31 protein-coding genes and 1 pseudogene (2 of these 32 cut by a window edge) are annotated in these 57,671 nt (G+C 33.5%); 12 read left to right on the forward strand and 20 right to left on the reverse strand.

The features are described from left to right. From ACHRWY_RS12995 to ACHRWY_RS13015, 5 genes are all read left to right on the forward strand, one after another. Window positions 1-2,229, forward strand: partial view of a beta-L-arabinofuranosidase domain-containing protein gene (locus tag ACHRWY_RS12995; RefSeq protein ID WP_395355144.1) — the 3' portion only. It extends 69 nt beyond the left edge of the window; only the last 2,229 of its 2,298 coding nucleotides appear in the window; the start codon falls outside the window, past its left edge; it ends in the stop codon at window positions 2,227-2,229. 10 nt (window positions 2,230-2,239) lie between these two features. Beyond that, window positions 2,240-3,367 carry a glycoside hydrolase family 43 protein gene (locus tag ACHRWY_RS13000; RefSeq protein ID WP_395355146.1) on the forward strand — a complete coding sequence of 376 codons (1,128 nt, stop codon included), beginning with the start codon at window positions 2,240-2,242 and terminating at the stop codon, window positions 3,365-3,367. A 45-nt stretch (window positions 3,368-3,412) separates the two neighbouring features. After that, the gene (locus ACHRWY_RS13005; protein ID WP_395355148.1) at window positions 3,413-4,984 is read left to right on the forward strand and encodes a glycoside hydrolase 43 family protein; all 1,572 of its coding nucleotides are present in this window, start codon (window positions 3,413-3,415) and stop codon (window positions 4,982-4,984) included. A gap of 55 nt (window positions 4,985-5,039) precedes the next feature. After that, window positions 5,040-7,634, forward strand: a complete 2,595-nt coding sequence (gene xyl3A / locus ACHRWY_RS13010) for a xylan 1,4-beta-xylosidase (protein WP_395355149.1) — start codon at window positions 5,040-5,042, stop codon at window positions 7,632-7,634. A gap of 164 nt (window positions 7,635-7,798) precedes the next feature. Continuing rightward, window positions 7,799-9,742: a glycoside hydrolase family 97 catalytic domain-containing protein gene (locus tag ACHRWY_RS13015; RefSeq protein WP_395355151.1), complete on the forward strand. Its 1,944-nt coding sequence runs from the start codon at window positions 7,799-7,801 to the stop codon at window positions 9,740-9,742. A 305-nt stretch (window positions 9,743-10,047) separates the two neighbouring features. Here the strand turns inward: ACHRWY_RS13015 and ACHRWY_RS13020 are convergent, their stop codons facing one another. The 5 genes from ACHRWY_RS13020 to ACHRWY_RS13040 all read right to left on the reverse strand — a co-directional run bounded on the left by ACHRWY_RS13020 (window position 10,048) and on the right by ACHRWY_RS13040 (window position 24,437). Next, window positions 10,048-13,200, reverse strand: coding sequence for a glycoside hydrolase family 2 TIM barrel-domain containing protein (locus tag ACHRWY_RS13020; protein ID WP_395355152.1), 3,153 nt, complete (start codon window positions 13,198-13,200; stop codon window positions 10,048-10,050). Window positions 13,201-13,505: 305 nt separating this feature from the next. Beyond that, a complete protein-coding gene (locus ACHRWY_RS13025) occupies window positions 13,506-14,999 on the reverse strand; it encodes a RagB/SusD family nutrient uptake outer membrane protein (RefSeq protein ID WP_395355154.1) in 1,494 nt (497 codons plus the stop codon). 11 nt (window positions 15,000-15,010) lie between these two features. Then, complete coding sequence (locus ACHRWY_RS13030) at window positions 15,011-18,019, reverse strand: SusC/RagA family TonB-linked outer membrane protein (RefSeq protein ID WP_395355155.1); 3,009 nt, start codon at window positions 18,017-18,019, stop codon at window positions 15,011-15,013. 627 nt (window positions 18,020-18,646) lie between these two features. Then, window positions 18,647-22,777 (reverse strand): two-component regulator propeller domain-containing protein, encoded by a 4,131-nt coding sequence (locus tag ACHRWY_RS13035; protein WP_395355156.1) that lies wholly within the window; start codon window positions 22,775-22,777, stop codon window positions 18,647-18,649. Between the two features lie 175 nt (window positions 22,778-22,952). Next, entirely contained in the window at window positions 22,953-24,437 is a 1,485-nt protein-coding gene (locus tag ACHRWY_RS13040; protein ID WP_395355157.1) for an MFS transporter, read from the reverse strand. 924 nt (window positions 24,438-25,361) lie between these two features. On the opposite strand from ACHRWY_RS13040, the gene ACHRWY_RS13045 reads away from it, so the two are divergent. Further along, window positions 25,362-26,603 carry a glycosyl hydrolase family 8 gene (locus ACHRWY_RS13045; protein ID WP_395355159.1) on the forward strand — a complete coding sequence of 414 codons (1,242 nt, stop codon included), beginning with the start codon at window positions 25,362-25,364 and terminating at the stop codon, window positions 26,601-26,603. Window positions 26,604-26,613: 10 nt separating this feature from the next. Beyond that, a pseudogene (locus tag ACHRWY_RS13050) lies at window positions 26,614-26,817 on the forward strand (IS1 family transposase); the annotation flags it as partial. Window positions 26,818-27,110: 293 nt separating this feature from the next. Here ACHRWY_RS13050 and ACHRWY_RS13055 read toward each other — a convergent pair. The 7 genes from ACHRWY_RS13055 to ACHRWY_RS13085 form a co-directional block, all read right to left on the reverse strand. Continuing rightward, window positions 27,111-27,767, reverse strand: a complete 657-nt coding sequence (locus ACHRWY_RS13055) for a hypothetical protein (RefSeq protein WP_395355161.1) — start codon at window positions 27,765-27,767, stop codon at window positions 27,111-27,113. Between the two features lie 167 nt (window positions 27,768-27,934). After that, window positions 27,935-28,714, reverse strand: a complete 780-nt coding sequence (locus ACHRWY_RS13060; RefSeq protein ID WP_395355163.1) for a hypothetical protein — start codon at window positions 28,712-28,714, stop codon at window positions 27,935-27,937. A gap of 277 nt (window positions 28,715-28,991) precedes the next feature. Then, window positions 28,992-29,864, reverse strand: a complete 873-nt coding sequence (locus ACHRWY_RS13065; RefSeq protein ID WP_395355164.1) for a hypothetical protein — start codon at window positions 29,862-29,864, stop codon at window positions 28,992-28,994. An 83-nt stretch (window positions 29,865-29,947) separates the two neighbouring features. Then, window positions 29,948-31,012, reverse strand: coding sequence for a DNA adenine methylase (locus ACHRWY_RS13070; protein WP_395355165.1), 1,065 nt, complete (start codon window positions 31,010-31,012; stop codon window positions 29,948-29,950). Continuing rightward, complete coding sequence (locus tag ACHRWY_RS13075; RefSeq protein ID WP_395355167.1) at window positions 31,003-32,685, reverse strand: hypothetical protein; 1,683 nt, start codon at window positions 32,683-32,685, stop codon at window positions 31,003-31,005. Before ACHRWY_RS13075 ends, ACHRWY_RS13070 begins: the two co-directional genes overlap by 10 nt. Before the next feature lie 3 nt (window positions 32,686-32,688). After that, a complete protein-coding gene (locus ACHRWY_RS13080) occupies window positions 32,689-34,215 on the reverse strand; it encodes a hypothetical protein (RefSeq protein ID WP_395355169.1) in 1,527 nt (508 codons plus the stop codon). Next, entirely contained in the window at window positions 34,215-35,303 is a 1,089-nt protein-coding gene (locus tag ACHRWY_RS13085; RefSeq protein WP_395355172.1) for a hypothetical protein, read from the reverse strand. The genes ACHRWY_RS13080 and ACHRWY_RS13085 overlap by 1 nt, the downstream gene beginning before the upstream one ends. Before the next feature lie 808 nt (window positions 35,304-36,111). Here ACHRWY_RS13085 and ACHRWY_RS13090 point away from each other — a divergent pair. From ACHRWY_RS13090 to ACHRWY_RS13100, 3 genes are all read left to right on the forward strand, one after another. Continuing rightward, the gene (locus tag ACHRWY_RS13090; protein ID WP_395355173.1) at window positions 36,112-36,723 is read left to right on the forward strand and encodes a hypothetical protein; all 612 of its coding nucleotides are present in this window, start codon (window positions 36,112-36,114) and stop codon (window positions 36,721-36,723) included. A gap of 121 nt (window positions 36,724-36,844) precedes the next feature. Beyond that, the gene (locus ACHRWY_RS13095) at window positions 36,845-37,522 is read left to right on the forward strand and encodes a DUF6904 family protein (protein WP_395355175.1); all 678 of its coding nucleotides are present in this window, start codon (window positions 36,845-36,847) and stop codon (window positions 37,520-37,522) included. Between the two features lie 112 nt (window positions 37,523-37,634). Beyond that, the gene (locus ACHRWY_RS13100; protein WP_395355177.1) at window positions 37,635-38,069 is read left to right on the forward strand and encodes a DUF5713 family protein; all 435 of its coding nucleotides are present in this window, start codon (window positions 37,635-37,637) and stop codon (window positions 38,067-38,069) included. Window positions 38,070-38,174: 105 nt separating this feature from the next. Here the strand turns inward: ACHRWY_RS13100 and ACHRWY_RS13105 are convergent, their stop codons facing one another. Further along, entirely contained in the window at window positions 38,175-38,582 is a 408-nt protein-coding gene (locus ACHRWY_RS13105) for a helix-turn-helix domain-containing protein (protein WP_395355178.1), read from the reverse strand. 236 nt (window positions 38,583-38,818) lie between these two features. Between ACHRWY_RS13105 and ACHRWY_RS13110 the strand changes: the two genes are divergently transcribed. Further along, on the forward strand, window positions 38,819-39,835 hold the full coding sequence (locus tag ACHRWY_RS13110; RefSeq protein ID WP_395355370.1) for a recombinase zinc beta ribbon domain-containing protein: 1,017 nt from the start codon (window positions 38,819-38,821) through the stop codon (window positions 39,833-39,835). A 49-nt stretch (window positions 39,836-39,884) separates the two neighbouring features. Here ACHRWY_RS13110 and ACHRWY_RS13115 read toward each other — a convergent pair whose 3' ends face one another. From ACHRWY_RS13115 to bglX, 7 genes are all read right to left on the reverse strand, one after another. Further along, window positions 39,885-40,811 carry a glycoside hydrolase gene (locus ACHRWY_RS13115; protein WP_395355180.1) on the reverse strand — a complete coding sequence of 309 codons (927 nt, stop codon included), beginning with the start codon at window positions 40,809-40,811 and terminating at the stop codon, window positions 39,885-39,887. A gap of 56 nt (window positions 40,812-40,867) precedes the next feature. After that, window positions 40,868-42,259, reverse strand: a complete 1,392-nt coding sequence (locus ACHRWY_RS13120; RefSeq protein WP_395355182.1) for an endo-1,4-beta-xylanase — start codon at window positions 42,257-42,259, stop codon at window positions 40,868-40,870. 138 nt (window positions 42,260-42,397) lie between these two features. After that, window positions 42,398-43,501: a hypothetical protein gene (locus ACHRWY_RS13125; protein ID WP_395355184.1), complete on the reverse strand. Its 1,104-nt coding sequence runs from the start codon at window positions 43,499-43,501 to the stop codon at window positions 42,398-42,400. Window positions 43,502-43,509: 8 nt separating this feature from the next. Further along, entirely contained in the window at window positions 43,510-45,033 is a 1,524-nt protein-coding gene (locus ACHRWY_RS13130; protein WP_395355185.1) for a RagB/SusD family nutrient uptake outer membrane protein, read from the reverse strand. Window positions 45,034-45,094: 61 nt separating this feature from the next. Beyond that, a complete protein-coding gene (locus ACHRWY_RS13135; RefSeq protein ID WP_395355187.1) occupies window positions 45,095-48,199 on the reverse strand; it encodes a SusC/RagA family TonB-linked outer membrane protein in 3,105 nt (1,034 codons plus the stop codon). Window positions 48,200-48,628: 429 nt separating this feature from the next. Further along, the gene (locus tag ACHRWY_RS13140; protein WP_395355189.1) at window positions 48,629-52,771 is read right to left on the reverse strand and encodes a two-component regulator propeller domain-containing protein; all 4,143 of its coding nucleotides are present in this window, start codon (window positions 52,769-52,771) and stop codon (window positions 48,629-48,631) included. Window positions 52,772-53,293: 522 nt separating this feature from the next. Beyond that, window positions 53,294-55,585, reverse strand: coding sequence for a beta-glucosidase BglX (gene bglX, locus ACHRWY_RS13145; protein WP_395355190.1), 2,292 nt, complete (start codon window positions 55,583-55,585; stop codon window positions 53,294-53,296). A 1,523-nt stretch (window positions 55,586-57,108) separates the two neighbouring features. Between bglX and ACHRWY_RS13150 the strand changes: the two genes are divergently transcribed. Then, window positions 57,109-57,671, forward strand: partial view of a hypothetical protein gene (locus ACHRWY_RS13150; protein WP_395355191.1) — the 5' portion only. It continues 13 nt past the right edge of the window; only the first 563 of its 576 coding nucleotides appear in the window; its start codon is at window positions 57,109-57,111; its stop codon lies off the right edge, out of view.

Raw genomic sequence — 57,671 nt, forward strand, 5'->3', positions numbered from 1 at the left:
GTAGCTCAAATGCAGTCATTTGATTTGAGTGAAGTAAGATTAAAAGACGGGCCATTTAAAAATGCTCAGGATGTAGATCTTAAGTATATTTTTGCGCTTAATCCGGATAAACTTTTAGCTCCTTACCTCATAGCTTCAGGACTTCCTGTAAAAGCAGATCGATACGGCAATTGGGAAAGTATAGGACTGGACGGGCATATTGCAGGGCATTATCTTTCTGCACTGGCAATGATGTATGCTTCTACAGGAAATATGGAGCTTAAAAATCGGCTGGACTATATGGTTTCAGAGTTAGCGCTGTGCCAGGAAAAAAATGGTAATGGTTATGTAGGCGGAATTCCACAGGGAAAGATTTTTTGGGATCGGCTTCACAACGGCGATATAGACGGAAGCAGTTTTGGCTTAAATAATACATGGGTGCCGCTGTACAATATCCATAAACTTTTTGCGGGTTTAAATGATGCTTATCATTATGCCGATAATGAAAAAGCAAAGGATGTTTTAATAAAACTTGGAGACTGGTTTATAGAACTCATCCGCCCGCTTTCTGATGAGCAGATACAGAACATCTTAAAAACAGAACATGGCGGTATAAATGAATCTTTTGCAGATTTGTATATCATTACGAAGGATAAGAAGTATTTGGAAACAGCCCAAAAAATATCACATCTGGCACTTCTAAATCCGTTATTAAAAAAAGAAGATAAATTAACAGGACTGCATGCCAATACCCAAATTCCAAAAGTTATTGGCTTTGAAAAAATTGCAGTACTTTCCGGAAATAAAGAATGGTCAGATGCGGCAGAATTTTTTTGGAAGAATGTTACTCAAAAACGCAGCGTAGCTTTTGGAGGTAATAGTGTTGCCGAACATTTCAATTCAACAGATGATTTCAGCAGTATGGTCAAGTCAAATCAAGGGCCTGAAACCTGCAATTCGTACAATATGGAACGTTTAAGCAAGGCCTTGTTTCTGGACAAAAATGATGTGAGTTATCTCGATTTCTATGAACGTACACTTTACAATCACATTCTTTCAAGCCAGCATCCCCAAAAAGGAGGTTTTGTATATTTTACTCCTATCAGGCCCAATCATTATCGTGTTTATTCCCAGCCGGAAACCAGTATGTGGTGCTGTGTAGGTTCAGGGCTTGAAAATCATTCTAAATATGGGGAGTTAATTTACAGTCATACCCACAATGACGTTTTTGTAAACCTTTTTATTCCTTCAGTATTGCAATGGAAGGAAAGAGATATTGAGATAGAACAAACCACAAAATTTCCGTTTGAAAATAATACCGATTTAGTGTTGAAACTAAAAAAAGCGAAAACATTTTCATTGAATATCCGCTGTCCGCACTGGGCTGAAAATTTTGAAATTTTAATAAATGGAAAATCCCAAAAAACAGAAGCCAAGCCCTCCGGCTATGTGGTATTGAAAAGAAAATGGAAATCCGGCGATCACATAACGGTTAAGTTCAAAACGTCTACACATTTAGAAGGTCTGCCTGATGGTTCAAACTGGAGTGCTTTTGTCAACGGTCCTATTGTACTGGCCGCTAAAACATCTGCAAAAGATTTAGATGGCTTATTTGCTGACGACAGCCGAATGGGGCATACCGCAAGCGGCAAATATTACCCAATGGATCAAGCGTATACCCTGGTAGGCAATAAGGCAGATTATATTAAAAAACTTAAGGAATTAGGGAATATGCGTTTTAGTTTAGATTCATTAGAATTAGAACCTTTTTTTGAAGTGCATGACGCACGTTATCAAATGTATTTTCAAAACTACTCAAAAGAACAGTTCAAAGAAAAACATGATGTATTGAAACAGCAGGAAATAGAGGCAATGGCTATTGAATCTAAAACTGTAGATAAAATTAACTGCGGGGAGCAGCAGTCAGAAGTAGATCATTTTTATAAAGGCGAAAAAAGCAGTTCCGGCTACGATGATGGAAAGTCATGGAGAAGCACCCGTTCCTTTATTTCATATCAATTATTAAATAAAAATAAGTCAGGTAAATTTTTAGATATAAGTATTATAGATGAATTTAAAATGGATAACATCACAATTCTTGTAAATGAAAAACCTGCTCAGATCATGTCTTTAGAAAATAATGTAATGAGGTTAAACATAGATAAAATGGAAATGATAAACATCAAACTAATAGCTAAAGAGGATCATAACAGCCCAAAGTTTTATCAGCTAAGAATTTTAAAATTATAAAAAAACAGAAATGATGCGAAGCCAGCTTAGGGTACTTTTTTTGATTTTTTTCGCTGTTTCGTCGGCGCAAAAAAAGGATACAGCAAAACTAAAAACGAATGAGCCCGAAAAAGTATTTAGATATACGAATCCCATAACAAGAGATTCTCTGCTTTCTATGCGTGATTATATGATTAATAAAGTAGGTGAGAAGTGGTATGCCACAGGAACTTCTAATCCTGTATGGACAGGACCCAATCCGGGCGTTAAACTCCTAGTTTCAGATGACCTGATACATTGGAAATTTCATTCCTATTTAATTGATGCCAGTAAACTACCGGAAGACTGCCCGTATAATGGCCGCTTCTGGGCACCTGAAATTCATTTTATTCAAAATAAATACTGGCTTACAGTAAACAGTGGTAAGGTTACCAGGGAAGATCCAAAAGGAATGAGTACACACAGTATCTGGCTTTTTTCGGCGGATAAAATTACAGGACCCTATAAATTAGTAAACGGCCCGCTGACCAATCAGTATAATAATGATGCTACTTTATTTGAAGATGATAATGGGGAGACTTATTTGTACTGTAGTGGTAATGGACTTTTTCAGGCAAAAATTGATTTGAAATCGGGAAAACTAACGACTCCAATTGAAAAGTTTTTAGACAAAAAGCAACCGGCTTATCCGGATTGGATGATCGGTGGAATTGAAGGCCCATTTGTAATTAAAAAGGAAGGAACTTATTTCATGTTTTTCTCTACCTGGACCCGCGGATATGAAGTAGGATTGTTAAAATCAAAATCTCCAATGGGACCTTGGGAATTGGTTTCCCGCGAACCTGTTTTTGGAACCCGAAAAAAAGGCTATCGTCCAGAATTAGCAATCAGCGGAGGATACGATAATTTACAATTTACAGACACTCAGGATCCCTATCAGGAAACAGGGCACAATGCTTTGTTTGAGGGACCCGATGGCAATTTATGGACATCGTGCCATTATTTTATGGATGAAAAAAGGCCTTATCCGTATAGTCAAAGCTTTCAGCCATGGGAAAAATTTCCTCAATTGGGGATTGAGCCCGTGCACTATGCTGATGGTAAGTTTTATATCAATAGTCCAACCTGGACAGAACAGATTGTACCTCTTAAAAAATAGATCATGATGAGGTATTTATTTCTAATTCAATTCTAAGATAAAACGATGAAAATAAGAGAAGCTTTTTTATGCATTATTCTGGTTGTTGGGTTGGTCAAAACCAATTACGCACAACAAAAGAAAGCACAAAATCCGGTCATTTTTGCAGATGTGCCAGATATGTCCATGATTCGGGTTAATGATACTTATTACATGAGCAGTACCACCATGCATATGAATCCCGGTTTGCCCATAATGAAATCCAGGGACTTAATAAATTGGGAACTTTTAACTTATGTATACGAAACCCTGGAAGATAATGATGACCGTTTAAATTTAAATAACGGCAAAAATGATTATGGCAGAGGTTCATGGGCCAGTAGTCTGCGTTATCATAATGGTATCTATTACGTTAGTACTTTTTCCGGAACAACGGGTAAAACCTATATTTTTTCTACAAAAAACATTGAAAAAGGCCCTTGGAAAAGAACAGTTTTAAATAATTCGTATCATGATCACACGATTTTTTTTGATGACGATGGAAAAGTTTATATGATTTGGGGAGCAGGAAAACTGCAGATTATAGAGTTGAATTCAGACCTCTCGGATGTAAAAAAAGAAACAAAAAAAGTGTTGATTGAAAATGCCAGTGCTCCTGCAGGAAACAATATCATGCTCCAGTCTGAGGGTTCACAGCTTTTTAAAGTCAATGGGAAATATTATTTGTTTAATATCACCTGGCCAAAAGAGGGTATGCGTACTGTCATTATACATAGAGCAGATAGTATTTCCGGGCCTTGGGAAGGAAAAATAGGCCTGCAGGATCAGGGAGTTGCACAAGGCGGGCTTATTGATACACCGGACGGGAAATGGTTTTCGTATTTATTTAAAGATTCCGGAGGCGTAGGCCGTATTCCTTATCTGGTTCCTGTTGAATGGAAGGAAGGCTGGCCAATTCCGGGCGAAAATGGTAAAGTACCGGAATATCTGGATTTACCCGCCAGCAGAGGTTTGATTCCCGGGATTATTAATTCTGATGATTTTAACCGCAAAAAAGGAGATAAAGAACTGCCGTTAGTCTGGCAATGGAACCACAATTCTGATAATTCACTGTGGTCTCTTAAGGAAAGAAAAGGATATTTAAGATTAAAAACAGGCCGGATAGACAGCAGTTTTGTTCAGGCTAAAAATACCCTTACTCAAAGAACTTTCGGGCCTGAATGTTCAGCAGCTACATTCCTGGAAGTTTCTAAAATGAAAGAAGGTGACTTTGCAGGGATTTCTTTGCTGCAAAAAGAATATGGACTTTTAGCAGTAAAGGTTGAAAATGGTGCAAAAAAACTGGTCATGATTGATGCCGTTAAAGGGAATCCGCGTGAAGTTGAAAGTATTCTTTTAACGCAGGATAAAGTGTATTTCAAAGCAGCATGTGATTTTAAAGATAAAGCAGATACCGGAAGATTTTTTTACAGTTTGGATGGTCAAAAATGGATTAGTATCGGGAATCCGATAAAACTGCCTTATACAATTCCTCATTTTATGGGGTATCGATTTGGGTTGTTCAACTATGCCACTAAAAATAAAGGCGGTTATGTAGATTTTGATTATTTCAATATTGAAGGTCAGACTCAAAAATAAAATTTACCAGTTTCAACAGAATAACACTTTGTACATTAATTTCAATAGTAAAAATATGAAAATCACTTGCCTGTATATTTTAAGTTTAGTGTCTTTTTTTAGTGTAAACGCGCAGCAATATCCGTACAAGAATCCCGCGCTCAGTTCAGTAGAGCGGGCAAAAGATTTAATTTCACGATTAACCCTTGAAGAAAAAGCGGTATTAATGTGTGATCAAAGTGATGCGATACCCAGACTTGGAATCAAAAAATTCAATTGGTGGAGTGAAGCGCTGCATGGTTATGCCAATAATGACAATGTTACTGTTTTTCCAGAACCTATAGGTATGGCCGCCTCGTTTGATGATCAGTTATTGTATCGTGTTTTTGATGCGGTATCAGATGAAGCGCGGGCAAAATACAATCAATGGATTAAAAACGGTAATGAAAATAAACGCTTTTTAAGCCTTTCGGTCTGGACACCCAATGTAAATATTTTCAGGGATCCGCGTTGGGGCCGTGGTCAGGAAACTTATGGGGAAGATCCCTATCTTACTTCCCGAATGGGAATCTCGGTTGTAAAAGGACTACAGGGTCCGGCAGATGCTAAATACCGTAAACTTTTAGCCTGTGCCAAACATTTTGCTGTTCACTCAGGACCAGAATGGAGCAGGCATGAATTGAATTTAAATAATGTAGATCCTCGTGAGTTGTATGAAACGTATCTGCCGGCATTTAAAGCACTCGTACAGGATGCTGATGTGCGCCAGGTAATGTGTGCTTATCAACGTTTAGATGATGAACCCTGCTGCAGCAATACCAGATTATTGCAGCGTATTCTAAGAGATGATTGGGGATTTAAATATCTGGTAGTTTCAGATTGTGGTGCTGTAACTGATTTCTATACGACTCACAAAGTTTCATCAGATGCCGTGCATGCTGCATCAAAAGCGGTTCTTGCCGGAACAGATGTCGAATGTGTCTGGGAGAAATATCCCTTTAAAGAACTGCCGGCAGCTGTTGCTAAAGATCTTATAAAAGAATCGGATATTGATAAGAGTCTGCTTCGTGTATTAGTGGGCCGTTTTGACTTAGGTGAAATGGATGATGATGCCATAGTGCCGTGGGCTCAAATTCCGGCATCGGTTCTTAACAGTAAAGAGCATCAGCAGTTAGCACTTGAAATGGCTCAAAAGTCCATGACACTTTTACAAAACAAAAACAGCATTCTTCCTTTAAATAAAGCAATAAATAAAATAGCCGTACTAGGACCAAATGCTGATAATGAACCCATGTTGTGGGGAAATTATAATGGAACACCCGTTAAAACAATTACCATTAAAGACGGAATAGAATCCAAAATTCCGGAAAATAAAATCTTTTATGATAAAGCGTGCGATTTAGTCGAGGATAAAGTAAACCAAAGCTATTTTAACCAAATTTCATTTGAAGGAAAAAAAGGAATGAAAGCAACCTATTGGAATAATCCAAATAGAGAGGGGAGCAGTGTCATCACCCAGCAGATTTTAAATCCTGTTAAAATGACTACTGCCGGTCAGCATGAATTTGCCTCAGGGGTAAAATTGGAAGGCTTTTCAGCAAAATATGAAACAGAGTTTTCAGCACAAGCAAACGATACGCTTGTTTTTAAAACAGGAGCTACTGGTGTTTTTGAATTACTGGTTGATGGAAAATCAATTGCAAAATATACCAATTGGCGTACTGTTCCGGGAAATATTTCATTTCCGGTTCAGGCGGGTAAAAAATATAAAATCGAAATTCTTTTTGCCCAGTCCAACAATTGGCAGGCGAATCTTGAATTTGATTTTGGAAAAGAATTTGACATTGATTTCAGTTCATTAATTCAAAAATTAAAAGGCATCGATACCGTAATTTTTGCAGGTGGGCTCTCTACTTTGCTTGAAGGAGAAGAAATGCCTGTTTCTTCCCCGGGTTTTAAAGGCGGTGACCGTACTGATATTGAGCTTCCGGCCGTTCAGAGAAAATGTTTAAAAGAACTTAAAGCGGCAGGTAAAAAAGTAATTTTTGTAAACTGCTCCGGCTCTGCAATTGCCTTAACGCCGGAGACAGCAAGCTGTGACGCTATTCTGCAGGCATGGTATCCGGGTGAATCCGGAGGTCAGGCCGTTGCGGACGTTCTTTTTGGAGACTATAATCCCGCGGGAAAACTACCTGTTTCATTTTATAAAAACTCAGATAAATTAGGTGATTTTGAAAATTATTCGATGAAAGGTCGCACTTATAGATACACAACAGATGTTTTGTTTCCGTTTGGTTTTGGCTTAAGCTACTCTAAATTTACTATTGGTGAGGCAAAATTGAGTAAAGCGGATATAAAACCGAATGAAAATACGCAATTAAGTTTTCCTGTAAAAAACGTTAGTAAACGTGACGGAACAGAGATCGTACAGGTTTATGTCAGAAAAGAAAAGGATACTGATGGACCTTTGAAAACATTGAAAGCATTTAAAAGAATCAATTTAAAAGCGGGTGAAAAGCAGCTTGTTACTATAGATTTACCAGCTTCTTCATTTGAGTTTTACGATGCCACTACTGTTGGAATGAAGGTAACATCAGGCTTATACGAGGTCTATTATGGTAATAGCTCAGATGCTAAAGATTTAAAAATGATTAAAGTATCTGTTCAATAAATTATTATGTGCAAAAGATAAATAATAACCAGATTGGAATTTTATTGTACAACTGAATCTTTTTTCTCTAATTTAGTTTGCATTCTGTTAAGTGAAAGAATTCCATATTATGATGAAGTTCTTCTTTTGCAAATAAAAATAAACCAATAACCAAATAATTAGTTATGAATTTTAAATATGCCTTATGTTTACTTCTCTTTACTTTTTTGAAATTAAACGCACAATCAGTGGTAAAAAGCCCCGATGGAAAACTCACAGTAGTTTTGGCTGTGGAGAATAATATGCCGGTATACAGTGTTTCGTATAACGGAAAAACTTTCCTGAAAAATTCACCCCTTGGTTTAAAAACAAATGTTGGGGATTTTACCACAGGATTAATTTTGAAGGCCAGTGCAGATCAAAAAAAGATTGATGAAACCTATCAGCTTCCTAATATAAAAAAACAAAGTGTACATTATACAGCTAATGAGGCTGTATTTTCTTTTACTAAAGAAGGGAAACAAGCTATTGATATCATATTTAGGGTCAGTAATAATAATGCAGCTTTTAAATATAAAATATATCCTCAAAAAGAAGCCCGCTCCTGTGTGGTGCAGGAAGAAGTATCCGGTTTTGTTTTACCGGAAGGGACCACTACATTTCTTTGTCCGCAAAGCAAACCCATGACAGGATTTGCCAGAACTGCACCAAGTTATGAAACATCGTATACACTAGATGATTCCATGGGCAAGAACGGAATAGGAGAAGGGTATACCTTTCCATGTCTTTTTAAAGTAAAGAATCAAGGATGGGTTTTACTATCCGAAACCGGCGTAGACAGCGGTTATTGTGGCAGCAGGTTAATGGGGCGAGATAAGGGATTGTACACGATAGGATTTCCAATGGAAGGAGAAAACAACGGAAACGGCACAACCGCTCCGGGGATACCATTAATGGGTGAAACGCCGTGGCGTACAATTACTATTGGAGAAACCCTGGCACCTGTTGTAGAAACCACTATTCCTTTTGATTTGGTTAAACCAAAATATAAAGCCTCTAAAGAATACCAATACACTAAAGGTTCATGGAGCTGGATTATCAAAATGGATAACAACACCACCTTTCCGGTGCAAAAACAATATATAGATTTCAGTGCGGCGATGGGATATCAGACTATCTTAATTGATGCACTTTGGGATACCCAGATCGGAAAAGACAAAATAGCCGAACTGGCCCAATATGGAGAAACAAAAGGAGTTGGTTTGTATTTATGGTACAACTCGAATGGATATTGGAATGACGCACCTCAGGGACCGCGTGGCATGATGGACAATGTAATAATGCGTCGTCAGGAAATGGCATGGATGAAAAGTATAGGTGTAAAAGGGATTAAAGTAGATTTTTTTGGAGGAGATAAACAAGTAACCATGAAATTATACGAAGAGATCCTGACAGATGCCAATGATTTTGGACTAATGGTTATTTTTCACGGTTGTACCTTACCAAGAGGCTGGGAGCGTATGTATCCAAATTTTGCCTCTAGTGAAGCGGTTTTAGCAAGTGAAAATCTGCATTTTGGACAAAAAAGCTGTGATAATGAAGCGGTTAATGCTGCGACACATCCTTTTATTCGAAATACAGTGGGAAGTATGGATTTTGGAGGAAGTGCTTTAAATCAGTTTTATAACAGTGAAAATGAACCCAATAAAGGTTCAAAACGAATAACTTCTGACGTATTTGCCTTAGCAGCTGCGGTGCTTTTTCAAAGCGGTGTACAGCATTTTGCATTGGCACCAAATAATTTAACCGATGCTCCCGCCTGGGCTATAGACTTTATGAAAGAAGTTCCCACGACTTGGGATGAAGTTCGTTTTTTAGAAGGATATCCTGGTAAATATGTAGTGCTTGCCCGCCGAAAAGGAACAAAGTGGTACATAGCAGGAGTGAATGCTCAAAAAGAAACGGCAAAACTAAAAATCAAGTTGCCAATGATTGCTTCCGGGGAAACATTAAGATGTTACCTGGATGATGAACATTTAAAGGGAACTGTAAAAACAATGAAGCTTAAAAACAGTCATGAGATTGAAATAGCAATTCCTTGTAATGGAGGAATGCTGCTATTGAATTAGTTCTGGATTATTGCCTTCATAAAGGGGCGTACACTGAAATAGCGTTTTTGTGAAATGACTCCGTAAAAAAAACTTAAAGGAAAGATGTTGCCTATAATGGTAAAAAAACAGAAATAGAATTTAAATATAAAAGAGTATAATATAAAAAAACCTAAAGCCTGTCTAAGGCTTTAGGTTTTTTAGCATATAAGGTACGACAGTCTGTCATTTATGAAGATCATGAAATAGTATAGACAAATTTTGAGTAGTCATGATTTGAGCTTATTTAGTAATTAATAGTACTCATGTTCAATCAAATTTACAGATTAAAACAAGTTTAAGGTATAGGTAAATGAGGTTGGGAGGGCAAAAACCTGATATTGCTCAAGTGGTCTTGGGCCACAGCTAGCCGATCCTACACCTAGTGTTTTAGTTGAAAGACAGAACACAGTTGAGGTACTGGGAGGTAAGTCAATTTTATACTCTACCGGATACATTTGCTCATCAGTATGGGGAAGAGCAGAGACCTGCATCAATTTTTCATCCGCTTTCACCATTAGCCAGGGCATATCTTTACCGCTTAGTTTTGCCCAACTGACTTCTTCATGGTTACCGCGTTCCATCGGTTTTTCATATTCGTATTGTTCATTTACGCCCAATTCGTAAAGGCCAACCTGAGCTGAACTCTTGCGATCGGAATAATTCTCGAAGGGACCACGACCTAAAAATTTTATGTGATCAAGCTTTTTGTCGAGTAACATCCGCACACCAATTCGGGCTAAGTTGATGCTTAAACCAACAAATTGAACCTGATTATCAACTTTTATTGACCCATCGCCTTTAATAGTATAAGTTGCTGTATGATAAACGCCAAAACCTTCTTTACCATCTGCTTTTGTTACAGAAGTTACTTTCACGCAGGCTTTATCAATAACTTCGACTTTAAAATCAACTACTGTATATTGAAGTGTCGTTACTCCGTACTTTTCCCATTGTTGATAAGCCCAGTCATCGTCGTTACGGTGAGAGGCGCGCCATAAATGCAGTTTAGGCGAACCATCTGAAGCTAAAATATTAATTCCATTTTTGGTCAGCTGATTCATAAACCCCGTTTTTTTATCAAAACTTACAGAAAAGTCTTTTCCGGAAATCACAGCTGATTGCGGGTTTTGCGCTAGTTTTACAGGCTGAGTGACTTTTAGTTCTTCTGCAGGAAATGTGTTTACAGGAAGTAAAAACTGCTCTGTTGCAACTTCAAAACCTTTATCAGCCCAAAGTGTTTTTTCTTTTAAGCGGTATGAAACGCGCAAATAGTATTTAGTACCTGCTTTTGGATGCTCTGTTTTATAAGGAATATTTGCCGCAAAAACTCTTTTTTCTCCCCATGTGGGACGGATTTCAGTTTTACCATTATCAATTTCCTGCCCGTTTTCGCTTAGACTCCACGAGAGCTCAAAACCATCAAGGGAAATAAATTGATACTTGTTCTTAATTTTAAGACCGCCATTAGCAGGATCCGTTAGTTCGGTATCGATCCATTGAAATGCTTTTTTCATTTCAGGATAATGTGGCTTTACATTGTTTCCTTCGGTTGCACGATCGTAAGAAACCACTCCTTTATGAATGAAATAATGATCATTTGGATACTCGCCAAAGCCTCCTCCGTAGGCTAAGATTGGGTGATTCGGATCGCGCTTGTTCCACAATGCCTGATCCTGGAACTCCCAGATAGCACCACCCAAAATTTCAGGATTTTGATCAAAAGCTTTAGAGTATTGGTCAAGAGAGCCCATAGAATTAAACATAGCATGAACAAACTCACAGATATAAAGTGGTTTGGTCAAACCCCAATTTCTGGCCATATCAACATAATCTGCTGCACTGCCATACATACGGCCATCGAGGTCAGCAGGATTATTTTTACCGCTTCCAAACCTTTCGTAGTGAACAAAACGAGTAGGGTCTATAGCCTTAACAGCAGACATAGCAGCCTTGAGATTCGTACTGATGCCGCCTCCTTCATTTCCAAGCGACCAGATAATTACCGAGGGATGGTTTTTGAAATTCTCAACATTGGCCACATTGCGGTCAATAATAGCTGCTTTTATTGTTGTTTCTTCATCAAATCGGGTATTATAACCGTGGTATTCCATATTGGCTTCGGCAACCAGCCAAATTCCCCATTCGTCACAAAGCTCATACCAGCGTGGGTCATTTGAATAATGACTGGTGCGGATGTGATTACAATTCCCCTGTTTAATTACTTCCAGATCACGAATCATCTGCTCTTCAGTTACGGCATGACCTACATCGGACCAATGCTCATGACGGTTTACACCCTTCAACTTGATTGGCACTCCATTTGCCATGAAAATTCTTCCGTTGATTTCTACTTTCCGAAAACCTATTTTTGATGATATTATTTCGCCTTCTGAACTGGTCAATACAACGGTGTACAGATTAGGGGTTTCAGCAGTCCATTTTAGCGGATTATCGACCTTGATTTTTACATTTAATAACTCTTCGTTATTGGATTTAAGGATGTTTCCAGTGGTACTGCCTTTGCCTATTTCTTTGTTTTGGTTGTCGTAAAGTGTGACGGTAAAATTTTGTGCTTTGGAGGTTTTATCACTATAATTTTTAATTTTAGCAGATACATCCAATGTTGCATCTTTATAGTCTTTATCTAAATCTGTTTTTACAAAAAAGTCACGAATATGCACTTGTGGGGCGCTCCAGAGCGTTACATTGCGAAAAATCCCGTGTAAACGCCACATATCCTGGTCTTCCAGCCAAGTACCGGAACTATATTGATATACCTCTACAGCAATCATGTTTTTACCAGGCTGCAGATATTGGGTTAGGTCAAACTCGGCGGCATTACGGCTATTTACGCTAAAGCCTACTTTTTTACCATTTACCCATAAAAAAAATGCACTGTCAACACCATCAAATGTAATAAAATTACGGCGCCCTATCCATTGTTCAGGAATAGAAAATTCCCTGCGATAGCTTCCCACAGGGTTTCGCTCATTATATGCTGTATAAGATTTATCAGGCTCACTCATGACATGTGGATAATCTTTTTTGATGGTATAGCCTAAGTTTCTGTAAAAAGGTGTCCCGTAACCTTGCACCTCCCAGTTGGAGGGAACAGTAATTTCTTTCCAGCCGGAAACATCATAATCAGGCCTGTAAAAATCGACAGGTCGTTTTTCCGGTGTGTTCACCCAGTTAAATTTCCAATCCCCATTAAGACTTTTGCAAAACGATGAAGCATGTCGCTTGGCTGTCAAAGCTTCCTGGAGGCTGCTATAAGGCATTAATGTGGCGTGATAGGCTTCTTTGTTTATACCGAGTAATTCTGGGTTTTCTATTTCAGGTGGAATTAGAATTTCTGCAGCAGTAGTTTGGGCAGCAGTATGGTTTAAGAAAGATAGTGACAATAAAATAAATAGTAAGAAAGTGTTTTTTTTCATTGGTATTTAATTGTTTTTTTCAGTTTGACGCCATGTTGTCTTTACGATAAGAGCTGGGTCTGTACTATGTGGTTATTCAATTACGTCTAAAGTAAAAAAAAATAGTATATGATTTTTCCTGGATTGATTATCAGAACTGATAAATAAAATAGAAGCAATAATTGGAGTAAATTGAAAAATGGGCCAAAATTTAATTATGAAAACTCTGGCAGTATAACAGACTTTAATATACTGAAAAACAGCGCATTAAAATGCGCTGTTTGACCAAATTACTAACTTAACTTAAACTACCAAAATTTATTTACTTAATAACCAGGATTGTTATCACTTGGTTTTATATTAGGATTTGAAGATGTTTCTCTGTTTGGTATTGGCCATAATTCACTTTTACCAGCCTGAAAACCAGTACTGGCTAATTCTGTATTGGCGTTACCCCATCTTATAATATCATCAAATCGGCTTTGCTCGCCGGCAAATTCTACTTTACGTTCATGAACAATTGCAGCAAAAACAGCCTCTTTTGTTGGGGCAATAGTAGTGGTTAAACCTGCGCGGTCTCTAACTTCTTTAATATACGCTATGGCAGTCGTTTGAGAACCTCCTGCTCTTTGGTTTTCACATTCTGCTTTCATAAGCAATACATCTGAATAGCGCATCACTTTGAAATTTATACTGGACTGTGTAGCTTCATCCTCTCTTTTGTAATAGTTCTGGTATTTTTTCCATCCCGCATTTCTAATACCTGCTGATGTACTAAAGTTTTGCGCTGTCATAGTACGGGTTCCGTTTAAATATTTTGAACCTGGTACATAAAAAGTATCTCCAAAACGCAAATCTCCCGCCTCATATGAGTTTAACAGATTATCTGGCGGATAGACATTGAACCAGCTTAAATTGCCATATTCCTGACCTCTAAGCGTTGACTCCGCAAATCCTGTTCCGCCACTATTACCGGCATCATCCCATTTATTACCTGTTCCGTTGTTTTCATTAAATTCAATTTCAAAAATGGATTCTTTACCATGTTCGGTTTCATCCATAAAGTTGTTATAGAAATTACCTTTATCTTCAAGACTAAAGCCTATAACACCATTAAATGCAACCAAAGCTTCGTCATATTTCTTTTGGTATAAAAGTACTTTTCCTAAATAAGCATAAGCGGCTTCTTTGGTGGCTCTTCCCACTACTTCAGCACTTTTAGATAATAAATTTTGAGAAGCAAATTCGAAATCGGCTCTAATCAAATCATAAACTTCTGCTTTAGGACTTCTTGCGGCACCTGTGATAGTTCCTGTTTTGTAAATTGGTAAATCACCAAAACGTTTCACTAAAAGAAAATAGTAATAAGCTCTTAAAAAATGGGCTTCTCCTAAAAATTTATTTTTTTGCTCTTGTGATAAAACGGAAGTTGGTAAAGCCATAATTTTGGCTTCATTATCTAAAACAAAATTAGCTCTGGATATTCCTAAATAGCAAGATTCCCAATAATACTGAATAATATCATTTCCTGCGTTAAAAGAAAAATCCTGAAAAGGTTTTTTATTCCCTTCTAATTGTGGATTTCCGGCAGCATCCTGCGCCATTAGATCCATCGCAAAGGAAAAATTACGTGCATAAAGTCCTCTTGTCTGCAAATTTGCATAGGCTGCATTTACAGAAGATTCTACCTGCGCTGCGGTTTTAAAGAAAGTGTCCGGCGATAGCGTGTTTGGATTCGTTAATTCTAAATCCGATGTATCACATGAATTTAGGGCTAAAATTCCGAACATTGCTGCAACTATATATATTATTTTTTTCATCATCTTATAAATTAAAATTTAACATCAAGTCCAAAAATCACTGATTTAGGCTGTGGATATCTTCCCAGGTCAATACCTGCAGAATTCGCGTTCCCATCTGTACGGGCAATTTCAGGATCTAAACCAGAATATTTTGTAATTGTAACAAGGTTTTGCCCGCTTACATAGAATCTTATATTTGAAAAATGACTGCCAAATGTTTCTCCTGAAAGTGTATATCCCAAAGTAACATTTTTCAATCTGGTGTAAGAACCATCTTCAATATAACGCTGATTAGCGGATGACCAGTTGATATCTGCACCCTGCGCTCTTGGTAAAGTAGCAGATGGATTGGTAACAACGCCGTTGACAACATTTGCTCTGTCTAAAACATCTGTACTGGCATTAAACAAACGATTCATTCCTTTTAAATCAAAAGTATTCGCATTATAAATATCATTACCCTGAACTCCTGTTATGAAACAGTTGAAATCGAACTTTTTATAGGCTGCCGTAAGGTTTAAACCATAGGTAAAATCCGGATACGGATTCCCGATATTTGTTTTGTCATCTGAGTTGATTACCTTATTGCCATCACGGTCAACAATTCTGATATCCCCTGGTTTCACAATAGTTTGTCCTGGTCCAAAAACAGCATCTACTTCTGCCTGGTTTTGATAAATTCCATTGGTTTGGTATCCATAAAAATAGAATAATGGCTGACCTACTTCCAGTCTTGAGAAGTTTTCTAAACCGGCTCTTGCAGTTGGACCGCCCAATACACTAGTCACTCCCGGCGCTAAACTGGTTACTTCATTTTTACTGGTTCCTAAATTTGCTATGGCTGACCATGTAAAATCTCCTTTTCTGTCATTATACCCTAATGATATTTCATAACCGGTTACTTTTACATCGGCAATATTTTGTGTCTGGGTTCCTCCACCGGCAGATCCTACAGAGGCAGGTAACGGAACAGCAAAAAGAATATCACTGCTTTTATTATTAAAATATTCAAAAGATCCGGTAAATTTTTCATCAAACAAACCAAAATCCAAACCTATGTTTCTGTCCTTTTTAGACTCCCATTTTAAGTTAGGATTAGAAGCAACTCCCAGAGAAACTCCCGGCGCATTTCCTCCATTAATGGGATAATTATAATCGGCAAGTAATGTAGCGGCGTATTGATAATTGTCTATTCTGTCATTTCCTGTTGTTCCTGTACTTGCCCTAAGTTTTAATGTACTAAAAACAGAGTTTGCCATGAAACTTTCTTTAGCTATATTCCATCCTACTGCCACGGAGTAGAAATTACCCCAGCGGTTATTTGCACCAAAACGGGAAGAAGCGTCTCTACGGCCTGAAACAGCAAATATGTATTTATCATCATAATCGTAGTTGATACGGGCAATATATCCAATATTTTTTTCCACATAGTTAGCAGAACTCAAACTTCCTTCATTGTATCTCAGCTGATCTATTTCATCTGAAATATTATAGCGGCTTCCGGCTACTAAATTTTGTGATTTTCCATCAATTTTAGTAATAACCCCTAATACTTCAAGGTTATGTTTGGCAGCAATAGTCGTTTTATAAGTTAAACTATTATCAAAAACAATAGTTTGTCCCTGAGTGTTTGTTTCATTAGTGGTAGAATAGGCTTGTTTATGGTAGGAACCATCGCTGTAACTGGGAACAAACGTATGATCTTTACCTGTGTAGTAATCTAATGAAACCTGCGATCTGAATTTTAAGCCTTTATAAATTTCTAATTCAGCGTAGATATTTCCTATTATCGATAAATTATTAATTTTTTGATATCCTAAATTTGCTACACGTACAGGGTTTTCGGCATCATTACCGTCAACGGCACTCGGGCCTTGATATCCGCCTAAACTGGTATCATTGTAAACAGGTAAATAAGGGGCCATTTTAATAGCGTGTTCTAATAATGTTCTTCCTCCTGAACTACGTTCCGGATTGATGGTATTAAAAGAGATACCAATATTACTTCCTACCTTTAGTTTTCCAATATCCTGTGTATTATTAGCTCTAAAAGAATAGCGTTCAAAGCCTGTATTGATAACAGCTCCTTCCTGCTTTAAATATTCGGCAGAATAACGGCTTGTAGATGTCTCAGTACCATTTGAGAAACTCAAATTATAATCCTGCATCAAACCACTTTGAAAGATTTGGTCTTGCCAATTGGTGTTTATATTTCCAAATTCAGCAGCTCTTGCCGTTAAATCACTTCCTAAATCTTTAGCATATTGAAGATATTGCTGTGTATTTAAAACATCATATCTTTTGGTAATGGTTTGGGATCCTATGTACGTACTAAAATTTAGCTGGCCCGGGCCTTTTTTTCCTTTTTTAGTTGTGACCATAATTACTCCGTTAAAAGCTTTTGAACCGTATAAAGCCGTTGTTGAAGCATCCTTTAAAACAGACATTGACTCTATATCATTAGGACTTAATCCGGATAAATTACTGGTCAAAACACCATCAATTACATATAGAGGAGCACTGTTTCCCATAGTAGCCAAACCTCTAATCGTAACTGTAGGATTAGAACCCGGAGCACCATTTACAACTGTAACACCCGCAGCCCTGCCCTGTAAAGCTGATTCTGCATTAGTAATAGGCACTGCCGCAATATCTTTTGATCCTACTGTTGAAATTGCTCCGGTTACTTTTGTTCTCTTTTGAGTTCCGTAACCTACTATAACCTCATTTAAGTTTTGGGTAGACAGGGCTAATACAACATCTATTGTAGTTCTGGTACCGGCAGTTATCGTCTGCGAAATCAATCCTACATAAGAATATGTTATTTTGTCTGTAGCGTTAACTCCTTTTAAAGAGTATTTACCATCAAAATCTGTTGAGGCGCTATTTTTTGTACCTTCCACATTAACGCTGGCACCTGGTAAAGGAAATCCTGAAGGATCAGTAATCACCCCCTGTATCGTCTTTGATTGTGCCATTATATTCTGACTGCTAATTATTAGCAATGCAATTATTGCAAATTTTAATTTTAACATCATTTTAATTTGGTTTTTTGATTAGTTTAAATAGTTTGTTTGGTTGTAAAGTTTAGTTATTGTAATAATTATAATTTGAGCTAATGGGCTATTTTTTTTTTTAAATCTGAAAACGTACTTCTAAAAAGAGCTGGCTAAGATTTTAATAAAAAAGAGCTTTTAACTACATTCTTTTTGGTTTTTAGTCCATACTTAAAATTGTTTTTTAAATTGTTAGTAATAGTTTTTAGTTTAGTTGATTGTATTACGTCAAAAGTATAATGTTAACATAAAATTCACATACTAAATATGATGCAAAAAGTATAAAATTTGTAGCATAAAGTTTATAATAATGGGGTATTCGGTGTTTTTGTATTAATTTTAAATTAATAAGTGAAAAAATATATTAATATTTTTTAGATATAATTTTTTTATTATTTGTAAAAATTAAAGACTATTTATGTGTATTAATGATTTATTAAATGATTAAAAGAAGTTAATTCAATGCAAAAAATCAGATTAATGGTTTGTTGTAAATTACTTATGCTATTCATCTGGCAAACTCAAAAATTTTGAACTATAGAGGCAATTGAGTTATTTATAAAGCAAAAAAAAGACGGTATAAACCGTCTTTTATCTTCTTTTAAAATTTTACTGTTTGTTGTTATGAGTAGGGAGGTATCCGTATTTTTCTTTATAACATTTTGTGAAATAAGAAGGAGAACTAAAACCTACCTTAAAACTAATCTCGGTTATGGTGTCGTTACCGAGTTCTATTAATTCTTTTGCTTTTTCTAAACGTACATTACGGATAAATTCATTTACAGTTACTCCTGTTAGTGTTTTAATTTTTCGATACAACTGGCTTCTGCTCAAAAACACTTTCGAGGCCAAAACTTCGACACTTAATTCCGGTTTACTAATGTTTTCATGAATGTAATTCAGGATGTTTTTTATGAATTCATTATCTAAAGTGGTTGTTTTTTCTTTTGCTTTTGGAGTAATTCCGTTATAAAATTTATTAAACATAATTTGCCTGCTGTTAATGAGCTGTACTAAACTGGATCTTAAAATATCCATATCAAAGGGTTTGCTCAAATACAGGTCTGCGCCAGAGTCAATTCCTTCTAATTTATCTTTAATTAATGCTTTTGCAGATAACATCATTAGAGGAATATGGCTCGTTTTTAAATCGGCTTTAATATTTTTACACAATTCTAAACCGTTCATAACCGGCATAATTACATCTGTTAATATTAAATCAGGTAGTTTTTGCAAAGCTAACTCTAAACCAATCTGACCGTTTTCTGCTGTTATGACTTTATATTCTTTTTTGAGTTCATTTTTTAAATAATTTCGCAGTTCGACATTGTCTTCAACTATCAAAATGGTATGAACCCGATCTTGTTTCTCCTGATTATCTGGTGATACTGTTACTTTTTCCTCAATAGGTGTAAAGTTTATTTTTTTCTCCTTTTTAAATTCTTCAGGTACTATTTCGTTTTCATTAAAAAAATCCTTTCCAATAGGGAATAATAGCTTAAAAGTAGTGCCTGCGCCCAGTTCACTTTCTACTTCGATTATTCCTTTATGCAGTTCTACAAATCCACGAACAACTTCCAGTCCTATTCCTGTACTTCCGTAATAAGTTTTATTTAAATTATTTACCTGATAGAAACGGTCAAAGATTCGCTTAATATCTTTTTTATCTAATCCGGTGCCTGTGTCTTCAATAATAACCTTAAAGTAAGCATTAATGCTGGAGGAATTTATTAACGGAAAATGTCTTAATTCTTCGTTAAACACTATTTTGATCTTTATTATTCCGTTATCAGGTGTAACTTTAAAAGCATTGGAAATAAGATTAAAAATGATTTTTTCGAACATTTTGGGATCGATCCAATCTTTTAGTACTACTTTGTCAGAGTCAAAAACAAGTTTAATTCCGCGACTTAATGCTTCTTCGTCAAAATAACTCACAATTTCTTTTGTAAAATCAATTACGTCAATTAGCTGTAATTGAAGGGTCATTTTATTAAACTGCAGTTGATTAAAATCCATTAACTCATTGATTAATCGTGAAAGCCTTTCGGAACTTTTTTGAATGGTCTGCAGTTTATTTAATACAGTGTCTGGTAAATCAGGGCTATTATTTTTAATTATATCTGCTAATGGATTTAAAATTAAAGTTAGCGGGGTTCTGAACTCATGTGAGATATTGGTGAAAAATTGTAATTTTTTATTATTTAACTTTTCAATTTGAATGGCCTTTTGTTTTTCAAATTGTATAATTTGTTTTTGTTTAAAACGATTTTGATAGTATTGATTGCCAAAATGAACTGCAGCCAATAGGAGTAGGGCATAAAAGAGATAGGCAAAAGAAGTTTTCCACCAAGGGGGTAAAACTTCTATTTTTAGTTCTAATGGCGGGCTCCAGACTCCGTTTTTTTCGGCTGCTTTAACCTTGAAAACATAGTGTCCCGGGGTTAAGTTCGTGTAAGTTGCCGAGTGTTTATTACCAACATAATTCCACGAATCCTCGAAACCTTCCAGATAATAAGCAAATTCATTTCTGGCCGGAAGAGAATAATTAATGGCAATAAAATCAATTGTAAATACAGACTGATCGTGTTTGAGTATTATTTTTTTTGTTTCGGATATTACTTTTATTAAAGGTGAGTTCTCTTCAAGCGGTCCTACGGATTTATTAAAAATTTTCAGATCACTTAAGTAAATAGGAAGCTGTTTTTTACTTGTAACTAAATTTGCAGGATTAAGATAGTTTAAACCCTCATAGCTTCCAAAATAGAGCACTCCGTTTTCATCTTTAAGGACAGCATTATTATTGAAGTCATTTCCCGGTAAGCCATCATACGTGGAATAATTTATGGCAGTCTTGTTTTTTAAATTTAGTTTTGTTATACCCTTCTTTCCGCTTAACCAGATGTCGTTATCATTAGATTCTACAATCGACGAAATTGATTTTTCACGAAGCCCTTCAAAATTGATATACCACTTGAGGTAATCTGTTTTTTTATTATAGCTGAATAATCCGGCGCCATCAGTACCAATCCAGATTTCTTTGTTTTTGGACTCATATAAAGTGTTAATGGTATGTGTGCTTTTGTGATTTTTAAACTTTTCAGACATTTTATCCCGAAAAGAAGTGACTGAAAAAGAAACATAATCATTTGTTTTGACCTGATATAAACCCGTTGTTGAACCAACCCAGACTGCATCATCTGAATCTGCCATTACCTTTCTAATGTCTAAGTTTGTCAATCCGTTTGTATAAAACGGTTTAGAATCGCAATGGTGAAATTTACCGTCTGATGGAGTATAATAATGCAGCCCTTTTGAAAAGGTTCCTATCCAGATTACACCTCGGGAATCTTCAGCAATACTCATAATATTGTCTGAGGTTAAATCAGGAGTGTTTTTTGTGCTGTAATTAATAAAGTTTTTGCTTCCTTTCTTTAGAAGAAAAATCCCTTCATTCCAGCTTGATAGCCAGATATTCTGCTTTTTATCAATAAAAACATTTGTGATATTATCGTTGGTTAATCCGGAATAAAAGCTGCTATTTGATTTTGTAATATGTTTAAAGCTTTTGTTCTCAGGGTTATAAATATCGACACCGCCGCCTTCCATAGAAATCCATAACTGGTCTTGCTGATCTTTTGCAACACTGGTAACACAATTGGTTTGTAAGGATTGTGGATTTCCGGGCAAACTTTCGATTACGCTTACCTTACTGTCTATTTTATCAAAAATACCTAAACCTTTGTTGTAGTAACCCAGCCAAATTCTATTTTCTTTATCTAAAAATAAAGACCAGACAGAATTAGAACTTAAACTACGAATATTGAATTTGTTATTTACATACTTTTTTTGAACAACCCCTTGATCGTTGACTACAATTAAACCATCATTTTCTGTAGCACAGAGAATCGTTTTAGCATCTGTTGCCAAGATCGACATGATTCTTTTTTTTGTAATAGGATAAGAAACAGCCTGTTTTGTTTTAGAATATAAATCTACTTTCAGAAGACCTTTAAATCCATTACCAATCCATAAGTTTTGGGCACTGTCAAAAAACATAGAGATGATAGTTCCTGAGAGTAATTCATTGTCTTTGTCAATGTTTACTTTTTTAATCTCATTTTTTATGGGATCTACTACTTTTAAACCAAAGTTAGTGCCCAGATAAAGAGTTCCTTTTTTGTCTTTTACCAAGCAGTTAATGAGGTAATTTGTGGTATTAGCAACATCTGGTTTTATTTTGGTAATTTCTCTGGACTTTATATTGAGCCTGAGCAAACCACTATTAAATGTTCCTAAATAAAGATTTCCATTGTTGTCCTCGATAATACTTTTGACGGAAATGACCGTTTCCTTTTTGATTTTTTTTTGAATATCAATACTTTCAAAAGTATTTAAATTTCTATTGTATAGGCATAATCCTTCGTCAGTCCCTACCCACAACCGGTTGTGTTTGTCGACGTAAGCAGCATAAATCAGATTGCTATTAATAGAATTGCGAAGCCTTGAATTTTGCTCGTATGCTTCATAATTTATACCATCATATTTATATAAACCGGCACCATTTGTCCCATACCATATTACGCCAAACTGATCCTGTGTAATGGTATAAATGCCGCTCTTTGAAGTCTCATTATTTGGTAAACGAAATTGATAGTTTTCAAATGTATTTTGAGAAAACATATTATTTATGATAAAAAATAAGATGGCGCAGACTCTAAAATATTTTTTTTGGGACATTATAAAATGATTAGTAAATTAAAATTAAATATATAATATTAAATCCAAAACCAATTATTTGTTTTTCAAAACAATATATAATAGTGGTTATTTTGAGCTTTAAAAAAAGGTATTGCATTTTTTTTACTCGCAGAGAGAGCTATTATAAAGCTGGTTTTATGCTGTATCTTCTAATTTAATCTTCTGTTTTTTTGTCATTAGCTCTTCTTTCATTTAAATCTTTTTCAATCTGAATTTCTAATTTTTTATCTATTACATAAAAAAGCAAAAGAACTGCACTTATAATAAATATAAAGCCGGGATAGATACTTATAGAAAGTTTGATTCCTTCAACTGCGGCTGGTACCTGATTGACCTCTTCGGCTACGTAACCATATTTAGACAGAAAAGCAGCGCCTAATGCACCACCAATACTGATCCCTATTTTTAATCCGAAAAGCATTGCTGAAAAAACCATTGCAGTTGCTCTTCGATTGTTTTTCCATTCACTATAATCGGCTACATCGGCCATCATTGCCCACAATAGCGGAATCGTGATTCCGTAAATGAACCCATGTAACAACTGGGTTATAAAAACCAATGCAATAGCTGTTCTGCTGTAGAAATTAAAAACGAGCAAACTAAGAGCAGATAAGAAAATAAAAATGATGTAGATATTTCTTTTACCAAAGGAATCAGCAAGCGATTTTGAAGATACAATTCCAAAAATCATGAAAATAATTCCTCCGGCATTAAAGAGGCTAAATGCCGAAGTGGGAACGTCTTTTGGCCACTGAAAATCTACAAGTCCCATTGCGGTTAATGAATTATTAAGTCCATTAACGAGTGACGTAAAACCAATATCATTCAAAAAATCAGTTTGAGCAGCAGGATCCAGATAATATTTAAAATAGAAAACATACATTCCGCCTTTTAACGATAAGGTTATAAATACCAGAATGGTAACCAGTAACATAACCAGCCACGGTCCGTTTTTACATAAATCAATAAAATCCTGTTTAACTGAAGATTCCTGATTCTTTGCAGGTATAATTCTTTCTCTGGTAGTAAAAAAAGTAATGAGCAGGCAAATCACCCCAACAACAGCAAACAGTATCATCGTATTTTTAAAACCAACTGCTTTATTGCCATGTCCAAAAATTAGGACCAATGGTAATAAAAGCGACTGAATTATAAATTGGGCTATCATAACAGCTACAAAACGATAGGAGGAAAGGCTGTTTCGTTCTTTCATGTCGCCTGTCAATACACCGCTCAAGGCCACATAAGGCAAATTATTGGCGGAGTAAATCAGTACCAAAAAAAAGTACGTCAGTAAGGTATATATGATCTTGCCGTTTGCTCCAAAATCAGGAGTTAAAAAAGAGAGGACAGAAGCAATTCCAAAAGGTAAGGCAGTCCATAATATCCAGGGTCTGAATTTTCCCCAGCGTGTCTGAGTACGATCAGCAATAACTCCCATAATGATATTAAAAAAAGCACCAATAAAGCCACCTACAAAAATAATTATACTAGCGGTTCCGGCGGGTATTTTATAAACATCGGTATAAAAGAAAGCCAAAAAAGTCAGCAGAGTCTGAAAAATCAAATTTGCTGCAAAATCACCTAAACCGTAGCCTATTTTTTCCAGCACAGAAAGCTTTTGCGATGTTTTACTCATAATGTATACGGGTTTTTTGTTCTTTTTTTACTTACTGTGTTACTTTAAAAAAAATATTTAAAACTGATTGTCTATCAGAAAAACGAAACCTTTCATTTGTGTTTCGTTGCTAATAAATCAGGAGAGTAAAAATAGTTTGAAATCTCAAAAGGGATTATCATTTTTGAAGCCTTTAATAGTTCATTTGAAGCATTATTTAGTTTTAGTAAATCTATTATATAAATTGCTGTTTTAGTTTATCATCATGAAAAAAACTTAAAAATCTCCGTTGTTATTGTTGTTTTTCTATTGATTTGTAGTTGTTTACTGTTTTTTGGAAATGTATTACAAAGGAGAATAGTAAACGAAATAAGTCTCACTCTTTCCTGGTTTGGATACATTCTGAAAAAATTAAAATCCTGATTATCTAAAAAGGATTTGGAAAATAAAAGTGCCTGTAAATAATGGAATGATTTTTTAAGAAGCTGCTATTTTAAAAAATTATTGTAATCGGTAAATGGAATAAAAGGCAACCAGTTGCATTTTTCTTTATGGTTTATTTTTCAGCTGAATGAGTCTGTTTTAGTTATAAGGATCAGTTTTTAGCTCATTAATAAATTGATTTTAGTTTTGTTTTTAATCTTAAAAAGTGAAATAATGATTTTTATTTCGATTTTTTTTGACAAATTGTTTTAAAAATTAAAAAACAACCGATTGTTTTTTAGTTGTTTTTTATATATTTGTTCTAAGTATTTATCAAGCGAACCTCATCAAATTTGAATTGATTTTCCTCACTCACTTTTAGCGATGACAAAGACAGTGTTTGCAGATTTGTAAAAACGCAAGACAATTTAATAAAGTTTAAAATTAAAGTTATTAAAAAATTAAAACATGATTATAAATAATTTCATAGGTGAACCGCTGGTTAAAACCCGAATTTTAATAATGATTTTTATCTTAATTATTCCAGTTTTTGTCATGAGTCAAAATAAAAAGAAAATAGAAAAATCAGAACTCACAAGACCTCAATACCGGAATCTTTTTGCAGCAGCGGGCTACAGCCAAATTGAAATAGACAAAAAGTTATCCAAAGCCTATTATGATGTTTTTGAAGGACCAAATCGGGTATATTTTGAAGAAGGTGATTCGTTAGGATATGTTTCTGATCTAAAAAATAAAGATGCCCGCACCGAAGGAATGTCTTACGGAATGATGGTTGCGGTTCAGTTCAATAAAAAAGAAGTTTTTGATCGTCTCTGGCGATGGTCGGTAAAATATATGCAGCACCAAAGTGGGCCACGAGAAGGTTATTTTGCATGGAGCGTGAATCCGCAAACCAAGAAACAAAATTCTCCCGGTTCTGCCTCAGACGGAGAATTGTATTATGTAACCAGTCTGCTTTTTGCATCGAATAAATGGGGAAATGAGACAGGAATAAATTACTACAAAGAGGCCAGAAAAATATTGGATGCCATGTGGAAAAAAGATGGTACTGATAATGTGCATAATATCATAAATATAGCACATAAGCAGATATCCTTTGTGCCGGAAGGCGGTGGATATAACTGGACAGATCCGTCTTATCATGTTCCTGCATTTTATGAAATATGGGCATTGTATGCCAAAGACGGGCATGAGCAGTTTTATAAAGAATGTGCCGATATTTCACGTGATTTTCTGCACAAAGCCTGTCATCCTGTAACAGGACTGACTTCAGATTATACGGAGTTTAACGGCGAACCGCATCCAACGCCCTGGATGCCTCCTGCATTTCGTTATGATTCCTGGCGCGTTCCTATGAATATAGCAATGGATTATACCTGGTACGGAAAAGATAAAAAATGGCAGGAAGATTATGCTAAGCGATTTCAAAATTTCCTTAGATCTAAGGGATTAGATACTTATGAAGATCAATTTAATCTGGATGGTTCTACTCCTGATTTTATTCTTCAGGCTGGTCCGGTCAAGAAGCTCAGACACTCGATAGGTTTAGTAGCAACAGCGGCTACTGCATCATTAGTGAATCAGGATAAAGAAAGTATCGATTTTGTCCATGCTGTCTGGAATGCCAAACTCGAACCCTATGAAGATGGTTATTTTGACCCTTACTACGATGGGCTGATGTATCTTTTTAGTCTGATGCACCTTAGCGGAAAATATCAAATTATAGTTCCGGAAGAAAAATAACTTTTAAAGAAAAAAGATATTCACTGACAGATTAAAAAACTACAAGTATCTTATTGAGGAGAAATCACATTCCGTAAAACGCTTCGGTACAAATTATATTGAAAGGAAAAATTTGACACAGAACTCATCTTAAAGACTAAATCGAAGAACGATATGCTTTAGTAAAAGTTTGGTCGCTTTGATTGCCATTTTAAAGATTTATGTTTGGTTTTGAGTTTAGGAAATTAATTGTTTTGTAGGTTAACTTAACAGCACTCTAATCCATTTTCCCTGAAAATATGGGATTTTAAATTTTAAAGAAATAAAACAAAAATTATCGAATTACAAAAAAGCCTGATAAATAACGATTTATCAGGCTTTTGTAATTTACTAGTAGCCCTAACGGGACAATTCTCGAACCATTTTGTAGATGATTTAAATAAAATAAATATTAAGCAATATTAAATTTTTCTGTTCAAATCCTATAACGGTCTAAATTATTTATTGTAAACTTCGTTTTCACTTTTGTTAAGATATTTTATTAACATAATTTATCATAGTATTAAGTTCGTCCGCAATCAATTTTCGGGTTTGCTTTTCTTCATAATATACATGAAAGTGTTTATTAGTATGCTTAATTTTTAATAATTGAAAAAATTTTGAATCTCTAATTTGTTCTAAATATAAAATTTGATCTGATGTTAAGTATTCTTTATAACTGAGAATTTTATCGACTAAATTTTCAATGTTTTCTTTGTGTCCATTTATAAAATCTAGATTTGTCATAACTAATCCCATAATCGAATAATATGAGCTTTCTAAAACACTCTTATTTAGAATTAGTTTTTCAACATAGTTACTGCTAATTTTTTTTAGTTCTATTTTTTTTTCATTCGATTCGAATGTCTGAACGAATGATGTGACAAGAGCGTTCAAATATTCAATTTTTGAATTAATCGCTGGTTTTAGCTTTTTCTTCGTTTGAATATAAGGAAGATATGATATAAAAAAATAAAAAATTAATCCAGCAACATAACTGTATGAAAGGTTTAAAACTACATTATTAATTTTCTCAGAATTATTTGAACTTCCAATTTCTCCAATGATTCCGAGTCCAACAGAAAAAATAATGTATAATGAAAGAACTGTTACGAGTAATAGAAAAAAAATAATTAATCTTTTCATTTGTTTTTTTTAAAGGGGGTTTTGACAAATTGCACAAAACGTTCTTGTACTAAATTAAGCCCATTCTTTGGATTTACCAAATCATCCCAGATACAAAACCAACTTTCCATTAAGCCTATTGACCAAATCCGTTCTAGTAGCTGTTAATAGCTGGCTTTTGCTTCAGTTCATTTATGTCTTAAATCACCATCATGAACTCTGTGTGTACCCATATTTAACGGAATATTATTAGAGGTTGCGTAAGCTATTAATTCAGTAAATTTTGCAATAGTATTTCTAACGGCTTCTTGTGTCCCTTTTTTTCCAGCAAAAACAGGAAGTTCGATTGGAATTCCTTCGGGATTTCTACTGTATTCGATTGAAAAATCTTCTCGGTCTTCTTCTGGAATTCTTGCCATATCACAGATCTCGTCAAATGAACTAGATATTCCAATTATATCTTCAATTTCACTACCTTTTAATGTTGAACGTAAAACAATTTCTGATTGAAAGTCTTGAAAATTAAATAATGCTTTAGCTTCAGATGATTTACGCTCTTTAAAATTTTCGGATGAAGCTATAAATTCTTTATTTTCCCATAAGGAATTAATGTTGACAACTATTTCGTCTTTTTTTGGTTTGTGCTTAAAAACCATCGCAAACTTTGTACTTGGTTTTACATAACCTTTAAAATCTCGTACATAACTTTCATCAGTAGTCCAACTAGCAATTCCTTCAAATAAATTATTATTAAGCAGAATTGGAACAATTTCTCCTTCGATTATAAATCTTTTTCTATAACAAGGTAGATTATAAGTTTTAAATTCTTCGGGAAGTTTTTCACATTGTTCTACTAGAATATCTGCAATTTCTCTTCTTCTTTCTTGATTTTCACTCCAACCATTTTGCCAATTTGACAAAGCAGTTAAAAACTCGTCTGTAAAAATTTCTGAATATTTTTTGGACATATGATTTTTTTTAAAGATTGATACTAACTTTCTCGGGCTACAAGCAGTTTGGGAATAGATTAAGCCCATTATTCGGATTCCAAATACAAAACCAATTTCAAATTAAACCTAATGCCCCAATTGCTTGTAGCGTGTGTTGGTGGCAGTTTTTATTTCGCCCGTTTTGATTCTATCTTATTTCCATTCTGTAATAAAAACAAATTTGAAATTTCTCCTTTTTCGTTCTTTTTAAACTGAATTTGTTCGAAAATTAGTGTAAATAAAAAATAAGATGAATTTAAAAATTGTTACAAGTTTCGTCAATAGATATTGGTTTAATGAAAATTTTTAAAATCAAGTCTGAAGATAAAACTAATTTTGAATTATAATCTGCATCACTTATTAAATCGGAAAAGTCATTACTATTCCTTTTTAATAAGTCTAAAATCCATCCAATAATAACCTCCTCATCATACAAAAAGAAAGTAAATTCAAATTTTTTTAATTGTTCTACTTTCGATAGGTTTTCACTACTCCGATATTCGAATTCTGCACGATCAATCCAATTATTATTAAACGATAAGAATATTAATCCGTCATCATTGTAATAAAAAACTGGAACTTTATTTTGCTTTATAATGATCTTATTAAATTCATTATGTTGCAAATATTTTTCAATTTCTAATTTTTCGCTATTAAGTTTTAATAGATTAACCCAATTTGGATAAAATTTTTGAGTTAGTTTTGAATTAAATACAACTTCAATCCATTCATCAATATAATCATACGAAAGAGAATTATTAATACAGTATTTTTTAGGAAGTGATTTAATTTCTGAAAAAAGATTTTCTAACTTCTTGTTTTCTTTTTTTTTCAAAATATCTTCAATAAACTCTGTAAGCAATTTGGCTACAATTTTATCTTCTTTTTTATCTCCTTCGGCAAACTGGAATGTAAAATTAGAATGTATTAAAAATCTAGCAAGGTCGTAAATATTTTTTTTGAAATAATATGAAGAAGCCTCGAAATGTGTATAAAATCCAGAATATGAATCATAACTTTGGAGAATATCTTCAAAGCCAAAATTATCTCTTTTTTCATTAGAGTAAAATAGTCGAGCGAATTCCTGTTCCCTCTTTTTCCATATGTGAATTGTTATACTATAGCTCATAGTGTATAGATGCTTTTATAGAAATAATAAAGAGATAGTACTTAATTTCGATTTCGCAAGATTTGGTTTTTAGCGAAATAATTTTAATTTTCAAGTGTATTTGTACCAATTATTAAAAATTCACGATTACTGCCGTTGTCTTTATTTAGGGCATATCCATATTGTCCAAGATCAATTGTATGTATTTTCATTCCAGGCTTACAATCTTTCATTAAATTAACCAAGTCCTCAATTGATGGAAAGCCATTATTTCGGTAAGATAAAACAATAACTGAATTAGAATGTATTAATAAAAGTTGCTTCAAATCACTCACAAAATTATTAATATTTTCAAATTCAATACTTTTACCAATTTGAATTTCATTATTTTTTTTAGAAAAATTAATATTTTCAAATATCTCATCATACCATGCAAGCCCTTCTAAAAAATGATATTTAGAGTGATAGGAAGTGTTTGTTCCACTTTTTTTTAAGTATGGCGGATCTATATATACTAAATCTGCGGTAACTGGACAATTTAGGGCAGGATAGTTAAAGGCTAAATTATTTTTATTATTTTCAAAAGTAACGTTATTTAATTCATCAATAAATCTAATAAATAATTCTTCAAAACTTCTTTCCCAAGTTTTTTTATTACCAAAATTGCCACTAGTGAAATTCTGGCGCATGGATAGATTATTTCTGTGAAATAGATTGTAAGGACGCTTTATGATACAAGATTGAAAAAGTAAATAAAAAGCACTAAGTTTTTTATTTTCAGAGCTTAAATCTTGAATGTTTTGAACAAATATATCTATCGTTTGATTTTCCTGTTTAGTAAAATAGATCTCATCAAAATGAGTTTCAATAGTGGAACGATAAATTTTATTAGCTTTCGGTTTTAATAATGCTACCGCTTCTTCGTAAGTTAATTCATTTTTATTCTCTTGAATTAATAATTTTCCAATTAGATAATTAAATTTGAAAATATCATTGTAATAAACTGTTTTTTCCTTTTTTTTTGCGAAGTAAGAAAAAACAGCACTCCCGCCAAAAACATCTAATACAGATTCAAAATCTATTTCAAGTTTTTCTATTTCTTCCCAAATTTGGTTAATTAGTTTTCTTTTAGAACCATAATATCTTGTAATTGGTAATTTTATTGGCATTTTTCTTTTATAAGCTTATCTAGTTTATCGTATTCAGGCTCGGCAATACAAAGCAAAGATAGCCCTTTTATCTCTTGCAGAGGTACTGCAAATTTGTAAGGTAAAGTGTTGAGGCCTTCCCTCTTAGTATTATATTCATCGTCAACCTCCAAATCAATAAAATGTTTATAGTGTTTTTCCAAGTTCTCACTATAGGATCCGACAATAATAAACTCTATATCAATACTTTCATTAATGAATTTTCTTAAGACTTTGTAAATGTTCGTGGACTTTACCAAATATTGCTCAATATATAATTGAGTAAGTTTGGTCTTTGCTTCCATAAAAATTAGCTTTTTTTCAGTTTTAATAAAAAAATCAACCTCATATTCCTGCTCTGTTGAAATGTCAATTTTGAAATTGCTTATGAAATCAAATTGATTTGAATGTAAAATATCCTCTATAATATCTTCGTAGTACTTTCTAATAAAATAAAAAGCAACATCAGGGCGAAGAGTTTTTACCACTGCTTTTTTTTGTTGTGTACTTGCTAAATGTGGTTTATGTTGAATATAGTTTTCATTATCTTGCTCTATCCAATGTAATAAATTATAATTTGAATCTAATTTTTCGGTAGAATAAATTCCTAATGCTAATTGTTTTTCTTCAGATTTAGATATAAAGAAGCTTGAACTGTTATATGGATTTAAATTTTGAACTAAAGCAACTTCTTCGAAAAAAACTTCAAAATCTGGGTGAATGAGAGCTAAGTTATCATCTGAAATATATAGGTTGTACACCAAATACGATAGTAATTTGTTTAATTCAGAGTTTTTGTTTTGTTTCTTAAATTCTTCTATTAAAGGACTTGTACTAGCAATGACCGCATTTTTTTTGTTAAAAACATTTAAAAACAAACTGAAAATTAATTCTGATAAATTTTCTTGTTTTATATATTTTTCGATTTGAATCGATTTTGCAGGAATTAAATAATCATCAACAGAATATCCCAAAAGGCTACCTGTTGTAGAATCATTTATACTGTAAAAGATGGGGTTTTCTTTAATATCAATTCCGTAATTATGAGATAAATAGGAGCGGTTAATCCAAAATCTATTTTCATCAATTTGCTCACTTTTTATTTTATCATCCGCTAAGATAGTGATAGGGAAAATAAATGGAGTTTTTTGTTGTCCATTCTTTGCAGTACTTACAGACTTGTTATATAATATTGTATTATCAAAAAGAGAAACACTTGATAAACATTTTTTTATTAAATCAATATCTATGTTATCAATCAAATCATTATCAATATCAAGCTTTTTGATATATGAAATTAATGTACTGTTTAAACTTTTTGCGTCACCTTTGAAAAAGACATTTTTTTCTAATTTATCTAAAAATAATATATTAGATGATTCAATGATTTCTAAACCAGCTGTAAAGATGTCAAAATCAAAAATATTGTCATTATAGAATTCACCAATAATCGAGAATAATTCCTTTTCATTTTCTAAAGAAGACTTTCGATAACCGCATTTGGCAATAAATGCTTCGGAAAATAAATCAGAGTAGTTGAATTCTGGAATAGTTTGTTGACCTATATCGTTAGCAATACTACAAATAGGTTTTACAACTTGTTGTAATTTTGACTTAAATGAAAAACTAAAAATTTCACTATGATTTAGAAACATAATTTATAATTTTAGATTAGAATAATTTGATATAACATCATTTATGATGTTTTGCTTATCAAAATGTTCTTTAAACATTACCAACAAAACAAATAATTCTTGGGGTTTGTAATCAATTATTTCAATCTTACCGTTAGTGTGAATACTAAAATTATCTAAATAACTATTAGTTAGTTCTAAGTCAATCGGTGCAAAAAATACAATATTGTAATCTGTATAATCTTCTAAAATTGTATTTATTCTTTCGATTTCATCTTCAAGTTCAAGAACTTCTGAATTAAAAATAAATAAATTAATAGTTGATAAATCTTCATCAATATAAATTCGCTCCTGTCGTTTCAAAACATTACTGATATCTCTACCTTTTAAAGATTCTAAGTAATAATCTAGAGGGTCAAAAAACTTTTGATGCAATCTTTTAAAGCTATCTTCTATTGCTAATCTTTTTTCGGTTTGTAAATACAGTTCAGTGAGCTTGTTATTACCTAAAAGGGTATCAAGAGACAGCTGTACTTCTTTGATGTTTAAAAGTTGGACAATTTCTTTTATAATACTTCTATTGTCTTTAAGTGTTTTGTTATTTACTTTATTATAAATTTCAATATATCTTTCTTTTTGATTGCTTTCAAAGAGTTCGTCTAGATAACCTATTAATTCTACATAATCAGCTTTTTCTTCAATAGCTTTAAGTGAAATAATGTCTTTTTCGATTCTTGTAAACAGGGCTTGATTGGCAAGGTTTATTGCTTGACCTCCAGTGGTGTCAGTTATACTCGTTATTATATAGTGACCATGAATTTTGTTTGCAAGATCAATTATCTCTCTGTAGGAGGTTAAAAAGTGACTAAATCTAATCTTCGATTTTTCAACAATTTTTTCGATTTCATCTACACAGAAAATTAAATATTTTTTCTGCGTCGAAAGAATATTTAGAAGTACAACTAATACTTCTCGCCTGTTAAAAGCTTGTAATTGTGGAATTGAGTATTTAGTGAAATAATTTCTGGTATATATCCTACCAGTTCCCATAAATATTAATTCTTTTATTTGTTGAGGATCCATTTCTGGATCGAACAGTTTTTGCACATAATCTTTTATTTCTGCAAAATTTTCTGCAAAATTATACGCGAGGTCATTAATATTGATATCACTTCGTATATCAACAATTGTTTGTGTAAGAAAATCTAAATAATTATTTTCGATGTGAGTTAAAAAAATTAGACCTAAATCAGTCCTATCTTTATCAGCTCTAGTATAAATCACATCTACAGAATCATTATCCTTAAAAAATAATCTTAAATATTTTAAAAGATTAGTTTTTCCATTTCCATACAAGGCAATCAATACGTTGGTTTGTAGTCTTTTACCGTCGATGTGCTTTAGTTTGTCACCAATTTGTTTTTTGGCATCATTTTGATCGACTATAAAAAAAGGAAGTTCTGGAACTTTCCCGTCAGAAATATCTCTTTTAAATGTAATTAAGTTTTCAGTAGGAACTGGTAACTTTTCCCATAAATTAGTGAAATCCATTATTTTTTAATTTTAATTTTTAGTACTGGAATTTTATTTACATAAAATCGTTGTCGTCTGTCTACAGAATTAACTATGTTGCTGAAGAAAATCTTTGAATTGCGTTTTTCCTCTTCATAAAACTGATTTAAAAAGATTTGAAAATTTTCAAAAGAAATATGTAAATGCAATTTTAAATCATGCAGATTAACAAAACCTAAATCTTCCGTTTGGTTTTTAACAAATTTATCATATTCTACTACAAAAAGCTTTTTTAATTTTAGATATTTTAAGTTTTTTTTAAAAGTAGTATTTTCAAAGTTTTTTATGTTTTCTAAAATCTCTTCATACCATTTAAAGAAATTTTCATCGCTCTTAATAATGTTGAGATACTTAGTACGTAATTTTTTATTCTTATTAAGAACATCCAATGTGTCTATCCAGTATGATCGTACTGTATTATAATTTTCAAGACTAGGTGTTGTAAAGTTAAAATGACTTATGCTATAGAATTTTTCCATGAAAAGGTATTGGTATTCAGTTGCATCTCTTAGGTCATATTTAATTTGTATATTCTCAAAACTGCAGTGTGTAATAAATATTAGAAAATCGCATTCTAGAACACGTTCAAAATAAAACTCCTTTTCTTTAGTTGACAATGAAAATTTTGAACCAGTTTTTATTTCTAGTAAATTTTTACCATTCGTAGTTAGATTGTTTTTTTCATCTATAAGTTTGAATTTATCTTTTGCAAGATTTACAAAATATGATGACGCTTTATAAACAGAGTAGATTTGTTTTTCTATTCCTACCCTTTTTTTATTCTGTAAAATTGAAGTAATGTTTTGGCTTAAATCAGACTTGCTTACACTTTGAATATAAGTGAAAATTGCGTCAATCGCACCTTTACTTGGAATTCCATGATATTCATCCGGAACATATGTAGAATATGTTTTATGGAGTTTTTTTACTAAATAATAAAAAAATTCTAAATTAATCATGGAGCTTTTTATATCATCCTGACTGACCAAAAATTCACAAACCCACCTTGTGCATTTTAACGGTTTATTTAATGGTCTATGAAGACTGTGTATAAATGGAATTTCCATTAACTTTTTTTTTGTTTTTCCAAATGTACAATATTTAATTTTTTTGTTTTAATGTAAAAATACTATTGCTAATTTAATTCATAATTGTACTTGATTTCAATCTTCCATACTATATAATTTGGTAATCTATCTTTTGTTTTTAAGCATCATTTTGTATTTCATTTTTTAACTCTTTTCTTTAAGCATCTCCACCGCCGAGTTCCGAGGCAATAGGTGGCAAGATATCGGTTGTGATACAACCGGACATCTTGCCGATTGCAGGAACGTGGCAATCTTGAAGATTTTTAAAAGTCTGAAACTAAATTAAAATGAAGTTTTGAGAAATCCTATCATGAGTATATTTTACTCATGATAGCTGTAGATTGCTATATTAAACTAATATTTTAAAAAAGAAAAAGGGAAAAAAGAAAGCAATCTTTAATTGGACAGTCAGACAGTTGAAGTGCTATAAGTCCCGAAGGGCATTTTTTGAGGAACGAAGAAAAATGTTATGCGCACTTCTCTGGCTGTGTCCAATACCTTGCTTTGCTTTTTTTCTTTCTAAACATTTTTATCGGTGGGTGGGTATTAGGATTTTTAATAACTGTCTGAAATATAATTTACTGTAGAGCATAATTTTGATGTCATAGAAAACAATTTTGATTTTATGGGAAACCGTAAGGTTTATCTCTTTTTTTTATGTAGTATTGTGGTTAAACACTACTTTGTACCTCGTGAACATCTCATAGACATTCGATGTAAATTACCTATAAGATGTTGGGAGATAAAGACAGTTAACTTAGATAATAAAGCATAATTAACGGGAAAAATGAAAACGTTTTTAATAATATTAGGACTGATAATTTTAGTAATTGCAATTTTTGGTCTTTACAGACTTGTAACGGTAAAACGACAAAATAGGAAACTAAATGCAGAACGATTTGAAAGAGTAAAAGAACTTTACGAAAAACTTGAAAGCGGACAAAACTTAACGGAAAAAGATGTTTTACCGTTTGCTCAAAATGTTTTGACACGAGAGTCATCATACCAACTTTTAAGAGACCAAAATAAGACTGATATCTTTCCGAAAGAATATAATACGATTGTAAAAGGTGCAGAAAGTAATCTTGCAAATTGGCTAGAATTTCCAACGGAACTTAATGCTTGCCCTGATGAAATAGAACATTTGAAAAGGGTGACTTATGACTTTGACGGACAAAATAATTTTGTCCATTATGAAGTTTTCAAATGCAGAGTTAATGAGCCACATTGGGCAGCAAAAGACGGTTGGTTTTTAGGAGTTGTAGGACCATATTTTGACGACAGTAAACCATACGACTTTCCTCATACAACATTTAGTAGAATAAATAGCACATTGAATAAAATAACAGCAGACGAAGAAGCAAAATGGGTTCATGAAAATATATCATTGAGACGATAAACAAGAAATCTTGTTCACCAAAATCGGTTTTGCGATAGTAGGCGGACATTTAGTGGAAATATTAAAAATTTACCAACGCAAAAGTCCAAGTCTATAACAACATTTTAAAGAGAACAGAATAATGATATATATAATTCCGACAAGAGGAGGTTTAGGAGTTGAAATTTGGGGGACATCTGAAGATTTAAATAATTTTTATGAAATTATCAGCAAGTTTTGGAATGATGAAAACAAATTAAACAAAAAAGGATTTAAGAATAGAGATGATTTAATTAGTGGGTTTTCTTATGAAATTCGTAAGGCAAAGGACGGAGATAGATTAAAACGAGACAACAGCCATTTTTCATTTACTCAACAAACTCATTATGGTGCTCAAATATCTTGGGTTCATTTTTTATTTTCACTGGTTTCATTGAAATTTAACATGAGATATAGTGAAACTAATAAACTTGATATTTCACAAATTCTTTTAATTGAATTTTGGCTCGAAAAAGCAATGAAGGATTATGATGAAATTGGAGCTAAGAATTTAATTGGTTTTATAGAAGATGGGCTTTATGGAGGTAATGATTATATATATCAATTTATGAGAAGCATTAACCTTGATTTCTTTCTTTTAGGAGGTGGAAAGCGAGCTTTCAGAAAACTGCCTGATTTACTAAAAAGAGGTGTGTTTTATACAGAGGAATATAAAAGTTATCTAACGTTTTTAGAAACAGACGCTAAGAAGCTAAACTGTGAAATATCTGAACTTGAAATAAATGATGATGATTTTGACTATGAAAATTTGAAATGGTAGAATGATGACTTATTATTGTTATAAATGATCTATGGAGTTAGATCAATTAACTTGCTAAGCCTTATTTTCGCTTAGCCGAAAAATTTATCCCAATCTTTTAATTTTTTGAAATATGAAAAACATTATAATTTTATTAGTCTCTTTGGTTTCTATAAGTTGTATAAATAAAAATCATTCTTCAGAGGAGAAGGTTATTGCTGTTAAACAAAATAATCTGAAAAATGAGAAGATTAGAAATTACAGGATTTTAGAAGAAATGTACAACGATTCTTATTTCCCTTCACAATCTGTTGACAAGGTCAAAGATGTTTTATTAGAATTTTGTTTCAATATTGAGAAAAGCAATCCTAAGAATCTTGAACAACTATATGAATTATCCCATAATGCTACTGGAAAAATTAATAGCCTGCAAGAAGATTTCTATCGAAATGGTAGCGAAATTGAAACAGGGGCTAGAGAAGCAATCGCGATGGATTTCGATTTTATTTGCAAATCATACGGTTTCAAGGCAGATGTCGAAGAGCTTATTTCAAATAGGGATTGGTAAAGTTAGTATTAACTTGCTTTACAATTGGCAATAAACTTTTAGCATAGTATACAAAAAGAGACTGTAAAGTCTCTTTTTTTGAATTAATATATCCTTTATAAAAGCTTATTTAGCTTTTAGTAATTTTTCCAAGTATTCAATTTTGTCTTGTTCAGATTTCAATAATCTTTCGTAAAGTTTCTTATTTTCATCTACAGATTCCATTAATTTATCCAGTGGGTTAAAAGTGCATTGGCTATTTAATGACGAATTATCGTTAAAATTATTAAAGCTGTTGAAGTAATTAATTACGCCTTCATCAGAAAAATTTTTAATTGCTTCCACACTTATTCCTAGGGCTTTTGCCACTTCTTTTAATTTTTCATCATCTATTTCTTCAGTATTTTCTAATATTGAAACAGTCTGCTGGTTTGTTCCCATAGCCTGTGCCAACGCTTCCTGCTTCATGTCTTTCAGTTCACGGATACGGCTGATTTTACGCCCCATGTGGTTTTGTTTTGTTAATGTACTCATAGCTCAAAGATAATAATTAAGAATAAAAATGCGCGATTCATGTATGATACAAAAAATCCCATGTACGGTACCAGTAATTGCTTACTTGCCTGTGTGTTAAACAAAAATACAATTTTTCAGACAAGTATTAACTTAAATGATTAAAATTATGAAAGCAATTCAAAACACCGCATCCGATTTAATTTATCGAGTTATTTCGCAGAACATCGATCCGCAATCCTCTTTACTGTGGAAAGATAGAAGTCCCTAAATATAAGGATGAGGAACGCACTTTAGTGAGAGGACAGCATGAAGCATTAATCTCGGAATCACTTTTTTACAAAGTTCAGGATGTGCTTGACGGGAGATCCCGTAAATATCTTCCAAAAGCTCTTTCAGGCAAGCCTTTTCCGCTGAGAGGTTTTTTCATCTGTCCCGACTGCGGGAAAATATTGACTGGAAGCATATCTAAAGGACGACATAAATATTATCCTTATTACCACTGCAGTGCAGGATGCAGATATAGAATAAATTCTGAAACGGCCAATGAGATATTTATACAGAACCTGAAAAAGTATGTGCCGATTCCTGAAATCAAAAACATTTATGCCAATGTAATAGGCGACTGTTATAAAGAACAGATTAAGGATGTCTTGGAAGAGAAAAATAAAATCATAAGCCAGATCAAGGATTATGAAACCAGAATCTCAAATGCGAGAGATCTTCTTGCAACAAAACAGAGAGATGCTTCGGACTACCGAGAGATGAAGTCAGATTATGGAGAGATGGTAAGAAGGCTCGAACTTAAATTATCTGGCATTGATGATGAGAATAAAGATATCGAAGAGCTTTTAAAAACTGGAGTTGAGAATCTGATGAAGCTTAACGAATATTATGAAAACGGCAACTGGATTGAATCGAGAGATTTATTAGGTTCGATTTTTCCTGAGAATTTTACGATCTCAGAAAACGGGTTTCGAACCGCTAGAGTTAATGAAGTAGTGCATCTCATCTACAGTATTAACAGGCTGATAGGGCTAAATAAAAAAGGGACAAAGAAGAAAATTTCTTCTTTGTCCCAATTAGTAGCGGGAACAGGACTCGAACCTATCAGAAGGAATAAAATAATTAAGACAAAACAGGATTCTAACTTTAAGCTTGAAGCCTTTATGTTTCCTGCATTTTTATTTTTTTTCTACCTGGTGTGTCATGATTTTGCCACGAAATTAAAAAACTTCAATATTGATTTAACTTGTTTGAAACAGACGCTGTAGTTTTTTAACGAAATAATTAATTTAAAGTAAAAACCAACTATAGTATAAATTAGATTGGTCTTTTGTAAACCGTTACATCATCTACCCACATCATTACAGTCGAAAACAAATTGATTTTATTAGGGTCTATAAAATTGGAATCTTTTGATCCAACATTTAGATTAAATATAATCGAGTGTGGCCCGAAATTATTTAAGTTAAGATTCCCTGCACTACTATTGGTATATGTTGAAACGGTTACATTATCCACCTTTATGGTTACCGTTACGACATTGTCTTTCATTTTCCAAAAAGATTCATATAAATGCCATCCGCCATTTCCGTTTATATCAAAATTACCCGGATAGTTTCTCTCTGCAGAATTTCCTATAAGGTTTGCTCCGCTGGAAGTTCCATAAAAAAGATTTGAAGTAAAACGACTTGAATTCGGGGCAAATGAATAACCTTCCATGATATCAATCTCTCCTTTGGTTGGCCAGCCATTTTGCTGCACAGACCAAAAGGCAGGCCAGGCACCGTAAGTTTGCGTGAAAGATTTGTAAGTACCGCCATCCATCGCTACTAATTTAATATTGGCAGAAAGCATATACTCGGTATTATTTTCAGGCTTATATTGATAATTAGAAGAAATGAATCCGGATTGATATTTGTACGTGCTCAATTTTGTAGTCTTGATTTCCAAACATTGTTTTCCGTCTCTCCATTGTGTCGTTGGTACTGAACTATAATAATCACAATACCAGGAATTATAATCTGCTCGTTGTTCTTTTGTCCATTGTGACAGGCTTGAACCGACATCAAAAGTATCTTCAAATTGTTTGACCCATGGCGCACTGGCTACTTTGCTTGTACTGGTTTTTGTACTCGCATTTGCAGATTGGTCTTGTGCTGTTGGGGTTACGTCATCTGCGCAGGAAGCAAATCCTAAACTTAATACACATGTCACTGTTAATGCTAATAAATTTAATTTTTTCATAATTTAATTTTTTGGTTTATTAATAGTTGAAGTAAAGTATTATAGTTTTAAAAAATTTAATCTAAGCCTTCCAGAAAGCCAGTATGAGCGCTTTTAATTGCAAAATTCGAATCGTACAATAAAGGCCAGTCATTTCCTGGGTGATTGAGTTCTGTACTAAACGGAATCCAGGATTCATTATCCTTCATTCCCCAAACGGTTAGGGCATATTTATTTGCTGCCGGAAGTGCATTATAGATTTTCACGATCTCTTTGTATTTTTCTTTTTGAGCCAATCTTCTTTCATTTGTAAAAGTTGAGATGTCATTCGATTGATTTACTTGTATGTCTAATTCTGAAACATGAATTTTCAGCCCTTTTGCCACAGCTTTATTAAGATCGGTTTCTATTTGAGCTTTTGTTGGGCTTAAATAGTTATTATGCATTTGAAAACCAATCCCATCTATAAGTTTACTTGTTTTTAAATCATCTACAATGCTAAAAACTTTATCTTGTTTAGGGATATTAGTGGAGGTTGCATAATCATTATAAAACAACAATAAAGAGTTGTCACCAGCTGCGATTGCTGCATCTCGTGCCCATTGAAAACAATCTTTTACATAGCTGGCACCCATTCGTTGAAGAAAAATTGTATTTCTCATGGCACCGCCATTGTCATCTACTGCTTCATTAACGACATCCCATGATTTTACTTTTCCTGCATAATGGGTCACCACATCCGTAATGTATTTTTTTACTTCTGCTTTAAATGCAGCATCGGTACCGGAAAAATCTTTTAACCATTGTGGCACTGAATTATGCCAAACCAAGGCATGACCGTGAACGTTGATACCATTAGAATTTCCGTAAGCGACAATTTTGTCAGCTACAGTCCAGTTGTAAACGCCACTTGCGGTGGAAATTTGATCCATTTTCATTTCGTATTCGGCAGAAATACTGCTGAATTCATTTTTTAAAATAATATCATAAGGACTTCCAGTAGTTAATTGTGAAGCTTTTATTGCCATACCCACAAAAAATGGATGTGCCAATTTATTTGCTTTTACTTTTAAAAATGTAGGATCTTCAGGAATGTTGCTCGAACCGGTGGTCACAACACTAATAACATTGGAGTAACCCGAAGTCTCTGTTGTGTTTTTTGCCCGAACCCGGTAATAATATTGTGTACCTCCCGTTAAACCTATGACAACTTCGTTTAAATCAGTAACTTCTTTTGCATTGTAATTTGGGACAAATGTGGCAAAATTCTCGTTTGTCGAAACATCCAAAAGATAGCTTTTTGCATGGGAAACGTAATTCCATTTTGCTCTAAAACCTGTATCGTTCACGTCTTTTGGAGCGTTTGCAACAGGTGTTTCTAAAGTATTAGCTGCTATATTGTCTTCTTTTGAACAAGAATTCAAAAAAAAGACGATACTAGTCAGCATTAGTAAAAATTTAATTTTCATATTGTATTTTATTATAGAATATCCTTTTGTGATTTTGAATACTCTTATTTATAGTTGCTGTTTTTTAGTGGTAAAAGAGGCTGTTTTTGATCACAACCTCTTTTCTTGAGCTTAAAGATTAAAACACGAAACCATTACTTATTGGTAGCGGATTTTAATATTATCAAATTTTATTACGCTAGGATTTGGCGTATCTCCCTGAGCAATTCCAACCTTAATTTCATTGATTTTAGAAGGATCTAATGTTGCCGCTGTATTGGAACCAAAACCGTAATTATCTTTAAAATCAGATAACAATATCGTTTTTGTAGTCCAGTTTACATCCGTTATTTTAAAATTATAGCCATAATTTACACCATCAATAGTATTTAACTGAATCGCAAACTGGGCACCCACAACATTCGCACTTACATCAATATCTATATATGTTTTTGAAGCATCATTATTTGAAGCGCTTAGGAAACTAGCTCCACCGCCGGCGCTGCTTCCATTATAACCGTTGGCTGTAGAACCCGCCCATGCTAATGCTGCATAATTGCCTGTTGCACCGCCTGTAGTATTAGCGTTAAAACTATCGATATCACCATAGGCACTCCAATCACGTCTGCTGCCGTTTCCATCAAAATCAGACACAAGAATTACGGTGGCAAAATTGATTGTTTTTTTTGCAGAACCTCCCGGAGTAGTAACGACAAGCTCTGATCCGGAAACCGCATCTGAAGGTAAACCGATAATAATGGAAGTAGATGATTTTAGCGTATAACTCAGTTTTTTTCCGCCTAAAGTGATCGAAGAAACATTATAAAACCAGGTTCCTTCAATTTCTAGTGGGAATCCCGGAGTTGCAACAGCCGGAATTGTTTTTGTAATAGTAGGAACAGGTTGTAAAATTTCTATGTTTTTGGTTACTGATCCATTTCCGGTTATGAATGTAATGGGCTGTACGCCAAATTTGCTTCCTAGTTTTTCATCGAAGGGAATAGTAAAAATAAACGCTTTATCTGAATTATAGTTTGGATTGAAACTAATGTCAATTTTATTGTCCAGCGTAATTTTTTTTAATCCTTTTAAGCCTTCGCCTTCAACTCTGACTTTATTCAATGGAAAAGCCTGATTCAACAGATCTCCGGGCTCAGCAACCATTGCATCTATACTTGCAGCAGTCGCATCGTCATTTTGGCAGGATGTAAAAGAAACCAATGCCAGAAGAATTATAATGCTATATGTTATTTTCTTAATCATAGTAAAAGTTAGTTAAAGTTAAAAGGAACCGGTGGCTCTAATAATGATGGGTTTGTATCAATGGCAGATTGCGGTAATGGCAATTCAAAATAGTTACTTCCCGGAGTGATCTTAACAGAAACCAATTCGGTTCTGGCATCATTAGAATAAAAACCAACTTCCTGCTGTGAAATAATGGCTGTCGCTTCTGCCAGACCTCGGCGTTTTAAATCAAAAAAATATTGGCCTTCAAGTGCAAATTCGATTCTTCTTTCGTTAAATAAATCATTTCTTGTAAGTACTGTTTTGGCTGGTAATCCGGCTCTGGCTCTCACTTCATTAAAAGAACTTAAAGCAGCTGCCGAAGTTGTGGAACCAGCTCCTGCTAAAAGCGCTTCAGAGTTCATTAGTAAAACATCAGAATATCTTAGTATAATCGTGTTTTGTGACGTTCTCATAAAAAACACATCATTTCTCTCGGCAGCAGAACCTACAATATATTTTCTGAAATTAGCCGCAGTTGATGAGTATATTTTTTTATATCTAAAACCACCTTGATTTTTTAATAACTCAGGATAAAAGTCACCATCGGTCATGATTGTGCTCTTTTTTCTGGTGTCATTTGGCTCAAAGCCATTTTGCAATGAAATAGAAGGCAAGTAAACTCCCCAACCGTCACCACCGCCAGTAATTCCTGTACCTCCGGGAACTATATAGGCTTGATTTGTATTTTGCGTTCCCCATTCTGTAGCAACTGCTTTCCATTGCAGAGCAAACATACTTTCGGCACTATTATTATTCTCCGGACTGCTAAATAAGTTTCCGTAATCGGGAATCAAAGTGTATTGATTTCCGATAATTTTCTGGGTTAATGCAGCACATTCTCCATATTCGTTTAAAGTTAAATGTACTTTTGCAAGAATTCCCATTGCGGCGAATTTGGTAACATATCCTTTTTTTACTGAAGTGGCAGGCAAATTTTCAATGGCATATTCTAAATCTTGTTTTATGAATTTGTAAATATCAGTAACAAGATTTCTTTTTGGCTGTGCCGCCGTTCCTGCTTTGTTAATAATAGGCACAGCTCCAAAAGTCCTCACCAAATAGAAATAGGCATTGGCTCTCATAAATCTTGAAATTGCAATAGCATTTTTATAAGACGCTTCAGGTAATTCGCTTTTTCGGTCTTCGACCAAACTCATTAAATTATTGGATTGATCGATAACTGAAAATAAAGAAACATATCCTTCTGTCAGGATTGGGTTTTGAGAGGTGACCTGAGCATCTTTAAATTGTGCATATGCACCATCAAATGTAAAAGCGTTTCCGGCATACATATCTCCAACGGCAATCAGGAATTTATCATTAAAAGTAAACCAGGGTTTAAAATATAGACTCTCAGCGATTCCGTCAAAAGCGGTAACTCCTTCCGGTAAATCGCCCGGTGTTAACTGATTTTCAGATGGTGCATCCAAAAAATCATCAGAACAGGAAAACAAAGACAGCAATGGTATTAGCATTCCCATCATAAAAAGTTTAAAAAGTTTTTTCATGACTATTATTTTTTATTTTAATGACTATAAATCATTAAGTTAATTGTGTTTTTTATCAATTTTAGAATTCTAAATTTAAACCCATAGAAGTAGTTCTTGGTACTGGATAGCGTCCCAGATCAATACCGCTAAGTGTTATATTTTGATCTAAATTTCCTAAAGCAGGATCAAAACCGGAGTATTTTGTCCAGGTGTATAAGTTTTGGACATTGACATACAATCTCACTTTAGATATAATAGAATTTTTGAATATTTGGCTTGGTAAATCGTAGCTCAAAGAAACATTCTGAATTCTTAGATAAGAACCATCTTCAACAAATCTATTCGAGATTCGACCATTACCATTTGGATCATTAAGCGTAATTCTGGGTTCATTTGTGTTTTCGTTTACTCCCGGTTCAAAAGCATTTATAGCCCTTGTGCTCACGTTTGCAAATCGATCTCCAAATCCGGGATAAATTCCATCTGTATAATGACGTGTAAAATTGTAGATTTCATTACCCTGACTTCCGGTTAAAACAACAGATAAACTAAGGTTTTTATACTTAAAGTTATTGGTAAAAGAGTAGGTGAAATCAGGAATTGCGCTTCCTATAGCTTTTTGATCTTTAGCATCAATTTTTCCGTCACCATTAAGATCCTTAAAACGAATATCACCAATTCCCGTTCCTGTTTCCTGAATTGGTCCTGCGGCTAATTCTGCAGCATTTTTAAATAATCCGTCCGTAACATATCCGTAGAACTGTCCAACAGGCTGGCCTTCTGTAGTTCTGGTTACGTTATACAAGTCAAATTGTACTTTTCCTAATAAAGATTTACCTGCACCTTGAAAACTAGTTAGTTCATTGTTGTATTTTGAAAAAATAATGGTACTGTCCCAGGTAAAGTTTTCAGTAACAATATTTCTTGTATTCAGGGTAAGTTCGACTCCTTTAGTTTCAATTTCACCTGTATTCAAATAATAATTAAGCGCACTCTGATTCGACTCATCATTGATTTGTTTCGTCAGGAAATTAGAAGAATGTTTAACATAATAATCAAAGTCTAATTTTACTCTGTTATTAAGCATTCCTAATTCAAAACCAACATCAAAAGACTTAAGGGATTCCCATTTAATATTCGGATTGCCTAAATTATCAATGGTGGGAGATACGCCTCCAAATGGAGATGCAGTCAAGGAAAGAATCGTTTGGTATCTGTTTGCCGGAATATTTTGATTTCCAACCGAACCGTAACCAGCTCTAAATTTCAAATAATTTACTGTAGAAGATAAAGGCTCAAAAAACTTTTCGTTACTAACAGTCCAGCCTGCAGCAAATGAAGGGAAATAACCCCATTTATTATTAGGTCCAAAGTTTGAAGAAGCATCTGCTCTTAAAGACGCCGAAAAAGAGTAACGATCAGAAAAGCTATAATTTAATCTCGAAATATAAGAGGTCATAGACCATCTGCCAGAACCATTTCCGTTAACTGCAGTATCTATATCGCCTATATTTAAGTTGGTAAAATCTTTACTTAGGAATTCACCCGATCTGTAACCGCTCAAATATTCGTATTGACTTTCCTGAGCTTCCTGACCCAGTAAAAAGGTAAAATTGTGTTTCTCGTTGAAAGTTTTATTATAAGTCAAATAATTTTTTAAACTCCAATAAAAGCTTTGATCCTGCTGTTTGAATGATTTGTTTAAAAGTTCAGACACATTTCCTAACGTATATTTAGGTGCAAAAGAACTGCTTTTTGCAAAATTTAAATCATATCCCAATTCCGTTCTAAAAACCAAACCTTTGATAAGAGTGAAATCAGCAAATACATTTCCATTGATTTTATATCGATCCGTTTTTGCGTTATTGTATTCTGACAAAGCAATTGGATTCGTCGCCTCATTTGCCGAAGAACCTAAGCCACTTGTTGGACCTGCAAAAGAACCATCAGCATATCTAACCGGTAATTCCGGTGATTGTCTTAACGTATTCATCACTAAACCGCCTCTGTCATCATTTCGAACAACTTGTTGTGATGACCTGCTGATTGACATATTGTTACCGATTTTCAACCATGATTTCACACTTGAATCCACGTTTAATCGCATGGACATTCTGTTGAAATCTGAATTTAGAACAATTCCTTCCTGATCAAAATAATTTAAAGAAGTATAATATCTTGTTCCGTCTTTTTCACCTGAAAATGATATTTGATGATTGTACATCGCAGCAGTTCTAAAAAGTTCGTTCTGCCAGTTTGTTCCATTTCCTAATAAATCAGGTTTTTGATATTGATATGGAACTGACTCACCATTTAATTTGAAAATTTTAGCCTGATAAGCAGCATATTGAGGCAAGTTTAAAACATCAACGGAATTTGCCACTTGCTGAGTCCCCATATAGGTTTCATAGGTAAAAGTTGATTTTCCTTTTTTTCCTTTTTTAGTTGTAATCAAAACAACACCATTGGCTCCATTTGCGCCATATATTGCCGTTGATGAAGCATCTTTTAAGATATCAATAGATTCGATATCTGAAATATTCAATCCTGACAAAGCTGAGTTTTTAGTTTGGCCGTTTCCTCCGCCCAAAGCGCTAAATGAAAATGAATCGTTGTTTTTGTCCGCAAAAACCGGAGTTCCGTCAATTACATACAAAGGTTCATTTCCATTAATAGAAGTAATGCCCCGAATTTGAACCGAAATTCCTCCTCCCGGTGTACCTGAATTTTGGGTGACATTTACACCTGCTGCTTTACCTACAAGAGCCTGATCGATAGAAGTAAAGGGTTTGTCCTGAATCTCAGAAGCTTTGATAGAAGAAATGGCACCATTTACATCTTTTCTTTTTGAAGTTCCGTAACCGATCACGACTACTTCATTTAATTTTTCAAGGTCATTTACCATGTTGATTTTCATCAATGATTTTGTGTCTGCTGTCAGGATCACATTTTTGTAACCTATATAACTAAAAATCAATGTACTTTTTGGGTCTACATTGTTTAAGACAAAACCTCCGTCAAAATCAGTGGTTGTTGCATTTTTTGTTCCTTGTACTAGTACACCAACACCGGGTAAGCCAAGTCCTCCTGATGTTACTTTTCCTTTAACAGTCTGAGCAAAGAAAAAATTTCCCCACATACATACTATTAAGCACAATAGTTTTTTTAATGTTCTTTTCTGCATAAAAATTGGTCAATTAAGTTAGTTAGTTTTTTACTGGAAAATATTTAATAAAAGGGTCTTTTTATGTGCTCACAATTGGAGTCATGAGAAGAGAACTTTTTCTTAAATATTTCTTAACGAAAGTAAAATCTAGTGAGGTGTTATTGTAGAACAGATGAAGCATATTCTGCAACAAATGATGCAAAAAAAGAGCTCAACAGGCCATTATTGCTAAATAGAGGCAATTGAGGTATTAAAACAGATACTGAGATATTGCTATAAAAATTGCTTAAAAAGTATTGTTTGTATAAAAAAAGGATACAATATTTTATATATCTTAATTTTGTTTCAAATTAGTAAAGACACTTTTTGAAAAAATAGACTTACAAAAAAAAGAGCACCGATTTTTATATCGAAGCTCTTTTAAAGGCATGTTTTAAGTACTTATTCTTATGTCTTTTTTTCTTGTGTAGGCAAATGTCCGTATTTAATTTTATAACATTTGGAGAAATAGGAGGGAGAAGTAAATCCTACTTTATAGCTAATTTCGTTGATATTATTATTTCCTTTTTCGATCAGTTGCTTTGCTTTTTCTAATCGAACATTTCTAATAAACTCATTCACTGAAACACCTGTTAAAGTTTTTATTTTTCTATACAACTGGCTTCTGCTCAGGAAAATTTTAGAAGACAATAACGCTACAGTTAATTCAGGTTCACTAATATTTTCATTAATAAATGCAAGAATCTTTTGCATGAAATCATTATCAAGTGACGTCGTTTTTTCTTTGCCATCTTTTGTGATTCCGCTGTAAAATTTCTTAAACATAATTTGTCTGCTTGTAATAAGCTGTGCCAGACTCGATTTTAGAATGTCTAACTCAAATGGCTTGCTCAAATACATATCAGCACCGGAATCTATACCTTCTAATCGGTCTTTTACCATTGCTTTTGCAGAGAGCATTAATAAAGGAATATGGCTTGTTTTTAAATCGCCTTTTATGTTTTTACACAATTGTAATCCGTCCATTACAGGCATAATAACGTCTGTAATGATTAAATCAGGCAATTTCTGAACTGCAAGCTCATAGCCTTTCTGACCATTTTCGGCTGCAATAACCTTATATAATTTGCTTAGTTCTTGCTTCAGATAATTTCTTAATTCGGGATTGTCTTCAACAATTAAAACAGTGTAGGGTTTTGCAGTTTCAACAACAGTATTTTCGGGATCCGTGTAATCATCATCATCAGCCGAATGATTAACAGATTCAGACAGAAATTGGTTTTTAGTTTTTTCTGTTTTAAAAACCTCATCAATTATTTCGCTTTTCTTATACAATGATTTCCCTAACGGAAAGGTTACCGTAAATTTTGTGCCTTGTCCTACCTGACTTTCAACATCAATTCTTCCTTTATGAAGCTCAACAAATTCTTTGACAACCTCCAATCCAATTCCTGTACTGCCGTAGTAATCTTTGTTTACATTATTGACCTGATAAAACCGGTCGAATATTCTTTTTAGATCTTTCTTATGAATTCCTGAACCGGTATCTGTAATGGTTATGGAAAAAGAAGGGACTTTATTTCCATTAATTAACAGCGAATTATCAAGATCTGATTTAGCTATAGAAATGGTAATAGAACCATTATCCGGGGTAAATTTAAATGCATTTGAAATAATATTAAAAAGTATTTTTTCCAGCATTTTAGGATCCAGCCAGTCTTCAAGCCCGTCAAAAGCAGATTCGAAATTAATCGTAATATTTCTGGCAGCAGCTTCTTCGTCAAAATAACCAATGATTCCTTGTGTAAAGGCTACAACTTCAATTTTTTTGGCCTGAAGAGAAATTTTGTTGAACTCTAATTTATTAAAATCCATAAGCTCATTGATCAGTCTTGAAAGCCTATCCGAACTTTTGTGTACAATTTTTAATTTATGATGTATTTCCGGAGATAAATTTTTGCTTCTTAAAATATCTTCCAACGGATTAATAATCAACGTTAATGGAGTTCTGAATTCGTGCGAAATATTAGTAAAAAATTGTAATTTCTTACTGTTTAATTTCTCTGACTGGATGTTTTTTTCTTTTTCTAAAATTATGGCTTGTTTGGCCTTGAAACGGTTTTGATAAATTTTATTCAGGTATATAATCAGGAAAACCAAAATAGAAGTGTATAATAAATAAGCCCAAAAGGTTTTCCACCACGGAGGAAGGATTTTTATTTTTAATTCTAATGGAGTATTGCTCCAGGAACCATCTGCATTTGCCGATTTTACTTTAAAAATATAATTGCCCGGCGCCAGATTGGTATAAGTTGCGGTTCTGTTATTCCCTACATAATTCCAATCTTTTTCAAAACCTTGCAGATAATAGGCATATTGATTTTTCTTGGAATAATTATAGTTAATTCCCACATATTCAATCGTAAAAACAGATTGTGTGTAGTTGAGAATAATTTCTTTAGTCTGAGCAATTACTTTGCTTAACGGTGAGGTATCTTCATTTGGTTTGACAGATTTATTGAACAATTTGAAATCGCTGAAATACAATTTTGGTGCTTTCTCTGTTTTTTTGATCTCGTTAGGATTAAAATAATTTACTCCTTCATAACTGCCAAAATACAATTCTCCATTTCCATCCTTAAAGACTGCATTATTGTTGAAATCGTTATCAACAAGACCATCATCTTTAGTAAAATTGGTACTTTTTTTATTTTTGAAATCAATTTTTGTTAATCCGGATCCGCCGCTTATCCATAAAGAGCCATTGTTGTCAGCAATTATGGCGCGAACAGATTTTTCTTTAAAACCCGGAAAGTTATTATAGTTCGAAAATGTCTTGCCTTTTTTATTATAATTAAATAATCCTTCACCATCTGTTCCTATCCATATCGTTTTATCATTAGATTCATAGATCGATAAAATAGTCTGAATGCTATTATACTTCGTTTTGTCCTTGAACATGGCATCGCGCATATTGGTCACTTTAAAATCAGAGTCGTCTTTTAAACTTACCTGATATAACCCTAAAATCGTTCCTACCCATAAAACATTGTCAGAGTCTACAAAAACTTTACGAATGAAAGCGTTGTCTAAAGCGTTTTTTGTAAATGATTCCGAATCACAATGAATAAATGTGTTGTTCTTATTATCATAATAATGCAATCCTTTTATAAAAGTTCCAATCCAGATTCGGCCTTTTGAATCTTCTGAAAAACTAAAAATCCGATTCGATTTTAATCCCGCAGTATTTGCTGTATTGTAGTTTATGAATCGGGTAGTGCCATTTTTTAAAAAATAAATTCCGCGATCCCAGCTTCCTATCCAGATATTTTGTTTACTGTCTATAAATATGGTCTGAATATCAGCTGCATCCAAACCCGAATAATAGCTTTGATTGTTTTTGTTTACATGAATGTAGCTTTTATTGGTAAGATTATAAATATCGAGACCTCCGCCTTCATTACTGATTAACAGATTACCCTTTTTATCTTTTATAACGGAAGTTACGTAGCTGGTTTGTAGTGAATTATCGTTGTTTACTTGTGATTCCAGGGAATTGAATTTGTTATTGGGTTTGTCAAATACACCAAGTCCTTTATTAAAATAGCCTAACCAAAGACGCTTTTCTTTATCCTCATATAAAGACCAAACAGAATTAGATTTTAAACTAAAGTCATTGTATTTACTATGCAAATATTTTTGGAGTACCTGCCCTTTATAATTTACAACCAATAATCCGTCATTTTCTGTACCGCAAATTATATAGTCGTGACTGCTTTCAATAATCGATAAGATTTTGTTTTTGGTAATAGCATAATTTTCAAATTGGTAATTATCTGTTTCTGGTTTAATTTTTATCAGACCGCTTTCAGTCGTTCCCAGCCATATATATCCAAATTTATCTATAACAAGACTTTCGATATCGTCTAATAAAGGTTCTCTTTTAAATTTATCTTTGTAAACCTGTTTGAGTTTTCCGTTTAAATCAAGTTCTAAAAGTCCATAACTCGTTCCCAGATAAATAATTCCGTGCTTGTTTTTTACCGAAGATTTTATTAGAAAATTAAATTTGTCCAACACTTTTGATGGAATCAGAGAAGCTTTTAAAGTCTTTATATTGAGTTTGAATAATCCAAAACCATATGTACCTAAGATTAAATTACCGTTATTATCCTGAATAATTGTTTTTACGGTAATGGGTTCGTCGTAACCTTTTCTAATAACATCTTCAATATTGATTTTGGTAAAATTATCTAAATCCCTGTTGTACAGACACAAACCGTCATCGGTGCCAACCCATAAGTTATTATCAGAATCAATAAAGGTTGCATAAATAAAGTTACTGTTTATCGAACCGGGCTTTTTATTGTATTCATATCCAAAATAATTTACACCATCATATCGATACAAACCCGTACCGTTTGTACCTATCCAAATAAAACCATTTTTATCCTGAATAATTGAAGAAATGGCTCTTTTTGAAGTAGTTTCCTGTATGCTTCTAAATTGGTAGTTGTCAAATTTATCTTGAGAAAACAGGCAATTTAGACCTATAAAGAAGCATACAAGAATATATTTAATATTTTTCATTTAATAGTATTATTGATCAATTCCCGTCTAAAGTTTCCTTTTATTTTAAGTGTAATAAAAACAATATTAATAAAACTAAATATGAAATATACTTTTTAAGTGTAAATTTTATCATATTGCCAAAAACCTGAGCCCGATTATTAATTAATCGTACTCAGGTTATTAGATTGTTTACTTAAGAATAAATCCCGACGCCTCAGACAATGTCATTAAGTTAAATTTTTAAAAAATAAAATTATTGCAAATCAAATCCGTTTTTATCCGTGTTTTTACGAAGTAAATCTGTTTTATCCGCGTCAAAATTAGACGCTGATTTTACTGATTCGCTAAAGTAAAAACGCTGATAAAAACGGATTTTTCTAATTACTTTCCTGATTAAACTGTTAAGTGATTGTATAGATTTCCCTTAACTTAATGACATTCTGCTTCGGGACTATGTGAAAAAACTTGTTTCTTTTTGACCTCCTTTTTTCACACATAAAGTCTATGTTTCTATGTGTCTGATTCTTTTTTAGGAGGACTTTATTTTAATTCAAATTTACTGGTAAGACCTTCATTAGAATTCCAGCCAACCATGATATTGAACAAACCAGGTTCTACTAAATATTTGCCTTCATTGTCATAAAAACCAAGTTCCTTCTCTGTCAATGTAAATTGAACTGTTTTAGTTTCTCCCTTTTTTAAAGCAACAAGTTCAAAGCCTTTTAGTTCTTTAATAGGTCTTACTATACTGGCAACAGGATCATTTATGTATAATTGTACTACTTCTTTTCCGTCAAAATTTCCTGTGTTGGTAACGTCAACGCTCACTTGAATTTTTTCTCCTTTAGAAAAAGTATCTTTATTTATTTTAAGATTTTTATAATCGAATTTGGTATAACTCAGTCCAAAACCAAAAGGAAACTGAGGTGTTTTTTCTATATCCATATAATGTGACCAAAAAACATTTTTGTCACTATCAATTGGCCTTCCTGTACTGTATTTGTTATAATAAATAGGAACCTGACCTACATTTCTAGGGAAAGATATTGGCAATTTTCCACTTGGGTTGTAGTCTCCATATAAAACCTGAGCCACGGCATTTCCGGTTTGAGTTCCTAAATGCCAGGCTTCTACAATTGCGGGAACATTTTGCGCAGCCCAAGGAATACTCAACGGGCGCCCATTATTTAAAACCAAAACGATATTAGGATTTACCTTGTAGATTTCTTCTAATAATTCCTGTTGAACTCCGGGTAAATTCAGATCGGTTCTGCTTCTTGCTTCTCCGCTTTGAAAACCATATTCACCTAAAACCATTACCACAACATCGGCATTTTTTGCAGCTGTTTTTGCTGCTTCAAATCCGCTTTTATCTGTGGTGTTGAAAACTGTTTCTGTCAGGAAAGTAGCTTTCTGTGAAAGTAAATCTGCGCCTTTTTCAAAAGTCAGCTGATTGTTTTTGTATTGCTGCATTCCTTCAAGAACTGAAACTGCAGTATTATCATCGGCTGCAATTCTCCAACTTCCAAGCGGACTGTTTTTATCATTGGCCAAAGCGCCAATCAAAGCAATTTTTTGTCCGGATTTCTTTAGCGGAAGCAAATTCTTATCATTCTTTAACAATACAATTGATTTTTTTGCCATGTCAAGAACGCCTTCATTATTGGCTTTACTTCCAACAACTTCTTTTTCACGTTTTTCGTCGCAATATCTGTACGGATCGTCAAACAAACCCAATTCAAATTTTACACGCAAAATTCTGCGAACGGCATCATCAACCAAAGATTCGTTTACTTTTCCTTCTTTTACAAGTGCAACTAATTTTGCTACATACAAATACGATTCCATATCCATATCAGAACCAGCAATGACCGCTTTTGCAGTTGCGTCGGCTTCGTCCTTGGCATATCCATGTGCAATCATTTCACGAATAGATGCATAATCCGAAACCACAAATCCGTCAAAATTCCATTTTCCTTTTAGGATATCTCTTTGTAAAAATGCATTTCCCGTTGCCGGAATACCGTTTAAGGTATTAAATGAATTCATAAATGTGCGGATTCCTGCATCAACCGTTGCCTTAAAAGGCGGCAAAACCGAGTTATATAATTTAGAATTACTGATGTCTACCATATTATATTCTAGTCCTGCCTCAACAAAACCGTATGCTGCAAAGTGTTTTGCACAAGCCGCAATCGTATTTACTTTAGCTAAATCTGCAACGGTTTCTCCCTGAAAACCTTTTACTCTTGCATATCCTATTTTACTTCCTAAATAAGGATCTTCACCGGCACCTTCCATAACACGACCCCAGCGTGCATCATTTGTAACATCGACATTGGGAGCAAAAGTCCAGTTGATACCAGATGCCGAAGCCTCATCTGCCGCAATTGCCGCCGATTTTTTAATAGCTTCCAAATCCCAGCTTGCAGCTTCTGCCAACGGAATTGGGCTTAACGTTTTATAGCCATGGATCACATCAAAACCAATAATCAGTGGAATTCCCAAACGGGTTTCTTCTACCGCGATTTTTTGTACAGCACGAACTTCTTTGACACCCCTTACGGTAAGCATTGATCCAACAAGTCCTTTTCGTAAGTGTTCGTATTTTAATTCGGCGCTTCCGCCTTTTGGTGCAGGGCCTGTAACATCCCAAAAACCATTGTATTGATTCATTTGACCTGCTTTTTCTTCTAAAGTCATTTCTTTCATCAGAAATGTAATTCGGTCTTCAATTGATTTTTTAGGATCCATATGTTTTTTTGTCTGGGCATAACCGTTTCCAAAAACGATTAAGAGTAAAAAGGCATATTTTTTAATTTGTTTTTTCATCATTGTGGTTTTTAGTTTTATTGTAAAGTTGTTTGAATTGTTTTTTTTATTTTGAATACTAATTTTACAGGTTTATTTATATGAAATGCATAAAATATAAAATTGTAAATGTAGTTTTACACTATTAATCAAAGTAGTAAATTTGATGCATTAAGTAATACAAATGATGCATTTACGATATTTAAACGAAAGAAAATGTGGTTTGGAACTATGTACGGGAATGATGAAGATATAATTTGCTATTTGGATCTTTTAGTAGTGTTCCATTGACTTTTACTTCTAAAGTTAAGTTTTACCTTTGCTTTTTTGAATCTTGAAATACAAATTCCATTGATGTTGATAACCTAATTTTAATTTAAAGTGGAAAACTTTCAAACAGAAAATAAAGAAAGTAAAAATATAAAAGTACACAACGATTCCGTTTCAGGATCTGATCGTTGGGCGTCAGAAATTGTTAAATACAGCGCGGTGATTTCTTTTTCACGGATATCTGTAATGCGATAAACAATATACGAAATAAGAATACTATCAGGATACTTGTTGAACAAGGTGAAGATGTGGACCGCAAGCTATATTTTTATCATAAAAAATGAAAAAGTTAAGCGTTAATTTATATTGCCTAATCTAATTTTTAATCAAAATCTATTCGCCAAAATATTTTTCATTGACCTTTTGTAAAGGTTAGGTATAGTACATTTGAAAAATATTTTTTTGGAGTAGGATATATTTTTTTAAAATTTAAAGACAATTGGCGCTGGTACAGACCAACTCATAATTATTTATTATTATTATTATGAATATAGTCCTGAATATAAAGTGTTTGGTTTGTTAGCAAACTTGCAGTATACGTTAATAACTTAACCAATTTCCTTGAAAATGCAAATGTTTAAAATTTTCACGAATAAAAACAAAAATTATCGAACCACAAAAAAGCCGAGAAATCTATATTTCTCGGCTTTTAATTTTTAGTAGTAGCCTAACGGGACAATTCTCGAACCATTTCATAGAAGATTTAATACTCATTTATCGCAATTAAAGAAATATTAACTAAGTTCTTCAACTTTTCAATATTTAAAATCATCAATTAATTAGAACGTTTCTAAGCGGAAGCCCTTGTTAAAGTGTATTTTTTCTTTTTCTTTATTCTTTATAAAGCTTATAATAAGATAGTTACCGTCTGTTTTTTTGCGACAAATGACTGTAACTCCACAGGCATTACAGAGCATATTTTCTCCCTTATAACAAAGAATCTCTCCCTCATAACACTAATTATCTATTTGATGTATATTTTTTTATTTCTCTTATAATTAGAAAGTAGCTTTACTTTATAAATTAAGTGGTTGCATTGAGAAAATAATCAAAGAAAAAACCTGATAGGCCTAAAGAGTAAGGATATCTTAAAGTTGAACAAACCTGTTGTTTAATTTTATTAAGAATATTCAGTTTAGCAGCAATAACAGATGGTGTATGCTCAAAGAGATTTGATTAAAAGGAAAAAATAGAAACCATAAAAACAATTATATATGAATAATCTAAAAGATTACCACAAGAAAAACTTTGATGAAGTTAATGAACGTTTGGGAATAACTCCCACAGAGAATTTGTTAAAATCATCTACTGATGATGTTTTTGCAAAAAAAGATGTTATTGTTTTTGGAAGTGACAAGGCTACCTGCGACTTCGTTGGTAAAGTAGTGCCGGTTGCATCCATAGCAGAGTTAAAAAGATTATCAGGGGTGCCGGCAGATGCGGATGACAGTCATGTTGAGTATCCCGAAAAAACTGCAGGACAGCTTAAAACTGCAGATTCAAGTGACAGTCAGAGAGAAGATATTGCAAAAGCTGCATCATCTTATATATTAGGTAACCCTGATAAAGTTAAACATTATGAGGATGTCATTAATAGTTCTCTGTTCCCAGGTAAGGCTGTACTGTTCTCTGTCAAGGATTTATTAATCAAAACAGGCCAAACTGTTATTTTAGGCCAAAGTGGTGAACCGGAAATTTACAATTTCGGAAGCATTACTATTCAGCAGGGTGGAGAACTGTCTATCGTTGGAAATGTACAATTAACCTGCCAGGTATT

The sequence above is a fragment of the Flavobacterium sp. FlaQc-48 genome (assembly GCF_044007335.1).
In the GTDB taxonomy this organism is placed as follows: Bacteria; Bacteroidota; Bacteroidia; order Flavobacteriales; family Flavobacteriaceae; genus Flavobacterium.

What these genes read in the sequence shown, in the direction of transcription:
- ACHRWY_RS13000 (WP_395355146.1), top strand. Translation starts at nt 2,240, where the DNA reads ATGATGCGAAGCCAGCTTAGGGTACTTTTTTTGATTTTTTTCGCTGTT.
- ACHRWY_RS13005 (WP_395355148.1), top strand. Translation starts at nt 3,413, where the DNA reads ATGAAAATAAGAGAAGCTTTTTTATGCATTATTCTGGTTGTTGGGTTG.
- xyl3A (WP_395355149.1), top strand. Translation starts at nt 5,040, where the DNA reads ATGAAAATCACTTGCCTGTATATTTTAAGTTTAGTGTCTTTTTTTAGT.
- ACHRWY_RS13015 (WP_395355151.1), top strand. Translation starts at nt 7,799, where the DNA reads ATGAATTTTAAATATGCCTTATGTTTACTTCTCTTTACTTTTTTGAAA.
- ACHRWY_RS13020 (WP_395355152.1), bottom strand. Translation starts at nt 13,200, where the DNA reads ATGAAAAAAAACACTTTCTTACTATTTATTTTATTGTCACTATCTTTC.
- ACHRWY_RS13025 (WP_395355154.1), bottom strand. Translation starts at nt 14,999, where the DNA reads ATGAAAAAAATAATATATATAGTTGCAGCAATGTTCGGAATTTTAGCC.
- ACHRWY_RS13030 (WP_395355155.1), bottom strand. Translation starts at nt 18,019, where the DNA reads ATGATGTTAAAATTAAAATTTGCAATAATTGCATTGCTAATAATTAGC.
- ACHRWY_RS13035 (WP_395355156.1), bottom strand. Translation starts at nt 22,777, where the DNA reads ATGTCCCAAAAAAAATATTTTAGAGTCTGCGCCATCTTATTTTTTATC.
- ACHRWY_RS13040 (WP_395355157.1), bottom strand. Translation starts at nt 24,437, where the DNA reads ATGAGTAAAACATCGCAAAAGCTTTCTGTGCTGGAAAAAATAGGCTAC.
- ACHRWY_RS13045 (WP_395355159.1), top strand. Translation starts at nt 25,362, where the DNA reads ATGATTTTTATCTTAATTATTCCAGTTTTTGTCATGAGTCAAAATAAA.
- ACHRWY_RS13055 (WP_395355161.1), bottom strand. Translation starts at nt 27,767, where the DNA reads ATGAAAAGATTAATTATTTTTTTTCTATTACTCGTAACAGTTCTTTCA.
- ACHRWY_RS13060 (WP_395355163.1), bottom strand. Translation starts at nt 28,714, where the DNA reads ATGTCCAAAAAATATTCAGAAATTTTTACAGACGAGTTTTTAACTGCT.
- ACHRWY_RS13065 (WP_395355164.1), bottom strand. Translation starts at nt 29,864, where the DNA reads ATGAGCTATAGTATAACAATTCACATATGGAAAAAGAGGGAACAGGAA.
- ACHRWY_RS13070 (WP_395355165.1), bottom strand. Translation starts at nt 31,012, where the DNA reads ATGCCAATAAAATTACCAATTACAAGATATTATGGTTCTAAAAGAAAA.
- ACHRWY_RS13075 (WP_395355167.1), bottom strand. Translation starts at nt 32,685, where the DNA reads ATGTTTCTAAATCATAGTGAAATTTTTAGTTTTTCATTTAAGTCAAAA.
- ACHRWY_RS13080 (WP_395355169.1), bottom strand. Translation starts at nt 34,215, where the DNA reads ATGGATTTCACTAATTTATGGGAAAAGTTACCAGTTCCTACTGAAAAC.
- ACHRWY_RS13085 (WP_395355172.1), bottom strand. Translation starts at nt 35,303, where the DNA reads ATGGAAATTCCATTTATACACAGTCTTCATAGACCATTAAATAAACCG.
- ACHRWY_RS13090 (WP_395355173.1), top strand. Translation starts at nt 36,112, where the DNA reads ATGAAAACGTTTTTAATAATATTAGGACTGATAATTTTAGTAATTGCA.
- ACHRWY_RS13095 (WP_395355175.1), top strand. Translation starts at nt 36,845, where the DNA reads ATGATATATATAATTCCGACAAGAGGAGGTTTAGGAGTTGAAATTTGG.
- ACHRWY_RS13100 (WP_395355177.1), top strand. Translation starts at nt 37,635, where the DNA reads ATGAAAAACATTATAATTTTATTAGTCTCTTTGGTTTCTATAAGTTGT.
- ACHRWY_RS13105 (WP_395355178.1), bottom strand. Translation starts at nt 38,582, where the DNA reads ATGAGTACATTAACAAAACAAAACCACATGGGGCGTAAAATCAGCCGT.
- ACHRWY_RS13115 (WP_395355180.1), bottom strand. Translation starts at nt 40,811, where the DNA reads ATGAAAAAATTAAATTTATTAGCATTAACAGTGACATGTGTATTAAGT.
- ACHRWY_RS13120 (WP_395355182.1), bottom strand. Translation starts at nt 42,259, where the DNA reads ATGAAAATTAAATTTTTACTAATGCTGACTAGTATCGTCTTTTTTTTG.
- ACHRWY_RS13125 (WP_395355184.1), bottom strand. Translation starts at nt 43,501, where the DNA reads ATGATTAAGAAAATAACATATAGCATTATAATTCTTCTGGCATTGGTT.
- ACHRWY_RS13130 (WP_395355185.1), bottom strand. Translation starts at nt 45,033, where the DNA reads ATGAAAAAACTTTTTAAACTTTTTATGATGGGAATGCTAATACCATTG.
- ACHRWY_RS13135 (WP_395355187.1), bottom strand. Translation starts at nt 48,199, where the DNA reads ATGCAGAAAAGAACATTAAAAAAACTATTGTGCTTAATAGTATGTATG.
- ACHRWY_RS13140 (WP_395355189.1), bottom strand. Translation starts at nt 52,771, where the DNA reads ATGAAAAATATTAAATATATTCTTGTATGCTTCTTTATAGGTCTAAAT.
- bglX (WP_395355190.1), bottom strand. Translation starts at nt 55,585, where the DNA reads ATGAAAAAACAAATTAAAAAATATGCCTTTTTACTCTTAATCGTTTTT.